Origin of the sequence: Anaerobacillus arseniciselenatis (genome assembly GCF_001865995.1) — a bacterium.
Taxonomy (GTDB): domain Bacteria; phylum Bacillota; class Bacilli; order Bacillales; family Anaerobacillaceae; genus Anaerobacillus; species Anaerobacillus arseniciselenatis.
Genome location: NZ_MLQQ01000002.1, coordinates 57,672 through 115,342, shown reverse-complemented (window position 1 = coordinate 115,342; position 57,671 = coordinate 57,672). Strand labels below are relative to the sequence as shown.

Sequence of the window (57,671 nt, the reverse complement as noted above, 5' to 3'; positions counted from 1 at the left end):
AACCCATCTCGATTTGAGACGGGTTATTGTTTACTTCTGGCTTACTAGCGTTAAGATAACGCTTATCTTAATGCTAAGTTGAATGAATGGATGGCTGTGGGATATGATGAAGGTTTATTATTTCCGTGGTCGTGAGCTACCGTCAAGAAAAGAAGAAGTAAAAATATTTTTATTAAGCGTGGGCCTAGATGGTTTGTTTGATCTCTTTGATTTGTGTGACGTATGTGACCTGGTTGATTTGTACGTCGTGTTCGAACTATGCGACCTTTGAAATTGGTGCGATTTTGTTGCATGATCTTTCGTTTTAGTGACACCAACAAATTGTTGAAGGATTCTTTTCGCAGTATTTAGAGACATCGTACTTTTGGGGTTATGGAGGTTTTGGCTAATTGTAGCTCCTGTATGATTTAAACATTTAAAATCGTCTTTTTCTGGAAGCATATGAAAGTAAAGAGGTTCTCCTTCTGTTTTTGTCCCAACTTTGACTAAAACAACCGTACTTTGCTGTGATCTTCCTGTCTGAGTACTAAACTCAAGATGCACTTTTTGGGCATGTCCAATTTTAATTAGCTTTAACAGTGTCTCATATTTTAGACGATACAATTCGCGCTTGCTAATTGCTGTTTTGGCATGGCGATTCACTGAATATAACGCCTGTTTGATGGATTCGATATCTAGAATTGTGCAACTATTATCTAATTTGCTCATTCGATTTCTCCTTTCTATTAAATTATAAAAATTTTTTTGGATCAGCTAGTGCGTTATTTTACCGTTGAAAATTATAGGAGTAAAATCGCATCTAAAAGGCTGAGCTTGTCCCACAACCATATTCACTAATATTGTAATCGATTGGGGTCTCAATAGCAATGGGATGGTTAGTTGGGGGTTTTATTTTATTTAACAAATTTCAGCGGACATCCGTTCCGTTATCCTATGAAAAATTTCACAGATAACAGAACATACGTCCGCACCGGTATCTCTTTTCTCAAACTCTTACCAAATTTCACACCCTAACTCATTATAAACGACAGTTCGAATATTGGCGTGGCGCTGTAGCATTGGCACTTGCAGGTCGACAAAATCGTAAACAACCGGAGTTTGCTTCGCCTCGACATTTCGCATGATCCGCCCGAGCTGCTGTTTCACTTTTGACTTTGATTTTGCTGGGGTCGCTAAATACAACTTATTTAAGTTCGGAATGTCTAAGCCTTCGTCCGCCAATTGGGTCGCGATAATCAGATTCAATTCATTGCTTCGGGCTTGATTTATCACCTTCTCGCGATCATCTTTACTTACTTTTCCTGTTAACACTGCGATTTTTAAAAGCGGAACTTCTTTTTTTAATATTTTGGCGATCGTCTCACAATGCGCGACGCGATTTGATAGCAATAACGCGACTTCACAACTATTCAAGGTTTCTTTTACAGTTTCGACAATTAATTGGTTGCGTTCACGGCATTTGATTAGTTGTTTCATCAGGCTCTGAAAGTCAGCACTTTTTGAACGAAAATCCGTGAAAATTTTCCGGACCTCAGGAATTAATATTCGATTTTCTTTTAACAAATCTTCCTCAGTAATTTCATATAAAGTTTGACCGACAACGTGATAAAGAATCGGCTCTAGTCCGTCTTTTCGTTTCGGTGTTGCCGTCAGTCCGAGACGAAATTTCGCCTTAGATATCTCAACAATATTTTGAAAGGTTTTACTCGGTACTCGGTGAGCTTCATCAATGACGATCGCCCCAAAGCTTTTACGTAAAAGATCTTTATCATATTTGACTAAGCTTTGCACGAGACCAACGGTGACTTTTTCACCAATCACTTTTTTTCCATCGCCGATCCTTCCGATTTCCTTAGCTGGAATGCGAAGAAACTTCTCGATTTGGTCGATCGTTTGGTACATCAAATCTTTCGTATGTGTGACCCATAACGTTTTTTGACCAGTCATCGCTAAAAAGAAGATACCCATTACGGTTTTCCCAGATCCACAAGGACTAATAATGACGCCCTGCCGGTATTTATGGGCTTTTAAAATTGCCTCATTTTGATATGTCCTAAGACAGCCCACCATTTCAGGATAATCAACAGAAACTGTAACTGTCTCATTTACAAACTCATAGGCTATCTTTTCATCTTTTAATCTTTTAATCAAATGAAATAAATATCCTCTCGGAAGGCGAATAGCTTCTTTCATTTCTTTAAAAAGCTTAATTTCTTTAGGAATCGATTTCGTACTTCGTTGAAAACTTTTTGCTTCGATGTATGCGGGGTTTTTTATCGTAAGGTCACGATAAAGGGCTGTAATGAAGTAATGTGGTATAGTTTTCGGTACATAAATGCCGTCTGAGATCGTAATTACAACAGGTGGCATCAATGACTATTCTATTTTCCTTAAAAAAATGATGTTTTGGTATTCGCCGTTGTACTCTACATTAATTTCGATTTTTTTTCCAATTAAACTATTACATGCATTAATGGCATTATCTGGAGTAATATGTCTCATTCCAAGATTTTGTAAGTCAGTGATTAAAATACCCACTCCACCTGCTTTCTCAATCCAATGAAACTTTTGTAATTTTCGACCAGAACGAACAACTTTCAGCTCCCAACAAAGCGGTCTTTTCCCATCAGCGACCGTGCTAATATTAACGTCTTCAACTAAGACGACGTAACGCCCATCTTCTAGGCGCCAATTATTTTTGAGATGATCTTTCATTTCTTCCATATCTTTACCAGTAATCGGCATGCTACCCCTCCTTTTCTTATTACTAGATTATGTCGAGCGCATATTTCTTATATCTACTTTTGTTAAACAAAAGCAACTTCTTGCAACTCCAACACATCTTGTCCTCAAAAAATAGGCGCTATTTTTTGAAAAGTGTGCATAACCTTTATAATAAAACGAATGGAATGTGCAAGACTTCGAGGTAATATCGAAAAAATTGATAAGGTTTTTGCAAAATTGAGATTTCCCTTTTCTGACATCAGATCCGTTATTTTGTCAATTGCCGTACGTTCGGTCTCTCGTACCAGAAATCAAAAAAGCACCCAAAAGTTTGGGTGCTTTCAATAATCATTCTGCCTCCTATTTGATAAGAAGCGATCATAATAGATCTTATTTAGCCATGTATACATCCATGTCTTGTTCTACATCTGTAATACCACTAATTCCGAATTTTTCTACCAATACGTTAGCTACATTTGGTGATAAGAATGCAGGTAATGTTGGCCCTAATTTAATGTCTTTTACCCCTAGGTATAAAAGAGCTAATAGAACGATAACTGCTTTTTGCTCATACCAAGCGATGTTATATTCGATCGGTAAATCGTTAATGTCGTTTAAGTCAAAGATTTCTTTCAACTTCATAGCAACAACAGCTAATGAGTAAGAATCGTTACATTGTCCAGCATCAAGTACACGTGGAATACCACCGATGTCTCCTAATGGAAGCTTGTTGTAGCGATATTTTGCACAACCTGCTGTTAAAATAACAGTATCTTGCGGAAGTCCTTTCGCGAATTCTGAGTAGTAGTCACGAGACTTCATACGTCCGTCACAACCAGCCATTACGAAGAACTTTTTAATCGCGCCAGATTTTACAGCGTCAACTACTTTATCAGCTAATTGAGTTACTTGGTTGTGAGCGAAGCCACCAACGATCGTTCCTTCTTCGATAGCTGTTGGAGCAGGTAATTTTTTCGCATGCTCAATGATTTCAGAGAAATCTTTCTTACCGCCATCTTGACGATCAGGAATGTGCGTAAATCCTGGATAAGCTGTTGAACCTGTCGTGTAAACGCGGTCTTTATAGCTCGCTCTTGGCGGAACGATACAGTTTGTCGTGAATAAAACTGGTCCGTTAAAGCTTTCGAATTCTTCTTTTTGTTTCCACCAAGCGTTTCCGTAGTTTCCGTAGAAATGCTCATATTTTTTGAACGCTGGGTAGTAGTTTGCAGGAAGCATTTCAGAGTGAGTATAAACGTCAACTCCAGTACCTGCTGTTTGTTCTAAAAGTTCTTCAAAGTCTTTTAAATCATGTCCACTTACGAGAATTGCTGGGTTGTTACGCGTATCAATTTTTACTTCCGTCATTTCTGGATGACCGTACTTAGTTGTGTTAGCTTCATCTAATAATGCCATTACGTCTACACCGTATTTACCTGTTTCCATAACTAGGCTAACTAGCTCATCAGCACCAAGCGAATCGTCTTCTGTTGCAACTAACGCTTTTTCGATGAAAGCAGAAATTTCATCTTTTTGATAGTTTAATTGGAACGCGTGCTTTGCGTATGCGGCCATTCCTTTTAATCCGAATAAAACTAGTGAACGTAAGCTACGAACATCTTCATTTTCAGTAGATAAAATTCCGACTTGACCTTCTTCAGATTTGTTGATGAACTCATCGCGTACTGCTGTCCAAGTTGCATAGTCAGGTAAATCAGAACCTAGCATTACTCCTTTATCTACTAATGCAGCTTTAATTTTTGCACGCTCTTGAAGTGCTTTTTCAATACGCTCAATAACACTTTCATCACTAAAGTTAGCATTTGTAATTGTTGTAAAAAGTCCATCCATAATTAGACGGTCTGTATTTTTTTCATTAATGCCTGCTTTACGTGCTTCTTGATTAACAAAAGCGACACCTTTTAATGTATAGATTAATAGATCTTGTAAATTAGAAACTTCACTCGTTTTTCCACAAACCCCAGCCATCATGTCACAACCAGTGTTTTTAGCAGCCTCTTGGCATTGGTAACAAAACATACTCATGTAAAAACTCCTCCTTAGATAATTCCTTCTTATAATGTATTTTGTGGGAACTCTGTTATTTCTTAGATGTTTTTCGTTTGTTTTCCCCTTCACACACTAAGCTTAACAAGGAAATGTTATTAACGAGGTGACCTATATCACTTTGGTGGAAAAATCTTATTTAATTTGTGAACAAAATATGTCTTTTTTACAAAACCGAGCAGAAATGCTAACTGAATGATCCTCACACAAACTAAGAACGGTACCTTTTTAGGTGCCGTTCTTAGTTTATTACTTTATTTATCCGCTCTTACCATACTATCAAATTTTCCTTTATGTGCCCCATCACAAAACGGCTTGTTTTTTGCTAGACCACACCTACAAAGTGAAAACGTTTGTTTCGTTGTGAATTTATTTCCTTCTCCATCCACTAACTCAACATCTCCAGTTACACGTAAAGAACCATTATCATTTACCTTAATAGTAGCCAACTAAAACCCCTCCCTCCTGAAAAGCGTTGCTAAATTAATACTTGATCCTAATATTCATTATAATTTCTTATCTATAAGTTTATGACACCAAAAAAAATGATTCTTACTATTTAAACTACGGAACTCGCAAGATTTAGCAAAAATTAAAAGCTTGGAAAGGCTGTTTCTGAAATTCATTAAGTTGTTTAGCCTTTCTCAATATGAACTTTCAATCAAACCAAAATCAGATTCCTATAATTATAACTTTAACATTACAAGACAGTTACATTTTGTTTTTAATGACAATGAAGAATAATCCAGAAGGTATTCGTACATTTTAAAAACATATGTCGGCTTTTTAATATAAGTAGGCATGTGAACGATAACACTAAGTCACTAAGTTCACATAGATTTTTAAAAAAGGTAAGAAGGTTTAAAATATTTGAACTTGGAAAGGTGTCTAGCTCCAAGATGCTTCACTGAATATGCTGCAGTGGAGTTTTGCGACGAGTAATCGCAGGAGCAAATGTTTCCGTGCGACGAGTAATCGCAGGAGCAAATGTTTCCGTGCGACGAGTAATCGCAGGAGCAAATGTTTTCGTGCGACGAGTAATCGCAGGAGCAGGCGCCATCGGCTCGACCGATTCAGACTTTCCCTTGCGGTCTAAAACCTGACCGCTACGGGAAGGTCTTCCACCGGTTTTCGCCGATAGGCGGGCGACTTGCGCTTTTCTTAAATAGAAGTTGTTGAAAGGATACAGTGATATGATTTCTGATATGCAGTTGGTGTTCGTGATTTTAATTATAACGACGATTTGTTTTTTAGTGCCTCGGTTTCGAGCAGATTTAGTGGCTGTTAATGCGTTGCATGCTTTATTGTTAACCGGACTTATTACCGTTGGTGAAGCGTTCGCTGGTTTTTCCAATAGTGTCGTGATTATGGTTGCTGCGTTGTTCATCGTCGGAGAAGGAGTTTTTCAAAGTGGACTAGCACAAAAAGCGGGTGATTTACTCGTAAAAAAAACAGGCAACAGCGAATTAAAGTTAACGATTTTTATGCTGGTTTTAGTCGCTGTCTTAAGTGGTTTTATAAGTAATACAGGGACAGTGGCGATCCTTCTTCCGATCGTCGTTAGTTTGTGTAGGCAAATGCAGCTCCATCCAGGAAAGCTTTTGATCCCGATGGCTTTTGCAAGTAGTATGGGTGGAGCTTTAACGTTAATTGGTACAGCACCTAACTTAATTGCCAGTCAAAGTTTACACGACGCGGGTTATGGCGCTCTTTCTTTTTTCGCGTTCACCCCGATTGGTCTAGCGATGCTGGCCACTGGTATTCTTTATTTATGGTTTGTAGGTCGAAAAATGCTCGATAAACCTATCGAAAATAAAACAGGTACAACTGAAAAGTTTGATGCAGAAGAACTCGTTGAACAGTACGGAGTGACGAATCAAATTTTTGCCGTTAAAGCTCCACCAAGTAGCGACCTCGTCGGTTCTACAATTAAAGAACTAAGATTACCTAGTACATATCAAATCACCGTGTTAGAAGTCATAAAAAAAGAAGCAACTGCTCTAACACGAATTATCGGACGTCTTCAAACACAACGGATGACTATTGAACCGAGTTATGTCATCGAAGCAGATGATATTTTTCTTATTTATGGAGAAGAAACTGCCGTGAAACAATTAGTTGCTAACACTGGTCTAACTTTACAAAAAGGAAATCAGCAATTAGAAGAAGCTCATTTAGCTGAGGTGATTTTAACACCACGATCACGGTTAATTAATCAGACGATTCAACAAGTGAATTTTAGAGAAAAATACGGATTAACGGTTTTAGCTTTGAAACACCAATTCAGTGAGCCGAGAAGGTTTAATGAAGACGAAACGTTGCTGTATGGAGATTCGATACTCGTTCATGGGAAGTGGAAAGATATTAACCTCCTTTCTGCTGAAAAGAATGACACGGTCATCTTAAAATCAGCAGCCGGAGCAACTGACCTAGCCAATCAAACACAGAAAAGTATGGTTGCTGGGATTATCTTGTTTGTAATGTTATTAGCGATGGTCTTAGAATGGGTACCAGCCGTCGTAGCGATTGTCGTTGCTGCGGTATTTATGGTTTTGACCGGCTGTGTTCGACAAACCGATCAAGCTTACCAGTCGATCAATTGGCAAACTGTCATTCTTATCGCCTGTATGCTTCCGATGGCGACAGCGTTAGAAAATACCGGTGGAGTCACATTCTTGTCAGAAGGTCTTATTCAAAGTTTAGGTGGGGTTGGTCCGATTGCAGTTCTAGCAGGTTTATACGCGATCACTTCACTGTTTAGTCAATTCATTAGTAATACAGCGACCGCCGTTTTATTGTTTCCTGTGGCAATTTTAACCGCCGAACAGATGGGCGTTAGTCCGTTTCCGATGGTAATGGCTGTTGCTTTTTCATCTAGTATGGCGTTTGCCACACCTGTCGCTACACCGCCGAATGCGATGGTGATGGCTGCAGGGAAGTACTCATTTTTGGACTTCGTTCGTGTCGGTATTCCTTTGCAAATATTGATCGCGATTATTGCAATTTTATTGGTGCCGTTGATGTTTCCTTTCTAGTATTATTGAGCGGGGAAAATTCTGACCGGACTATGTGCAATAATATGTGTACTTGAGGAGCAAGCCATTTGAGTTTCGTTCAAAGTGACGTTTGCTACGGTTTTCAGCTTGTAAACGTCACATTGGGACCATCATCGTGACGTTCAACTAATTTTCATAATGTAAAGGGAACGTCAGCAAATTCAACGTTCCCTTTACAATGGTTGTAAGTCATTTCGACTTATCAAACCATCAATATCTCTCGAATATCCTCATCCGTTAATTTTGGAGTTCGTTCCTCGTGCGGGTCGATAATTTCTTCGATTAAATCTCTTTTCTTTTCTTGCAGTTCGTTGATTTTTTCTTCTATCGTCCCTTTAGTAACGAGCTTAATCACTTGTACATCATTCGTTTGTCCGATGCGATGGGCGCGGTCGGCTGCTTGCTCTTCAACAGCCGGGTTCCACCAAAGGTCATAAAGGATCACCGTATCAGCGCCTGTCAAGTTAAGCCCTGTGCCACCTGCTTTTAACGATATGAGGAAAAAATCACGTTCTCCACGATTAAAGCGATCGCAAATTTCCAATCTTTCTTCTGATGGAGTTTGTCCATCAAGATAAAAAAACGGCTCTCCATCACCTGTTAATTGTCTGCCAATCAGCTCAAGCATTTTGGTAAACTGTGAAAAAATCAGGACCCTTCTTCCGGATAGCTTTGCTTCGTTGATTAACTGCATCAATTGTTCGAATTTCGCCGAACTTCCTTGATAACCGTCAACAAACAAACTTGGATGGCAACAAATTTGTCGTAATCGCGTCAACCCAGCGAGAATTTTGATCTTATTTTTCTTCAGTGTATCTTTGTCGAGATGCTTCAATGTTTCATGTTTTAGCTTGGCTAAATAAGCAGCGTAAAGCTTTTTTTGTTCTGGAAACAAATCGACTTTTTCCATCGACTCGATTTTTTTTGGAAGCTCTTCAAGCACATCCTCCTTTATTCTGCGAAGTAAAAACGCACTTGTTCTCCTCGAGATCGCCTTCTTCGAAAGATAGCTATATTCTTTTAAGCCTTGAAAAAGTTCCGGAAAGACGACGTGAAAAATCGACCACAACTCGACTAATGAGTTTTCTACCGGAGTCCCGGTTAAAGCAAAGCGAGTATCAGCCTCGATTTTCTTCACTGCACGAGCCGTTTGTGTTACCGGATTTTTAAAAGCTTGGGCCTCATCAAAAAACACGCTATGAAAGGATTGTTTTTCATACGAGCTAATATCCTTTCGTAACAAAGGATAAGACGTAATGACAACGTCGACATCCGTAATAGTTTTCAGCTTTTTTATACGATCTTTTTGATCGCCGTCAATGATGATTGCTCGTACATAAGGTGAAAATTTCTTGAATTCACTGAGCCAGTTGTACGTTAAAGATGACGGACATACGATTAAAACAGGTCTTTTCTTTTTCCGGATTTCTTGTAGCTCTGAGACAATGAACGTAATGCTTTGTAACGTTTTTCCGAGACCCATATCATCGGCGAGTATCCCGCCAAAACCGTAGTGAGCCAACGTTTTCATCCATTGAAAACCTTGCTTTTGATAGTCGCGCAATATCGGCTTTAGCTCTTCAGGTACTACAAACTTTAAGCTTCCAGGATTCCTGAGATGATCCAGGAACTGAGAAAAAGATTGCTCTGGCGTAAAAATATCACTACCTTGAACCGTATCAAGTAACTGCAGTCCTCGGACAATCGGGACATTCAAGCCCTTTTCTAAATCTTCATATTGGTTTGGAACGTTTGCTAAAAAGTGTTGAACGTCTTCAAACTCTTTTGTTTCCAATGGGAGCAGCGAACCGTTCAGACGATAAAATTTTCGTTTTTCCTCTAACGCTTGTAAAATTTCACGAATATGTTGTTCAGGGATTCCGTCCATTTCAAACTTGAATTCAAGCCAATTCGTGCGGTCTTTTTTTTTCTTCACTTTAATTTGTGGCGGTTTATTTCCTTTGAAAATCCGCATTTTTACAGAGGTTGTCGCATAAATTTGCACCAGTTTTTGAAGTTTCGGTACGACATACGATAAAAATTCATATTCCAATTCTTCGTTATGCAACAAATATCCGCCATCTGTCTTCGCAAACCCACTATCGTCCATTAACTGAAGGATTTCTTCCTCTTTATCGACATCACGGATCATCGGGCTACCTGCTAATGGTTGTGGTTCCGAAGAAGTGAACGACATTGGCCCTTCCGTAGAAGCACGAGATTCAAGCGGGTTGATCACCCAATTTTCATATTGAAATTCGAGCCCTGCTAGGAGACGATTTTTAACTCGATCTAAATAAAGCTTTGCCTTCAACGGTGTGTTTACTAGCCCTTCTGAAATCACAGCAGATATTTTGACCTCGCCTAGTTTTTTTAAACCAGGTACGACTTTATCTAAGAAAAAATGAATTTGCTCCTTGGGGATCGGGATGTACTCTGCGCCAGAAGTTGTCATCATCTTTATTAAATCTGACAGACGTTGGCAATCTTCGCTATTCATCTCGATGATGACCCCTTCAGAAATAACTGAGTTATAGTCGGCCAAAACGATGAGCTGCTTTAGACCGTGGACCTTCAGATGATAGCCAGTCCCATTCCCTTTCACTAATTCGAAATGTAAAGAAAGTTTGTCATTAGCTACTTCAAATTCATCATAAGTTTCTGCACCATCATTCAACTTCACGAGAGGGGAGTTCTCAAATAATCGCAAAAGCCTTTCCCACGAAGACGGAGCTATCAGCAACATTCGATCATTTTCTAGAGACGACGTTGCTTCGCTATACACTTTTTCATCTTTATTCACCCGAATGAGTTCACGGATGACAGCCTCTGTATTTTTATCAAAACAATGTTTGGTCGGATCGTAATTGTAGGTACTTGAAACTGAACTTCTCTTGCCTTCTTCCACTAGCTGTAAAAATTCGCGAATATTTTTTACAAACGCTTGCTCGAACTTCAACTGTAAACCGAACATATATTGATCATTACTGACTCGTACGGGTTGACACACAAATTCCACTGCAACTACTTGTCTTTTTTCAAAATAAGTTTGTTGCTGACTTTTCCGCCGCGGCGGATCATTAAATAGTGTTAGCAACCCTTCTGTTAAAGCTGGATCATTGGAAGAACTGTCCTGCCCACCACTGATCGGGCTCGTCCCTCGTCCTTGTTGCTCATATATCGCCAACAAAACTGCAGCAATATGCTGACAATCCTTTTGAAAAGAAGCAAGTTTCGGACAGCTGCACTGCGCGTGAATCCCCCCTTCACGTGTGCTATGAACTGTGACATAAAAATCTTCCGTTCCTGTCACGATGGCTTCACAATGATCCTCTTCAAATTTTTCAAATGACACTTTATTCGCACGATGAAAAGAGTCCCCTTTTTTGAAGGAGACCGTCCCGCACATATCTTGAATTAGTTTTGGAGTTACTTTAATATTCAAAACGAGCCTTCTCCTTCCCGAGGACATTTTTTCATTATAAGTCGGTCTCACCGCACCTTCACTCTTAAACGATTGTACCATAAAGGGAATAATCAGACCTAGTGAGAAAATCGGCTGCGAACACGATTTCAAAAACGATGTATAAAACACCGTCTAGCCCTGATCATTCACAAAACTGAAACAATGTCTCCGTCATCGTATCTTTCTACACCCTCCCAATTAACGCCTGCGAAATATTAAAAGAATGGTGATTAATTTTTAATAGTTGACTTAAAAGATCAACGTAAATCGAGCTAAGACGGCTGCTTTGATGATCACCATTATTAAAATGGAGAAACCTTAAATTTCTTTCTGTTTTTAAAATGAGTGGATTTCTTTTAATGACGTTAATGGCTCTCGTTCCATCATTTTCTTCGAACGCTTCAAGAGCTTCATGAAAACTTACTACAACCTCGTTGTACAACTGTGTAATTCCTTCTACCTCCGACTTACTTAAGCTCGTATGTGTATCTTCGAGTTTAATCGTAATCAACGCCATTCGTTGCACAGCATCTGATATCCCCTCTAACTCATTATTAATATAAAGATATTTTAAACTTTCCATCGACTCATCCTCAGAAAGTTCTTGCTCAGTGATATCTTGTAAATAATGGTAAATCTCACGATAAATTTTATCAATTGTGCTTTCATATTCAATCACAGATTGGCGATAACCTGGATTTTTTTCATCTAACATCGCTTCGAATTTACTTAGCATCTCTTGATCTATTAAACTAGCCATACTACCTAATTCTTTTCTTGTCTGGATCAGAGCAACAACTGGAACTTCTAAACTATCAGGATCCAAGTACTTCACATGTTTTGGCAATTTCTCTTTACTAGGAAGCATTGTCACCATCCAATCGGCAAATTTATTACAAAACGGCAAAAGTATAATTAAATTGACCATGTTAAAAATCGTGTGGGCGTTAGCAATTTGTCGTTCAATATCTCCACCTAACATTTGTAATCCAGAAACGAAAAATGATGTGATTGGAAGGAAAAACAAAACGCCAATCATTTTAAAAATTGCATGCGCGACAGCCGTTCGTTGCGCATCTTTTGAAGCCTTTATACTGGAAATCAGCGCCGTAACGACGGTTCCGACATTGGCACCATAAACGATGGCAATCGCCGCTTCAAGTGTTAGTGATCCACTAACCGCTAACGTCATCGCTATCGCAATGGTGGCGGCACTATTTTGAATGATCGCTGTAAAAATTAAAGCGATCATGACTGTAATTAAAAGATTATCCGTTAAATATAGAAACGCCCCTGACAATTCAGGATTATTCTCGATCGGTTTCATCGCATCGGTGATAATTCCCATTCCGAAAAAAAACAAAACCAAACCCTAATAAAATCGTCCCAACCGCTTTCTTTTGGGTCGATGAGACGAGAAAAATTAACACCCCTACCGCAATAAATAAAAGTGCGTAATCAGTAATTTTAAAAGCAATTAGTTGTACAGTGATCGTCGTTCCGATTGCCGTCCCGAGCATAACCCCCATTGCTTGCCTTAAAGTTAACAAGCCAGCATTAACAAAGCCGACGACCATAACCGTCGCCGCACTCGAAGACTGCAAAACCGCCGCTAAAACAATCCCGACAACCGAACCTAAAAGTTGGTTTTTCGTCACTTTACTCAAAAATTCTTTTAAATGGCTAGAAGCTGATTTTCTTAACCCTTCACTAGCTAAATACATTCCATATAAAAATATACCTAGCCCACCTAACACCCCCATAATCATTTGTGTTACCCATTCCATCCTAACACTCTCCTATAGTAGTAGCGGGTAAAGTCAGTTCAAGAATTCATCGAACGTTTTCCACTACCTTATTTAATCTCACGACTTGACGAGTTACATTTCTTTGCACTACGTTCAATAAAATCGATCATCAAATAAAGACTTGCTAATAGGAAGAAACGATTAAAGTGTTTTTAATGAATCATATTTTTTTGAAACTTGGCTCCTCAATCCAGTTGAATTGAACCGTACTTAACTAAATGTATCTTTATGTGGCATATTTGGATGTTGAAACTCGCTTTATTATAAAATTTTTTTGAGATAAAAATGAGGGTGGGACAAAACAAAGTGTCAGACACCGCTAGACACCGAATATAGACATATGATAATTCTTTACGTCTATATTTAGTAGGATCCTTGTTGTGTCAGACACTTTTGTCCCACCCTCAGTTAGGAGATTTTATTTATTTTCCAGCGAACGGCTTGTGGAACAACGTTGTGAAACAAGGAATTTCGGGGCGTGCTTGTGACTTACCTCCATTTTTGCACTTTATTAATCATATACAAATATGAGGTAATTAGAACTTTGGTCGAGTGTGAACTTCTTACTATGGGTTTTAAAACGCTCTCTCACAAAAAATAACCACTAAATAAAGACGTAATTGATTTAGCTTCGTCTCAATTTAGTGGTTATTGATTTGATGATTGTTTTTTCATGTTGGTAACATTTTTTAAAATAACTTAACCTGTGACACGACACAAACATAAAGTTTATGCGTATTTCATACCAGCAACTTTTACGTTATTAACATCATCTGAACTACAAGGAGTTACCGCATACGTCATTTCACATTTTGGACAGTTCATAACGACTGTTTCTAATGTAAAAGTTTCGCCACATTGACATGTAATTTCGAGGGCCTTTTTTGGCTCCCAATTTTCTTTCCCTTTACTTTTAATATGATCAACAATGGCCATTCCATCTTTTAAGTGACTTGAACATCCACAACCCATAAGATTACCTCCTGAATTAACTCTATTTTTTTCTATAGTACAATCATATAGGAAACGACTCCCATTTGTAAGTGATCAAATTCACAAAAAAATTATCTTTTCGTCAAATAATATTTTAAACGCCGTGCGATATTTTCAGTAAGTCACTTATTTAGCAAAGCGAAATGGACACCGTTTTTTCGCCGCAAAACTACAAGCAGCAACCCATCTATTCAATATAAACCTCTCTTTCAAAAGTAGCCCCATTATTATAAACTACTTTAAAAACTAAGCTTGTAAATTCAAATTGATCATCGTTAAAGTTTTTTTGAAATCTTAAAGGTTGTTCGGGACCGGTATTTGTATTTGATTCACTCAACTCTAAATTATCTTCTGCGACTAGTACACCGTTGTTATATTTCATTACAGAAACTTCCTGAAGAGTAATACCTTTATCATCATATAATGGCGGTGCGATCACAGAAATATTGTAGCCATCACCATGAAAATCAACCATACTTTCTAAAACACCGTAGTATCTCGTTCCTAAATAGCCAAGGTCGGTTGTTTTAATATCATCACTCTTCACTAACTCCTCATTGGAAACTGTGACATAATAATAAAGCTGATTTTTATGAATATCATACCTAGCCTTCTCTTCAACCATTAGTTCAACTTCCATTTCATTAGCACTTTTAGCTCTTGATCTAGAAACGTTTGTAAACCATTGGGGCTCAAGCGGAATGTCTACCGAAATACTTGCCTCAAACAAACCATCGCCAACATCGACGGCCGGAACCCTTTCATAATGCTCATCTTCTCCGAACTTATAATGAAAATTGACTTCTGAATCGCGAAGTAGCTCTTTAACTTGCCAGTTAAAATGAATCGTCGGTTGACCGTTATCTAATTTCTCCGTATCGATATCCGTGCCAATCGCACTAATCCAACTTTGTTCTCTTTTAAATTCTTGTAGAGTGTTATTAAAATGACTGGATTGATGATCAACACTTCTTTTTATATCAATTTGAGAATTTGAAATGGAATTGACCCGATTTTCGAGATCGCCCATTTTAGATAATACGCGTACATTGATGATTAAGCTGATCATTAAAGCTACGACGACTATGATTTTAAAATGCTTCATAATTCCCCTCCCTCAAGCTGTACACTTAAAAGCGTTTTTTCCTCTTAATGAATTTCATAATTCATGATTCTCGCCACTAAGATCAATATATAGTTGCGTCAAAACCATTCGCAAACTATATATAAACATGATGTGGCTCATTTTCGGTAATTATGAAATTCACTCATCTACTAATTATAAACGATATTCTAATTAAAAAGTTTCAATATTCCACAATTAACAACTTATGTTAAAATCAATTAAAGCAACTACACATATCGTTACGTAATGGGACAAGATTGAATGATGAAATTCATTAATGTATATATCGTTTATTTATATATAGATTTGGGCATTTACTATCAATAGGAGAATTAAGGTGGTGCTGTTTTTGTCAAACATTCAGGCAGGTCATATTTTTGCAAAAGAATTTATTGAACAACTAAAAAAAGACCCAATCTTAGATTGGGCAGCGACTTTAGCTTTTTACTTTATGTTATCGATCTTTCCTTTAATCATTTTTATGTTATCGTTACTTCCTTATTTACCGCTCAACACGGAACAAATATACCACTTTGTTCACGACTACGCGCCACCAGAATTGGCAGAGTTATTTACGGGTACAGTCTTAGAAGTAATTGCCGAACCTAAAGGTGGGTTATTATCGTTTGGTATCTTAGCGACGATCTGGACATCATCTAATGGAATCAATGCACTCATTCGTGCACTCAATAAAGCGCACAATACTGATGAAACTCGTTCTTTTATCAAATTACGATTCATGTCGATTTTTTTGACGATCGGTTTCGTTCTCGTTCTTTTCATCACTTTACTGCTTCCTGTTTTCGGAAATGTGATTTTAACGAGTATCGATCAAATATTTGGACTTCCAGATACGACTGTTGTCAATTTAAATCGCCTTCGCTGGTTTATTGGGATTGCTATAATGACAGCTGTTTTAATGGTCCTTTACACCATTGCACCAAATAAAAAATTAAATTTCCACCGTGTACTTTATGGGGCTCTGTTTGCGACGATTACTTGGCAATTAATTTCCCTCGGTTTTTCGTTTTACATTTCGAACTTTAACAACTATACCGCAACGTACGGAAGCTTAGGTGGTGTCATTATTTTAATGATTTGGTTTTACTTGAGTGGATTGATCCTCGTATTGGGTGGCGAGATTAATGCGACATTATACAACATTCGTGAAGGGAATTTGTTGAGGAGATAAGTGATAGATTTTTACTGGAAAAGGTCGTCGAACGTTTACGGACATTTGTTCCGTTATTTACTTAAAAAAGGCTGAAACCACAATGTTTTCGGTATATGACGGAACAGATGTTCGTGCACGTAAAGAACAGGCCACAAAATGGCTCATTAACGGATCTCCGCTAGGCACCAAATATAGACATTCGATTAATCTTTCTTGTCTATATTACGATCCGCGTGGGTCAGACACTTTTGTTCCAACCTCAGTTCAATCCTACATGGTTTTCATTTTTTCTGTTTCATACTTCATCAAGATGTTAATGCACGTATTAAAACCTGGCTAACAGCTTAAGCTAGACTCACTGCCGTGTAACCAGGCTCCTGGTAAAAAGAATCACAATTAAAACAAATCATACTACAAACTATTCCGCAATAATTCTAAAGTGTTCCGGCGCTAATTCTTCGATATATGCATTCAGTCCGTTCGATTTGAGTAATTGGACCATCGGCTCTCCTCGAAGTGGTAAATGAATTTCAAAGGTTGTCCCCTCGGGCGCATTTTTCACAAATTGTAAAACTTCATCTTTCGGGTGTTCTCCTCTTAAAACTTTTTCCCGAACATCAATAATTGCTTTATTTCCTTCCATTTTTACATCTAACATTTTGCTGCACCACCTATGATTTTTTTATGGAAATTCCTATGATTATACACTTGTTCAAATGATTTTTCCTTCTATACAAACTAAGCTTATCAGGAAATGGATTTGTTGTAGGTGACGGATGTCACCAAAACTATAAATTTATCACTGCTGGTTGATAGATTTGCACCTTTAACTCCTTTTTTGCAAAATAACAGATCTCATGTCGGCAACCTCTCCCTCCCACTTAATTTGCACTAAACGTTAACAAAAAATAACCCCAATTTCCAACCTCCCCACTTCAAAAATCAAATTTCCTCTAGGCAAAAATTCAATTTTCAACACCTAAAACACGAATTTTCCACCTATGACAATCACCTCCCCGATCAAGATAATAAAGACAACCGCGGAATATTGGAAGGCGCGCCATCCGCCGGAGTTGTGAAATAAATGAATGTCAAAGAAATATCGTTTGAACAGTTAGCTGAAAAATATGAACCATTGCTCAAGTCGCAAATTAAAAAACTATACAACTATGAACTATATGATGAGTTGTACCAAATCGCGTTAATCGCTCTATGGGATGCGCAAAAAAACTTCGATCCAGAAAAGGGCTTTTTCCCAGGCTATGCCAAGCAATATGTACGAGGTCGGTTATTGACTTACCTTAAAAAAGAACGAAAGTATGAGCAGCGTGTTCAAACATGCCTTGAACCAGAACTGCTCGAAAATATCCCAGAACAAACGTACGAAAACCCAAAAAGATTTCCAGTGGAAAAACTCAAGCCGTTACTTACTTCAAAGGAACTCATATGGTTCAATGAATTTTATGAACACAACCAAATGCCGACAGCGATTGCTAAAAAATATAACGTTACCGTCGATCAAGTGAAACATTGGCGAAAACAAACGTTAAAAAAAATTGAAAATAACTTCCGTACAAGTGAGCTACTTTATTTATTTAATTTGGAGTAATCACTGGAGCTCATTAGATAAGAGAACATCGCCTTATTACCAACGTTAATTGTGCGACTAGTTGTAACTTTTACTATAAAAAATCAAAGAATGAACCTTTATCGAAAAAATTTTTCAAAAAAACTCACCCTCTCTACGCATAAATAGCTACTTATATAGTGAAGGAGGTGATAGTGATGGAAAATATTTTACAAACAAGACTTACACTACAATTTTTTGGTGGTTTGGATGTTGAAGGAAAAGAAATCTTATTCTCAAGAAGCTTTTCAAACATCGACATCACAGCAAGTAACGAACAACTAAAAGCTACCGCTGAAGCTCTTGCAAGTTTACAAGAGTATGCATTAGAAGGGGCAACCCGCAGCAACGTTTATGACGTGCTCAACTAATTTTTTTAAAAATAAAAACGGAGGTGAAAAACAATGAGTAAACGAATTGAACTAATTTTTAAAAACGAAGCAGGTCGTAATGTAACTGTGTCAGTAGCCAACCCAACAGAACCAGTGGACCCAGAACTTGTTTCACAAGTAATGGCTGATGTCATTGCTCAAGATGCATTTATTACAACGGGTGGTAAATTAGTGGCCAAGCACAGCGCTCGCATTGTAGAACGCAACGTTGAAAACATTGAAATTCCAGTCAGTGAATAAGTAGACAAGCATTCGCGCAGCTAACGTGTGGGTGGGACAAAACAAAGTGTCAGACACTTTTGTCCCACCCACTATGTATTTTTCGACAAATTCCGGGTGGTGCCTGTCACTTGTCGATTAGGAAAGGAGTGAAAAAAATGGAGATGTGGATCCCGCTCATTAGCGAGTATGGTTTTCCTATAATGATCACCCTCTATTTACTGCATCGCATCGAAAAAAAGCTCGATCTTCTCAACGAATCGATGCAACAGATGGCGATCAACTTAAAACGGCCCTCGTTTTCTGAACAAGGCCCAGCAAAACCATTGAAAAATAATGCGTAAAAAGAAATGAAGCTTTTTATTATGGGGAACTTTCGCGTTGTAAGTTTGAATCAAAAACGGCTGAATCTAAATGATTCAGCCGCTACCACAAACTACTTCACTTGGAACTCTGTTCTAGCCATTTCTATGCTTGGCACTTGTAAATTATCAAGGCCACTTTCATTAATAGATTCTTGACTATAAGAGCGATACATAAGTCGAACGGTAATATTTATGTTATCCTCTTGAACTGGGATTACATAAGTTTCTTCATCTGTTTCGTTTGGAGCAATACGGCGATCATACCCGATGCCTTCCGCTCTCCAGCTTTTATTCGTCAAGTTACCGTCACCATCTTTAAATAAGACTCTGTAAAAAACGGCGTCTTCATCAACATGATTTCCATCAATGATGTGTCCCGAAGTAAATAACTCTTGGCCTGACTCATCCGTTACGGTGACTTCTAACCACATTTTCCGAATATAGGTGACACCTGTCGGGATTTTATGACCAGCACCAACGTTCGTAACTCTAGTAATTAGCTCTAGACCGTCGCCTGTTTTACTAGCTTCTGCTTCTAATGTCGCTGCTGCCTCTAGCATTTGTCTAGACATTTCGGCATGGGTGTCGTCTCCTTGACGTTCATGGAAGAAAGCACTGCCCCCAGGAAAATAGTGAGTCGCGATGTGATCTCTTTCTTCACCCATCACCGCTGACTTGCCTGGGTTTTTAGCCACTCCAGGAGTCGGTGACATATGACAATCTTGACAACGTATACCCTCGGCTGCATATGGCCCTTCTTTCCAATCCGTGTAAGTGTCAATGACAGCTACACCACTCGTAGGATGGTCAACATTGTGACAAGAACCGCAAAATGATGCATCTGTCACAACTTCGGAAAACTCTACTTCATGTACAGGAGAATCGCCATCTCCACGTGGACCTTGTTTTGCATCTCCTGGCTCTGAAATTGTTTGTACATTCACCGGTTCGACTACTTCTGAAACGGTATGGCAATAATCACAAGAAACGCCCATTTTTGAAGTATCATCAATGAGACTACCATCGGCAGGAGGTAGTTGACCTGTTCGCACAGAAACTGGAGTATGACACTCCGCACAAAAAACATCGGTAAAGCCGTCCGTCTCTGCACTTGCCTTTAAATAATCGGCTTGATATAGATCATTTTCCCAAGCGTACCTATGCATACTCCCCGACCAAGCACTATGTATATCGGTATGACACCCCCCACAAGTTTCAGGGTTTTGAAAAGCTCCGGCTTCAAAGCGATTTCCTTCTTCAGCAATGACCTCCAACTCCTCTTGTTCGGCCACATCATTCGCTTTTTCATCGGCAGCACCTTGCTCCTCATCAGGTTTTGTCTGCTCATTTGAACACCCTGAAACTACTAAAATAGTAGTCAGAGCAAAGATTAGTAAAATAAACAACTTCTTCATATTCATCGTAAGAACAACTCCTTTTGGGCGTTTTTAGCGTCAATAATTTTTTTCTTAGCAAGTTCTGAGCGTAAGTTACTTGATAGTAGAATACCTATCACATTCTTTTACACATTATACAACATTCACTCTGCTTTTTGCCATATTTATCTACTTAATGATTGGTTTTATGTTTTAACTCTTATTTATACTAAGAATCTCCTGTTTGGTGATGGATACAATTACAAGTTTGAATTACTTTCTTCTGTAAAAAATACTTATGGGAAGGTGGTGAGCACAAATGCAAACACAAAATCAATTAGGGGTTCACGAGAAATTAGAATTGCACGAGCTCTTAACATTCAAAAACTTATGTTTGACAAAATCAACAGCTATGATGGGCTTAGCGCAAGATCCGCAATTAAAATCACTTATGCAACAAGATAAACAAAATACTACTCAAGCAATTCAGCAACTTCAAGGTTTCTTGCAACAACAATAAAAGGAGGAACATACAATGAATCAAATTGTTCAAAACTTAACTGGTATGGGGCCTCTTACTGACCAAGTGATTGCAACAGACCTTCTAATTGCTGCTAAATCTGGCATAAAAAATTATTCAGTCGCAATTACGGAAGCGTCAACCCCTGAGGTTCGTGCGACATTACAACAACATTTAGATGATGCAATCAATTTACATGAACAAATAACTAATTATATGATTAGTAAAGGTTACTACCATCCGAACAATGTTCAAGAACAAATCTCAGTAGATCAGCTGGCAGCACAAACTGCGTTAAACTTAAGTTAAATGAAGTATTGACCTGACATAAAAACTAAGGATTATCGCTTTACTTTTTAGCTCGGATTATCCATTGCTAAAAGGGCGGTGACCTTAGTTTTTTTCGATATAAAAAGACCCCAATATTGGGACCTTTTCATGAATAGCATCATTGCAATTGTTGTTGAGTCGGAGGCTGTTGCTGAGCGAGGTTCTTCGCTTGCTCGGCAGCTTGTACATCTACATTAATTTGCTCCTGAATATTTTCTGGATGATAATATCCTTTGGCCACCATATAAGAGGCAACTTGAGAGTGGAAATCAATTGCCTGGTTTAGTTGCTCTCGAAGAGTGTTACGTACTTCCGGTGTTGCTGTTTCCGTAATTGCTAAAGCGCAGTTTCTAACACCTGTTTTTGCTGACATTAATAAATCTGTTGCAATGACTTGATCCGTTAATTGAGCCATTTGCCCATTCCCCATTTGATTCATTTGATTCATCTTTGAGTACACCTACTTTCCGATATTTAAGTTAAAAAACCTTGTAGTTGTTGTATTGCTCTTTTTGAATTTTGTACATCTTGTTGCATGATTGTTTGTAGCTCTTTGTCATCGACTAATCCCATCATCGTATTACTTTTTGTTACACATAGCGTCTTAAAGGTTAACAATTCATGTAAATCAACTTTTTCATGTTCACCCATCGCCTTACTCATGTCTTTCACCACCTTCCCCTTCAATAGTATCGCGTCGTTTACTTTAAAAAATAGCAGGGAAGTAATTCCTAAGGCATTCTCGAAGGTGTTCCATGCTATGAATGAGGTCAGTAGCTTTGGTGACGACGCTTCGTCATGCTGGTTTTGTATGAATTTCTAATTATGGGCACTATAAAGTAAGACGATTTTTCCAATCAGTAATCTCAAAAATTTCACAAAGGAGCTAATCGTTATGACGATCTGGGAGGTTTTTCTTCGCACTACGATTGCATTTGTTCTTCTCTATATATTTTGTCGAATTCTTAATAAAAGGCTCTTTTCGTAAAGATTGTTGCTTTTACTATAAATTGGGTCGGGAAAAGACTTGTTTTCATAGGATTATTGTATTTACAGAAAACGAAAAGATGCCAACCCTTGAAATTACTTGGGATAATAGTTAATTTGAAAAGCAACAATTAATACGAAAACAGCGTAATAAAAAGTTAATCGCTCAAATGACGTTTTTTGATTTCGTTGCTGGCATCACGATTGGTTCAATCGTTGCGAGTTCCCTTTTAATGACTGATGTTCCTATCTTCATTGGAATGACAGCTCTAACTTTATTTTGTTTCTATACATATGTTACCAATGTGATTGCGATCAAAAGTTTAAGAGGTCGAAAGGTATTAGAATCTGAACCGACCTATGTAATAAAAAATGGTCAAGTGCTCGAGGACGGTTTAAAAAAAGCGTTAATCACAATGGACAGCCTGCTTACGAGCTTGCGTAAAAAAGGAGTTTTCAACATTGATGAAATTGAAACTGCGATGTTAGAGACTGACGGTACAATTTCTGTATTAAAAAAACCTGCATATTTACCTGCAATGCAAAAAGATGTTTTTAATATTCAACACTCTCGAGGTGTTGGACAAGCTTTTATCGTTGATGGAAAAGTACTCAAAAAGAGTTTACAGTTGTTAGGGAAAAATATTGAATGGGTAGAAACTGTTTTAAAAGAAAACGGCATTACTAAAATCGATGATGTATTTTTTGCGCAAATAGACGACAGTGGGTTTATTTATATCGATCAACGAGAGGATTACGTTTAAATTTGTAGTTGGTTTGTTGGCTGGCTAGGTTAGGACCCTCGCCCAGAATTTTCATATTAGTTGGTGACGATGCTCCGCATGGGGGATTTGTATGAAAAAAAAGAGGCTGGGACAAAACAAAGTGTCAGACACTTTTGTCCCAGCCTCCTTTTTTATAGGTAGTAACAGTTAATCTTCATGAGCGTTTATCATCGAAACATTAATGGTGGTGGTCTTCTTCCGCAGCCACCGCAATGGCTTTCGTCTCATGAACTGTACCAAATGGATGTTCAGGTGGAGCATAAATAGAGTAAAGCTTGATTGGTCGATCACCCGTATTGGTTAAATTGTGCCATTTTCCTGCAGGTACAAAAATCGCATAGTCTGCATAGGCTTCTTGTTGGAAATCTAAATTAAATTCGCTGTCCCCCATTTGAACAAGGCCTTGACCTTCTTCAATGCGGATAAATTGATCGTGGTCTGGATGAACTTCTAATCCGATGTCTTCACCAACCCCGATACTCATTAAGGCCAATTGCAAATATTCACCTGTCCATAACGCCGTACGGAAAGTATCGTTTTCCTTAGTCGCCTTTTCAATATTAACTACATATGGATTGGATCCATAATCTTTGATTCCAGTTTGATTTAACGCCTCAAATCGAGTCAGATTCTCTTTTTCACAATTAGAAGCATGTAATAGCATATTTTGAACGAGTGGATTTTGAGGGAATAACATATTGTTTCGATATTCTTCATAGGCCTCTACTCCTGCTTCGTAGGCCTTTTGCAAACCTTCTTCATAACTGCGAAATGAAACTTGATCGATTTGATACATTGGCTGGCTACCGGTAAGTGAGGAATATAGTTGAGTAAAATGATTTAAATGGGCCGTTTTGTTTTGTAGCGCATGAATAATGTCATTTTTTTGTTTTTGGTCAGGGGCTACTTGGGCTAAACGGTGATAAAGATCAATGGCTGAGGCTTCTTTTTTAATGGCAGTAAGTAATGTGTCAAATCCTTGTTGATAGTTTCCTTGCTCATTTCTAGACATATAGTTCGAGTGATGCGGTGTGTTACCATAAGGGTAAGATGGGTAAGAATATCCATTAGGCTGATAATACACTTAGCTCAATCCTTTCATAGGTTTATAAAAACATCATATGCCTATGATTGAAGAGTGTACTTGGATAGATATTACCTAATTAAAAATGGGCAAGTGACCAAAAAAGAAAATAAGACCTTGATTTAGCGCTGTTCAAGGGCTCGCAACGTCCATTGTGCAAGGTTTCACCTATTTTTTGTAAAATCATCGCACGTTGAAGCAACCAATACGCATGGGTTTCCCTATTTTTTGTAAAAAACCTGCGCATTGAAGCGCCTATCAAGCATACTTTTCCCTGTTTTCGTTGTTTTTGGTGATACTAATTTGCGGGCGCTAGTTTAATTTTGGGTTTAACCGAGGATAATAAATAGATGAGTTGGAATAATTGCCAGCTTTAATTAAACTTTTTTTTATAAAAAACGATAGGAGTTGCTACAATGGAGAAGATAGAAATTGGTGAAGTGTTCACTATCAGTGATGAAAATAACGAGGAACATGAAGTTGAAGTGTTAGCGAATATGACACTCGAAGAGACTGAATATGTTGCGGTTAGCTTTGTTGAAGACTTAAAAGAAGAAAATGACGCAGATATTGATGTTTTCTTTTTAAAGGTAGATGAAGATAGTACTTTTTCAGCGATTGATAGCGATGAAGAGTTTGACAAAGTCTCTGTGGCGTTTGAACAGTTTATGGACGAGGAAGAAGACGAATCAGAATCAAACTAAGAGTATAACTTGCTGCTGTTTTAGTAGCGCCCTCGTTAACGAATTTATTTTTTGCGGACATTGAGTACGTTATTTTCAAAAATAGTTACATTTTAAAGTGATTATCGGACATCAGGTACGTTATTTGCTTTAAATCATAAGGAATCGGCTCCCTTTTTGACCAATAACGGAACGTATGTCCGCAAGCCTCTTAAAAACACTGCTTTTGTCACAAATAACGGAATGAATGTCCACTCCCCTCCACATCAACATACTTTATACTTATTAAACAATGCTGCTATTTAATCCTTGAAGAAACTACTCTTGTTTACAGTGCCCCCCTTTAGTTGAATTCCTTGTACTATTTTTTATTTGTACGGTATATCACGTTTGTTCAGACGCCTCCTTATGATGACCTAAAAAGTTCTAAGTAACTCCTGCAAACATAATATATTATCAAATATATAATTTAGGAGGAAAATTATGTTTGATCGATACTCTCCTTTCGTAAGGCCGTATTTGAGTACACGTAGCTTAGAACCTGAAAATCAAGAAACACCTATTCAATTTATACGAAATGAAATTGTAAATACTCGATTGTTTTTCAGAAGAAACCATTTTTCTTATCCAACACTTACTTTTTCGAATTTTTGGATCCCAGTCAAAGGTTCTGTAGCCACACCGTTAATGCTGTTGATGCAAGATTTGTATAATTTTAAGTCAAAAACTATTAAGGTCGTTCTTGAGTGTTCAGGAAATAAACGTAGCTTATTTGAGCCGAAAGTATTTGGAGAGCAATGGGAAAAAGGCGCGATTAGCCAAGGCATATGGAGAGGAGTTCCCTTAAGTACGCTTCTAAAATTAGCTGGAATATCAGAAAATGCGAAAGAAGTAGTCGTCGAAGGATACGATTACGGAAAAAGAACTGACTTAAAAGGAGTGTATAGTTATACAAGGAGCCTGCCGATCGAAAAGGCTCTTCACCCTGACACGATAATTGCTTACGAATATAATCATAAACCGATTTCATTTAAACATGGTTACCCTTTTAGATTGATCGTTCCACAATGGTACGGAATGGCTTCTGTCAAATGGATCAAACAAATTACAGTTATAGACAATAGTTTTGAAGGACCGTTTCAATCGATTGATTACGTTTACTATCCTAACAAAGATGACAACAAAGGAGCATACCCGGTTACAAAAATAAACGTAGATTCGACGATACAAAAACCTTTACATATGGAAGTTCTAGATACAGGCAAACATTTAATTCAAGGGATCGCCTGGACAGGTGGAGGTTATATAAAAGAGATTGAGATCAGTACTGATAATGGAAAGACTTGGACAAATGTACTTGTAGAAAACGAAGAAAAAACTCCGTACGAATGGACTTCTTGGTCGTACGAGTGGTCCGTACAAAACAAGGGCGAATATACAATTATCGTTAGAGTAACTGACTCACATAACAGAACACAACCAAAAATACCTTTTTGGAATAGAAAAGGCTATGGCTATAATGCTACTGATAAAATTAAGGTTAAGGTGGAGTAGCCTCACCTTCACCTTCCATGTACTACTTAATTTTACCATAAATATGACATCCCTCATGTTAAAATAGCCTTAAATTTTAGGAACGCGGAACAAAAATTAACAGAAAAAAATGTGAAGAAAAAGTGGAGAACTTTTCTAGGTGCGTATGTCACAATAGGAACTAAAAAGTTAATGAATCGTTGATATAAACACGTTTTTCAAGGCTCGAAAAATGTGTTTTGCATTTATTTTTTTCTGGCAAGATTGAAGATATTATGAAAAACGCCTTAGAAAAAGTAAGTAAACAAAGAATGCTGATATAATGAACGTACAAAAGGTGGTGAGAAAAAATGAAACTAAAAATGATCGTAGCGATAGGGTTGCTATCCGTTATACTAATGGCATGTTCCAGTGATGGAAATAATGCAAGTAATGGAGAAGTAGTAGAAAACATTAAGGAGTTGGTTTATGGTTACAGTTCTGGTAATCTATCAAGTCCGACAGTTCAAGCATCGTCTCATCAATTGCTCGTAATTAACAACGATGAAACTACAGATATTTATAATCTTCCTGAAGATGAATTTTACGTAGCTATTGCACCGTACATTAATCAAACCCATCATTGAACTTCTCATTTCTTGACAGGTTGTCAAGCAGAATTAGTAGCACAAGATTTTGACGTTTACATTGAAGACACGGATGGTAATGTAGTACTTGACAAAACAGTTAAATCTCATCCTAATGGTTTTATCGACTTATGGCTACCTAGAGAGCAAAATTTAAATGTCACGATTGAATACGCTGGAAAAGTGGCCCAATCACAGTTATCTACTTTCGAAGGTGATAATACTTGTGTCACAACAATGCAATTAAGTTAACTATAACACTTTATACGCTAAAAAAAGTTGCCGTACTACTTAGCCTGTATCATACATATAAAGTCTTTGATACAGGCTACTTAAATATACTTTGTTTTACTTACGCCTCTTCTACTACTACAGCTCATCCAACATTATTCGTAAGCACTGCTTTGCAAAATTATCCGCCGCTTTTTCATGGGGGATATTCCTGTACTTCTTCTTTTCTTTATAAGTGTATCCGTATTTCATTTCAGCCACGAAGCGTTTATAGAAATATTCGCCTTTATCAAAATAATCGAATAAACGATCACGTTTTTCAGTTCCGCTACCTCCAACTAGACCATGAAAAAGATGTCCGACTTCATGAAGACATACGAAAGCGGCATATTCAAAGCAAGTAACCTCCCATTGATCCATTTCTAAAAGATATTCTTTTTTCTTATAATCTTCTGCAATTGCCATAATGTTCAAGTAGATCACTGGTTGAAACAGATCTTCTTCATAAACCCCTAATTCTCCAGGGAAATTAATCGGTTCATCAGTAATATTAAAAACAATATCTTCTACAACTTTTTTATAAATGGAAGTACTTAACCATTCAATCGCTGCATGAATACCATTATATGCGTCGATCATATGAAGCTTTGAAACACCGAATTTCTTTTTAATACTGCTACTTTCGTCATCTAAATAATCGATCAACTCAATAATTTTCATTTCGAGCACATCCTTGTTTTTTAAGTAAAAACAAATCAAGCAAAGCAAGTTGATATGGCTCTTTAAATTTCTTCTTATTAAGATAATATTCAAAAAAAAAATTGACATTACAAAACGTATGATACGAAACAAATAAAAAAGCTCTACCTCTTTTGGAAGTAAAGCTATTATTGAATCAAGACTTTCCCCCCTTTTTATCGGGAATATTGGGATTGAACCAGGAATTGATAAAAATTCAATATACGTTTATTATTTGAGGATATCGTTCTGCAATCACATACTATAAATCATTCAATTTTTAAAATAACGGGGGATATATATGAAAAAAATCGGTAAATCATTTCTAATATATTTTATTGGGATTGTCGTATTAACATTAGGAATTACTCTCACCATTCAATCTCAATTAGGCACTTCACCCTTTGATGCATTACTCGTTGGTTTATTTCGCACATTTGGATTAACGATAGGTAGTTGGGAAATTGTTGTTGGGTCTGCTATGGTTTTGCTTAATGCAATAGCTTTAAAAGCAAGGCCTGAACTTTTAGTTATATTAACTTCCATTATTACAGGATTTGGGATTGATACATGGCTTTTGTTATTAGGAGAATGGTTAATACCTAATCATTTATTAGAACAAGTTATATTTTTATTACTAGGCATCCTTTTTAGCGCAATCGGAATTGCGATTTATTTAGAATCAAACTTTGCACCAAATCCTATCGACCGGTCGATGGTTATTTTAACAGATAAAACAGGTTGGTCTTTTGGTATATCGCGGGCGATAATTAGTATTGGATTAGTAATGATTGCTTTATTTTTCAATGGTGCTGTTGGTATTGGTACGTTGCTAAATGCATTAATCACCGGGGTTATTATCCAGTGGCTTCGTCCATATGTATTGGTTATTCTTTATAGACGTCCTGTAGCATCAAAACACGCCACCATAAAATGAACGACTAACAAACCGACGACAGCGATGATTGAACCTCCGAAAAAAGCTCCGTTAAATCCGCCGATCATATAAATTAAACCGATCATCAGAGGTCCTGTCGTCTGCCCTATTCTAAGCATTGCTCCGTTAAGAGACATGTAAATACCTCTAAATTTCATTGGCGCTTGTTCGGCTAACAGTGTTTGTAAGCTTGGCATCGTTAAACCATGTGCGGCACCGAAAATGAAAATAGGAATTAAAAAAAGCGATATTTCATTCACAAAAGGAATCATTACCATTGAAATCGCGTATCCGCAAAAGCCTATTTTAAGAAGACTATGTTTACGATAGCGCTTATTTAATCTACCTAACTGACTAGCAACGACAGCCGTCGTGATCGACATCGAAAACATTAGTAAACCTATAATAAAAGAAGAAGCTTGATAAACTTTACCTAGTAAAATACTAAAATACGTTAAATAACTTCCGTAAAGAATGATAAAAACGATAACTCCAGCCAAAAAAATACCGATCACTTTTTGATCTGTAATTCCTGTCCAAGCATTCCTTAAATATTGTTTAAAATGTTGTTTATTTTCCAGCTCAGGAACTTTGAGAAAAATCATCACGGCAAACCCTAAAGGAATAGCGAGCCACGGTAATAAAAATGGGAAATTCCAGCTAACAGCAGCTAAACTACCACCAATTAACGGATAAACTGCAGTTCCGATACTTAAAACGCTGGCGTTGTGCCCCATCACCTTTGTTCTTTCGTTTCCATCATATAAATCACCGATAATTGTCACGTTTAAGGAGCCTAAACCAGCCGCACCAATTCCTTGAAAAAAACGCAACAACAACAGTGTTGAAAAATTTTGGCTGAAACCGACCATACCTCCAGCAAACCCAAATAATATAAGAGAAGGAATAAGTACTTTTTTTCTTCCGAACCTGTCCGCCAGTACGCCCATTAAAGGAGTTAAAATGACACCTGGAACCGTAAAGACGGTAATCAAAAGTCCCACTTGTGTTTCCGTGATATTTAATGCTGACATAATCTCAGGGAAAGCTGGCGAAACACTAGAAACCCCGAGGACAGTCATTAACGTCACACCGAAGATGACAGGCAAATTAAAAGTCCGCGCTCTTTTTTGCTTTGCACCAGCCATAAAAATCACTCCACAACTTTTTTATTGCAAAACTTACAATCTGTATTAATTCTGGCTTTTTTCAATATCACAATCTTTATTGCCCTACTCACTTGTCCTTTCCCTATATAACCTCATAATATATCAATATTCATAAACCGATAGAAAAATTAGTACGTATCTCCTCATCTATTTTACACACCCCAAAAAAAGGTAACTCCCCAACCCTCACTGAAGGCGGAAAGTTACCTTGTCAAAATTTTAAAAAAACATTTTCAAAATCCAATATATATGCTCGTTTATTTTACGACAATATAGCCTATCATCGGGCCGTTTTGCTCAATAGTTTCATGTGCCGTACAAACGATGCGGTAAATCCCTTCCTCTTCAAATCGAAACTTCACTATTGTTTCTTCGCCTTTCCTTACTTCATCTTTTATATTCGTCCCTTCAATATAAAACGGATGTGATTTTCCATTTACACCGAAAATACTTAACTTGACGTCTTGCCCTTTCGGAACAAAGATCGTCCCTGGATCCCAACGATACGCTTCGATCTCTTTTCCATCGTCTGTTTTTGAACTAAATTCTCCAGTGACAATTTGAATAAAAAGTTCATCATTGTCATTTTTCGCTTCAGCCAACTCTGGAGTGATTGGATCAATAACGAAGAAAAAACAAATAACACTGATCAATAACCACTTCGTAATATTTTTCATTTTTATCACCTCGATCAAAGTATGCCAAAAATGGAAATTTTTATTCGAGGGGGGGTGACGCAGGAGCAAGTTCTAGAGACCGTCTATCGGATCATGGAATAAAATTTTATATTGCCATAAAAAAATTCGTATGTCGTTCCTTTCATCTATCCCTGTTTACATTCGATTTTCTTTTTATTCTATAAATAGGATAAATTTATTTTATTTCGAATGCCGAAATGTTAAAATAGATTTATATTTGTACATAATGGAGGAATGAAAATGACGAAACGTCCGATAACAGCAGAAGATTTATGTAAATTTAAGTTTGTAGGAGACCCTGTAGTGTCGCCTAACAAAGACAAAGCTGCCTACGTGTTAACTCATGTAGATAAAGAAAAAGATGGCTATTATTCTTATATTTATGTTACTGATTTAAACGGTGAAGGTAGACAATTCACCTCTCATTATTCAAAAGAAAGCTTAGTGAAAGATGCTGCGCCAAAGTGGTCACCTGATGGAAGCATGATCGCTTTCCGTTCTAACCGCACAGGAAAAAACCAAGTGTGGCTTTTACATACCGATGGGGGTGAAGCGATCCAATTAACTGACGTAAAACAAGGAGTTGGTGATTTTTCTTGGTCACCAGATGGCAAGCAGCTTGCTCTTACGATTAACGGTGACTTAAAGCTTACCTCCGATAAAGAGGAAGAAAAACCTGAAGAAAAAAGTGATGTAAAGGTCATTACTCGCCTTCGATATAAAGGTGACGGCGTTGGTATTTATAACGAAGACCGTAAACATGTTTTCTTGTATGACATTGATACAAAATCTTATACGAAAATTACCGAAGGCGATCATGATTTTTCTCAGCCACGTTTTTCTCCAGACGGAAAAAGCTTAGTTTACATCGGAACGAAGGCTGAAGATAAAGAGTGGGGCTACCTCCCTGCGATTTGGAAATACGATATCGCCGCAAAAGAAGAGTCTCTTTTTTATCAAGGAAATGGATATTTAATGGCACCTTTCTTTTCACCAGACGGTAAATGGCTAGCAGTGATTGGCCATACACGTGGGGAAAGAAGTCAAGGGAATGCTAATGTCCTCTTGTTTTCAGTAGAAACAGGTCAACTGACAAACTTAACGGAAAACTTTGATTACACAGTTGGAAACCTTGTCGGTGTTGATGCAAAGTATGATACAGCAGAGCCTCGCCTCGTTTGGGATGCTACTAACTCTCACCTTTACTTTATGGCAACCGTTGGTGGTGATTGCCAATTATTCAAAGTAACTCTAGAAGGAGAAGTTTCAGCTGCACTATCTCCATCCGTTGCATCCGTCTCTTCTTATGATATCGTCAGCGAAGATCAAGCGGTTCTAGTACTTGCGACGCCTCATTCAACAGGAGATATAGTAACACAAGACTTAAATGATTTAAGTAAGATTGAAAAACTTACGAATTGGAACAAAGAACTATATAATGAAGTACAATTAAGCACTCCAGAAAATATCCATTACAAGAGTACCGATGGTTGGGAGATTGAAGGCTGGATTATGAAGCCTTACGGTTATGAAGAAGGTAAAAAATATCCAATGATCCTGCAAATTCACGGTGGTCCAGCAACAGCATACGGGAATGGTTTACACCATGAAATGCAATTAATGGCTTCAAAAGGTTACGTCGTTCTTTACACGAACCCAAGAGGAAGCCACGGCTACGGTCATGACTTCGTTAATGCCGTGATTGGTGACTACGGTGGAATGGATTATGAAGATATTATCGCGGGTGTCGATTATGCGTTAGAAAACTTTAACTACATCGACCACGACCAATTATTCGTTACCGGTGGAAGCTACGGCGGTTATATGACGAACGTGATCGTTACTCGTACCGATCGTTTCAAAGCAGCCGTTACGCAACGGAGTATTTGTAACTGGCATAGCTTCTACGGAACTAGTGATATCGGCTTCTTCTTCACTGAATGGCAACACGGACATGCCGATTTATGGGATGATGTCGAAAAACTATTAAAGATTTCACCACTTATGTTTGCGCGAGATGTGAAAACACCAACACTTATTTTGCACTCTGAACAAGACTTACGTTGTCCAATGGAGCAAGCTGAGCAATGGTATATTGCCTTAAAACGTCTCGGTGTCGAAACAAAACTCGTTCGCTTTCCAGATGAAAACCATGATCTTTCACGCTCAGGAAAACCGAAACACCGCTTAGAACGTTTGGAGCATTTAATTGGGTGGTTTGACGATCGCCGTAACTAAAATATAATTAGCAATCGGGGTGTCACTGTGACACCTCTTTTTTTGTAGAAAATATTAATGACCAGCATAGGGCCATGACCTACACTGGTCACTGATTGAGTTTTATAACTTGAGAGGTATTTTCAAATGTTGTTTCGGGGTCTAGAAGAGTCTTTTTAAATTACCAATCTCTCTTTCGTTGTTAACCGTTTTTTCCCAAATAAAATCTTTGTCTCTCTCAAAGGCCTGAAAACGCTGGATAACTTCTTCATGCCTTTTTTCGCTTTTTTGCTCGAGCTCGTCCAACTTAATGTTCGTTTTTATTAGCTCTTTTTTCATTCCTTGCTGCTCTTTCTTCATTCCTTGTTGTTCTTGCTTCATTTCATGTAGTTCTTTCTTCATTCCTTGCTGTTCTTGCTTCATTTCATGTAGTTCTTTCTTCATTCCTTGCTGTTCTTGCTTCATTTCATGTAGTTCTTTCTTCATTCCTTGTTGTTCTTGCTTCATTCCTTGCTGTTCATCCTTCACTCCGGCTAATTCTTTTTTCATCTCTTGCTGATCTTCACTCAACTTTGCTACCATGCCAATCAATTGCGACAGCATATCTTCAATTCGATCTAATCTTTTTTCGATCATTTCACTCACCTCCTTTTAAGAGTAATTATACTATTTTTAAAGGTGCTTTTCTAGAGTTTATATCTTTTGCTTCAGATCTGGAATAGACGCTTAATACGACGGTAGAACGAGTTCTTTATGTTATCGTATTTGAAAGTAAGGACGACAATTGTGAAAAAAGATTTAATAGATGTCATTTCCAGCACCTGTACGGACATACGTTCTGTTATTTTGAAAAAAACGCCATCAAACCTTTTTTCGCCAAATAACGGAATAGATGTCCGCTTACAACCGTCTTCCTTAATTTTTATGGGAGCATATTAACTTATCCTGACATTTTACAAACAAAAAAATAGCTCTCCTGCATTTCCAGCAAGAGAAGCTATTTTTTTAACAATACCAGTTTTCGACGAGTGACATTCTCGCTAGTATATTCAGCCAAACAATACGCAGACCTAATCTCACTAAAAATGCAATTCAGTGAATTTCACAAGTACCTAATGTGAGCTATATTAAACTATATGTAGTTGCGAGCGACTTATCGCAACTCATATACTTAATGGTGCACACCATTGTTTAATTCATGTAACCGTGTTTTTAGTTCGTTAATATCTTCACTAAGTATAGCCTCTAATTCTTTAAACTTATTAGAAATGCTACTACTTGGAATATTAAAATCTTTAGCTAGTCCAGCTTGGGTAACACCTATTCCAAATGGCATCATTTGATCCATTAAATAAATGATCGCCGCAACATAAAGAACTGGTTTTTGAATTCTTGGATTTTTCTTGTCGCAAAATTTTTGCCAAAGCATAAATGCTAAATTGATGATCTCACCCTGAGAAAAGTAGTTTGAGATCTTTTCCTCTAATAATTGAGCAACTTCAAATTGAGCTTGGGATTGCCATTCCACATCCGTTGCCGTTAATTCAGCCTCAGTATAAATAAATTCACTAACAAGCTCTATGAAGTTACTAGTAACAAATTCGGTTGAGTCAAGACCAGTTTCTTCAAGTAACCTAAGTATTTTTGTTGTCATTTTTTCGGTCTTATCACTTGTTATATCAAGACCAACCGTAAAGGTCATCCATTTTTCGTGGCCTGCAGGTAAAATAATACTAAGTAACATTCCACCGACACTAATATCGGCATGATCTTCTGGAACGGATAAGGTCATCATTTCTTCCGCAAAAAAGTCTTCCACTTTTAGATCATTGTTATCGTCTTTTTCACAAACAATCGAAATCGACGGTCTGGCTTTTGCCCACGACCTCATAATATCCTTTATTTGTTGCCTTTTTTGTTTATGTACGTAGCGATCTATGTATTCTACTAATATCGTCTTACCATTTTCCATTTCAACGGTTGTTATCACATACAAAGTGCAGTAAAAGTGAAATACCTCCGCCGCTTCCTCTGGAAATTCAATATCATGATGATACTTTTCCACATAGTCTTGTATAAAGTCATCATAGTTCGTCATAGCATATTGGATAATATCTTTATGTATTTCTTCTAATTCTTTTTCAATAATATGTCCGACAGTAATTACGTTATTTTTCCCACAGCATTTTTTATATTTTTTCCCACTACCACAAGGACAACTATCATTTCTACCAATTTTAATCATTAACTCCATCTCCTTCCTATCAAATTAAGTATCTCCTATCGTACCAAATATAATCAAGTATGAATAGATTTTCAATAAAAATATGAAATTATACACGGCGTTGAGTGAACGTATTTGAAAATTTATACATGTCCGTATACACAGCCCTCGCCCACTTTTACTAGAGTTTTAGTTTGACGGACATGTTGGTCCGCATCCGCAGCGTTTCCCTAACTTTTACCCGGATTGACGGACACCTCCGCACGTTTTTACTAACAAAAAGAAAAAGTCACCCTGCCATCAAAGCAAAGTGAACTATTTTTTGCAAAATCACGTACAACAACGTCTTTATTTCCCAGAAATTTACCAGTATATATTAAAATACACGTCTGTTGAATTTTCATAAGCACCCGTTTTCCAATCTCTAACAAATCCATGTTCAACGGTCAACACCCTCATTCAAAACCCTAAAACCTCCCGAACTTGTTGTATATACGTTTGACTAATGACCAAATGTTTATCCTCTAATGCTTTTAATTTCACTTGAAAATTAGATGAGACGTCTCTAGAAATGTGTTCAATATAAGCAATGTTGACAATAAACGAACGATGAATTCGCATAAATGTGCCAGGTAAGCGCTGTTCTAGTACTTTTAAAGGGTGTTTTGCACTATATAAACCGTTTTCTGTACAAATAATCGTTTTTTTCTGAAAGCTTTCGATATAAATAATTTGTTCGATTGCAATTGGGGTCCAAATTTCACCTCGTCTTCCTGCAAGATAAGAGATGGGCTTGGCTCTACGGATCAAAAAGTCGGGAGGTAATATCACGGTCAACGCACCTTTTAACCCCGTTTTACGATCTCCTAAAGGGTATCCTATTCCATAATAAGACTTACCAAATACTGATTTATCCACCAATGATTCTACCTTCTCTTGGTGTAAAAAAACTCGCTCAGAAATACTACCTGAAGGAATTGGCTGCCCTTGTTTAATTTGAATGTCATGATTACCCGGAATATAAGAAATATAGCGATCTCCACCAGCTACAGCTATCGAAGCTTCTTTCGGAACCCAGTCCTCAATAAATTTAGAGATTTGACGTACAATTTGCTCTTCCAAGTTTCACTTCAACCTCCTAAATTATATTTTTAATATTCCAACTAATCTGACTTATTTTCATTTTATCTTCTTATATGAGTTTCTGTCAAATTTTTGTCACAAATTACCTCTTCTCCCTTACAATAAGAATATACTTTTCTTATTTATTTCTATTTATAAGTTAGCAATCTGCTAAGTTCGTACAAAACGATCATTTTGTTGATCTAAAATGTAAAAATCAAGCGCATCTAAAACCAACAATCCCACAAACCATCTATCTAGCTACCCCGAAAATGTAAGCGCTTTAACACACAAAAAATAAGGAGGTCATTTTCATGTTATCAAAACCACTTTCAGTAAAAGGTACCAATTACAACTTACACAATTATGAGGAAGTCTACCAATCTTTTGACTGGAAAGAAGTTGAACAACAATTCTCTTGGCACGAGACACAACTTGTGAATATGGGCTATGAGTTGATCGACCGTCACGCCAATTCAGAAAAAGCAAACAAGATTGCGTTATATTATTCTGATCCACACAAGTCTGAAAAGTATACGTTTAATGAAATGAAAGACCTCTCTAACCAAGCTGGAAATGTATTAAAAAACATTGGAGTGACAAAAGGTGATCGAGTCTTTATTTTTATGCCTCGCTCTCCTGAACTTTATTTTGTCTTACTTGGAACGATCAAAATCGGTGCGATTGTTGGGCCGTTATTTGAGGCATTTATGGAGAATGCCGTTCGTGACCGCTTAGAAGATAGTAACGCAAAAGTACTTGTGACAACCCCAGAACTTTTAGATAGAGTCCCTGTTGAAGAACTACCTGACTTAGAAAAAGTAGTTATTGTTGGTGCAAACGTAAAAGAAGATGAAACTTATGTTGACTTTTTTCAGCATTTTCATAAAGCTAGTAAGGAATTAGATATTGAATGGGTCGACAGAGAAGACGGAATGATCCTTCACTATACGTCAGGGTCGACCGGAAAACCTAAAGGGGTGTTACATGTTCACAATGCGATGATCCAGCATTATCAAACCGCTAAATGGGTCCTCGATTTAAAAGATAATGATATTTATTGGTGTACCGCCGACCCTGGCTGGGTAACTGGGACTTCTTACGGTATTTTTGCCCCATGGCTTGCTGGCGTAACGAATGTTGTTCGTGGCGGGCGCTTTAGTCCAGACGACTGGTACCAAACACTTGAAGACTATGAAGTAACCGTTTGGTATAGTGCTCCGACCGCTTTTCGAATGTTAATGGCTGCTGGTGAAAAAGTCATTGAAAAATATAATCTTCGTTCGTTAAGACATGTGTTAAGTGTCGGTGAGCCCTTAAATCCAGAAGTGATACGTTGGGGAATGCAAGTGATGGATCTTAGAATCCATGATACTTGGTGGATGACAGAAACAGGTGCTCAACTGATTTGTAACTACCCTTCGATGGAAATCAAGCCAGGTTCCATGGGTAAACCAATTCCAGGAGTTGTTGCGGCCATTGTTGATGATAGTGGCAAAGAGCTACTTCCTAATCAAATGGGCAATTTAGCCATCAAAAAAGGTTGGCCTTCGATGATGAGACAGATTTGGAATCGTCCTGAAAAATATCAATCTTATTTTCTTCGTGGAGAATGGTACGTCTCCGGAGATTCTGCCTACATGGATCAAGACGGGTATTTTTGGTTCCAAGGAAGAGTTGATGATGTCATAATGACGGCCGGGGAGCGAATTGGTCCATTTGAAGTCGAAAGTAAACTTGTCGAACACCCTGCAGTTGCCGAAGCTGGCGTCATTGGAAAACCAGACGAAGTTCGTGGAGAAATTGTGAAAGCTTTTATTACTCTCCGAGACGGATATCAATATAGTGCAGAACTAGAAGAAGAAATCCGTAATTTTGTCAAAAAAGGATTAGCCGCCCATGCGGCCCCACGAGAAATGGAAGTTCGCGACAAAATTCCGAAAACACGTAGTGGAAAAATTATGAGAAGAGTCCTAAAAGCGTGGGAGCTCAACCTCCCTACCGGTGATTTATCCACCATGGAAGATTAATGGGACGGAGGGACAGTACCTTGTCCCTCCTAATTTCTCACCATTTATTAGTTCGCTTATATATATTAATACAACAACGGGATAAACATTAATTGCATTGAAATATGAGCAAACATATGTGATATGATCGCATATTCTAAGCCCTTCCTCCAATAAAGGTAACCGAATATTAATCCACCAATTCCATTTAGTAATAATCCTCTAATAAGTAGAATATTAGTTACCTCTCCATACATCATTTCAGTCGCTGGTAAGTGGCCAACGCCAAATGCCAAAGATGTCAATATGATCGCCCCCCAATAAACCTTGCTAGAAAGTTGCTCTTTTGTTCTCCTTAAAATTTTCATAGATAACCATACGACTAGGGACATTAAAAATAATCGCATTAATATTTCCTCGAAAACACCGCCATAAAAAACACCAGCCATTAACCCCATTAGTGAAAACTCAGGTGTGTTTTCTGCGAGTATCGGGATTTGATTTTGAAAATAAAAGCGATCAGAGCCTACTATGATGAAACCTAAGAAAATACCACCAATCATTGCTAAATATGTCGCTTTCTTATCAATGACAACTTTCCCTTTACTGAAAATCGCTTCTAAAATAGCAATTGAAAATCCCGTTTTACGAGCTAATTTAATACCGATAAAGCTTAAAATGAAAGCTACGATAAATAGTTGTAATCCAACAAAAATCGATACTAAACTTATTGACCTAGGTAATGACTCCAAAATTTCATCATATAGAGCTGGTGACGTAGTCTGAAACACCTCTAATTGATATGGCAGTATTAACACTCCAGCTACAAAACAAAAAGCTGCTAAAACTAATGAAATTTTAACATCTATTTTTTTCATCTGATTTCTCTCCCCGAGTGCTCTCCGCACTTTTTAATCTATTTTTAGATAAAAATTCATCTGTCAGTGTTGCAATTTCATTTACTTTATTTCTTTCAGTAATTCATCAAATTCCTCATCACTTCAAAGTAAACTTACATTGTTTAAAAATATCTTATGTTCTATGGCGCTACTTCAGACGTGCGTGCATCGTCAGTAGTAAAAACTAATACTTCCTTTCTGCTTTGGTTATTCACCGTCCAGACAATATCCATTTCAAAGTCATAACCGTCTTCATAAGCATGTATAAATCTATGATTTTGATAAGGCGGATATCCTATTACATTGTTTTCAGGTAACCTATCTCCGCTGGTTAATGCATCAAGGAAATCAAGCCAAGGAGTTTCAAGCCTTGTTTGGACTAGTGACACTTCTTCGTCGCCTAAATATTCTAAAGTAACATACACTTCTTCGTAAATATCACCTGATACCTGCTTAATGACTAGTTCACTACTCCAATTTTCTGAATCGCCATGAAATGTAATTGTTTCCAATCCGTCATTTGAGCATGCAGAAAGCAGTGTTACAAATAAGATCATTAACATTAAGAGTTTTTTCATAAGTATTCCCCCTCGTATTTCATACGAAACTGCAAAGCAAAAGTTTCAACTTTCTTCCATTAACCTCTCGCTAGCAGTAACAGTCTGTTGAACTATTGTTCTCGTTACTTTAAGTACAGCTTTTCACAAAATATATAGAAATTTTTTTCAGCTAAAAAAATTCAGTCCTTAAGTTAGGACTGAATTCTCTTTTCAAGGCTATTAATTTTTGAATCGTGTTTACCTGTTTTCTCACTTAAATAGTCAACTTCATACATAATACCGTCAACCTTTTTAGAAATTAAGTGGAGTGTATCTTTAACGTCTTCTTGTTGACTTTTTTCTATTCGCTCAAGCCTAGATATAATTTCCTTAAACTGAAGGTCTACATTATCAAATCGTTCTAAGATGATTTTGAGCAGCTGTTCATTATCCATTTATTAATCACCTGTAATAAAAACTCACTTTAATTATATCATAAATCTTGTTAATTTTAATTTAATAGTAATAATTACAATTGGCTTTTTTATCGCTTTTTTTAACATATTCTCCTTAAAAACCACATACACTAGCTCCATTCTTCTGCCAACACTCCATAAATAACATGGTCAACGTAATGATCATATAACCATTCTGCTTGTCTAATACATCCTTCGTTGGTAAAATTCAGTCTTTCAGGAATACTCCTACTTTTCTTATTCTCCACCGCAGCTCTAATCTCCACTTTATTTAAGTTTAAGTCGTTAAAAGCATAACCCGTCAATGCCTTTACAACCTTAGTTACTATCCCATTCCCCTGGTATTCTTCACCGAGCCAATAACCAATATAAGCTGTTTTGTTAGACCAGTTAATGCTATTGTAGCCCGCAATTCCAACAATTTCTCCTTTAAACAAAATAACTGTAGTTAAGCTGTTACTTTCAGCAAAACCTTTTAAACAAAACTTGATAAATTCATTCGTGTCTTCGAGTTTTGTTGTAGCATCGAGCCAAGGAAGCCATTCTTTTAAATAATCTCTTGAATGGTTGGTTAACTCATAAACTCTCTGGCCATCTCTTAATTCTATTAGTTTTAACGATATGTCATCATCTATTTTATGTATAAACATCGATTTTCCTCCCGGATTGTCTTTTGGCTTACTTACTTTAAAAACTGATTATTTTTTATAACGATTTCCGGTATTAGCGTAAATTAAAAATACAATTATGACCACCGTAAATAAGATCCAACTAAAAGAAACAATCCAAGCGAAGTTCAGAAATTCTCCTACTGTTGCTAAAATAGCAACACCACCGAGTAAGAACACAAAATTCCCTACTCCATGACATAAGACCTCTTTATCATATTTGGCTTTTTCTTCCTTGGAAGAGGTGTTATAACCTGCAATTAGCCAACTCCACCGTTTATATTTGACAAGATAACCTAAAACAAAAAACATTGCAGCAATAAAAAAATGACTCATAGTAAACCTCCTCATAAATAATTATTATAATATACGAAAACAGGGGCAAATAGTTTCGGAGTTGGTAAAATTCAAAAAAAACGCCACATCTTCGCTAAATACGAAAAATGCGTCGTTTTGCATATTATTAATTGGAGAAGATAGCATTCATCAACACCCAATTGAGATGGGGTTCTCGTTCGGGTAGTTTAGGGATAATATCCTGTCACTTATCGATTTTTATATGCGTAACTTTTAACAGTATTTAAAAAGAGATTACATCGTAGCCAATCAATACAATGACAATTAATGTTGAAACGAGGAAAAACCATTGTCTTGATGTATTCTCATCGTAATCAGTACCATGCTCCTTCGTTCTACCTAAAATTTGCTCCATTAAGTAAATAAAATAGATCGCAAAAACTGCTTTGACAAAAGTAATGATTGGAAACTCATTTAAGACGAGCAGGGCAATACCAGTAGAAAGCATGATCACATAAAATAGCCTTAAGATCATATGAGTTATTTTTGCAGGTTTTGCTGCTTGTTTACGATACAGCATAAAACTAACGACAAAAAGAGTGACTAGAAGTACCCAAGAGTAGGCATGTGGATGATAAAAAGCTTCATAAGGCATCAATAAAGCCTCCTTCATTTTTTCATTACCTACATATGCTACTATATAAATAGTAAAAAAACAAAAAAAATGCTTGATCTGCTCAAAATAAGTAAAGTGCCAGGCACTTTACTTATTAACGTATTAACCTATTAGCGGACATTTATTCCGTTATTTCAGCAATTTTGCATCTTTTTTGATTTTAGTGGACATCCATTCGTTCCGCTATTTGCTTAAAATCAGCCTAAATCATAGCTCATTGCTAACATTAACGGAATAGATGTCCGTTCATCTAAAAAATAGCCTTTTTTTCACTAAATAACGTATCTCATGTCCGCTGCGACTACCAGCAATCATTTAAAAAATTTTATACTTAGTGGGTATTTGAATCGCTTTCCTAATAGGGCAGAAATCGTTGCGATAATAACTGTTAATGCAAAAAATACGAGAAATACGATTAGAAATGAAAATCCTACGAGTCCCATAAGGATCCCAAATATATCAGCTCCTGCACCCGCAAATAAAAATGAATTTATTTTGTCTACGACGTACCATATGAGTACAAGGATTAATGGGTAGAGCGTAAAGCTAATTTGAAAGTTTAGAGATTGTCTTCCATGATGATCCAAAAAATCTGATCTTTTTCTCACAATCAGCCAATAAATTAACGTAACAATGATGTTCCCTACTGGCAAAGGAAGCAACGCAAGTACATGGCTGATTGCCCCGCCTATTCTATCAAGGAGTGGATGTACAGTTTTTTCGAATAAAGGCTTATGATCGACTTCTTCTATCGGGTTGCCTCGTTGCTCTTCTTTTTTTTCGGACAAAGGATTATTATCGTCGCTTTCTATCAAATCGTCTTCTTGTTGATCACCGTTTTCTTTTAAGCGCTCCTTCTTGCTTACTAATCGTTTAATGTTAAAATAACCAAATATTCCTCCTAAAAGAAGAACTAAACTTACAAAAGCTAGTAGTTGCTCTCTTATTAGGAAAAAAAGGAAAATAAAACTAACACCAAAAGCCATGAAAATGATATTCACCTTTAAATTAACTTCAACTGCACTATCTCCTTCTTTATAAAGTGGGAATGCTGCTAGGAGTAAGCCAATACTACTGAAAAACATATATATTCCAAGCGCAGTCATAAAATAAACGACATAAGTTAGGATGAAAACATAAAATGAACCTACGGATAAAGCCGATAATATAGAAAACAATATATATATTAAAAGTACAGTTGCTAATATTTTCAAAGCCTCACTACGCCACTTTGGGTTGTATGCGAATGCTTTTTTATACGTTTTCGCAAAATTTTCAATTTGATTTCCTTTTTTCAGCTTTACATAGTAAACGCTAAACTGATAGACGGCAGTCCCTATGATCATAAACAGTAATGGCCAATGGACATTATGAACCAAATATTGCAGCATTAAAAACCCTCCAAAATAAATAAAATTCAATTTGCATTTACATTTCCCCCTCTTCAAAAAAACGTTCAAAACCATGCTGTCTGCAGTATTCAACAAGGTTTTCTATGAGATCATCAATATCGCTCTTCGTATTCAAGTTTGAAAAGCTTATCCGCAAAGCACTTTCAGCGAGCTCGCGACTCAATACAAGTGATTCGAGTGCTGAAGGTCCGCGAGAATAGTTTGATTTGCAAGCAGCCGCACTAGAAATATAGATTCCTTTCGTATCAAGGAACTCAACTACATGTTTATTTTCAACACCAGGCAGTGAAACATTGACTATATGAGGCGCACCTCGGTTGTTGGAATGAACAACCGCTTGAGGAATACATTCCCCGATTGCCTCAATACAATAATCACGCAGCTCTATCATATGAGGGATCTCCTTATACATGTTGGAAAAAGTGATCTCGACAGCCTTCCCGAACCCCGCAATAAATGCGGTATTTTCTGTTCCTGATCTCAATCCGCGTTCCTGACCACCACCAAGATGAAGAGAAAACATTTTTATAACGTTTTTTACAAAAAGGGCACCTACCCCTTTCGGACCATGTATCTTATGAGCACTAACGCTAATAAGGTCAGCACCAAGACTATCTGCGGTGAATTCGAGCTTTCCATAGCCTTGTACCGCATCACAATGCAGAAGTGCAGGTGATTGTTTTTGTTTAATAATTTCTTTTATTTTATGGAGTGGAAAAATACAACCAGTTTCATTATTCACTAACATTATACTGACAAGCACAGTTCGATCATCGATAGCACTTTCTAACTCTTCGATGTCAAGTACGCCGTTAGGTGCTGAAATATAAGTGACATCCCAACCTTGCTTTTTTAAATCCCGTATTGTTTTCGTGACTGCTGGGTGTTCAGCTACCGATGTCACAATCCGATTCCCCTTTTTAGAGTTAGCCAGACACGCCCCTTTGATCGCAAGGTTGTTAGCCTCGGTACCACCTGAAGTAAAATAAATTTCATTCGAGTTTACATCAAGAGAATCAGCAATAACTTGTCGGGCTTTTTCAATTTCAAACTTACTTTCCTTACCTAGACGGTGTAATGACGAAGGATTCCCATAAGTTTCCGTGAGCATTTTTACAACTGTATTCGTTACTTCCGGATATGGTTTCGTCGTTGCACTATTATCCAAATATATTTCTCGCATTGACCGTTCCTTCTTTCTAAGTTTCGATTGAGTTTTGAATTCTCTTCCATGATGATCCAAAAAATCAAACCTCTAAAAATGCCTAATAACGAAATCTTAACATTATTTATCTTTTATTTGGTAAAAAACTAAAAAAGCTCTACTTCTCTTTGAAGTAAAGCCTATCATTTTTTGCGGATGTTTTTGAATGGTCGCTCCTACCAACTCTGCCCTCTTTAATACCTCATCACTTCTTTATTTGATTTCGCATTATATGCCAAAGTGATTCCAGAAAAAACCATTACGACAATGACCCATACCTTGAAATCATCAATTTGTTTAGATTCATACGTGCTTTTAGGCGTCTCATTTAAATTTTGAATATTTGATAAACTGTAAGAGAAATATAAATTGATCTTGGATATGGCTGTAAGATGACATCGTTCCGACCAAATTACCATCTGCTATTCCAACTCTTTGTTTTCGAGTATCTTTGTCGCGCCGAATAACATCGCAACAACTAATAGAACCGTCACACTTAGGGAGAGCCAAAATCCATCTCCTAGCTGGCCAACCATGATTAAACTAGCAACACTATCGCCTAGTTGTGCTGGACTCCAAATCATATAGTCTCCCATAATATTCGTTAAAATTGATAAGCTTATGACGATCGTAAGTGTTATAAATCCAGCTACCCCAGCAACTTTAAAGATAGCACTAAAGAAAATGGTTAATGTTAATACAAAGGTATACCAGATCGCAAAAATCACGTAGCTTTGTAAAAATAACTCAAAGGAAACTGTCCCAAACAAAACTGAAGTATAATACCAGCCTGTAATGTATCCAACGAAAAGACTTACACATCCAATGAGTGAAACGTTCAACCATTTAGCTGTGACATAATTAATTATAGGAATTGGTTTCACTAATACCATTGCGGCTAAACCGCTTTTTCGCTCCGCGGCAATAACCCCCATTGAGGCGAGCACGATGATTAATACTCCGAGAAGATTTAATTGGCTCACTGTTGCTAACAGTACTTCGGCCGCTTGTGGGGTTGGCATTTCGATTACCGTCCCTTCTGGCATACCACCAACAGCATCGATGATTCTCGGCATGTAGTAAGATGAAAGAGGATCAGTCATTCCTAATATGATGAACACTAACGGTAACCAGACCCATTTGAAATTGCGCAACATTTCTAACTGTTCTTTTTTAAATAATGTAATCCACTGCTTCATCCTCGCACCACCTTTACAAATAAATCTTCTAGCGTTGTTCTACCTACCTCAAATTTTTGAATCGAGATGTTCTTTTCGACGATTTCTCTTAGAATTTTTTGCTTTGCTAATTCTATATCAGAAACGATAATTTGGGCTGAATGGTTTTCAAAAACTATATCTGTGACTACATCCCAATTCACCCATTCTTGTAGCTGTTTTTTTTCTTGCACATTCGTTTCAACGTAAATCATCGCTTGCTGATGTTGCTTTCGTAGTTGCTCAATGCTGTTGGAAACTTTGATTTCACCGTGATTTATAATAATCACATCCTCACTTACTTCTTCAGCATCATTTAACACATGCGTTGAAAATAAAATCGTCGTGTCTTCTTTCAGCTTTTTAATCATTTCCAACACCTCACGACGACCAAAAGGGTCAAGAGCTGATACTGGTTCATCAAGCAACAGTAACTTTGGGTGATGAATAATCGCTTGAGCAATTCCGAGCCTTTGTTTCATTCCACCTGAATACTTGCCAATCCGCCGATTTTTCGCATCAGAAATTCCCACTAGGTCCAATAATTCGATGGTTCTTTGCTTTGCCTTAGAATCAGACAAGTGGGTAAGCTTACCGATATATTGTAAAAATTCAGCCCCCGTCATCCAATCATGAAAAACAGGGTATTGTGGCAAATAGCCGATATACTTTCGCAAGTCCGCATTTTCTTTTTCATGTTGAAATTTGATTTTTCCAGTAGTCGGTTTTAATAAACCTGCTAGCATTTTTAAAATCGTTGTTTTCCCTGCACCATTTGGGCCAAGTAATGCGACACACCGGCCTTGCTCAAATTGAAATGTTGCATCCTTCACAGCAAGGTTCTCATTATACGATTTACTTAACTGCTCAACTGCCAATATCGTCATTAGTAACTTCTCCTTCCGATTGTAAAATACAAAATTGGTCCGAATAAACTTATAAATAAAATGATCAACAACCACATCCACTTAGGTCCATATGTTTCTTCTGTCCTTACCAAGTCAATTAAGGCGACTATGGCTAAAATTATTTGTATGATAGCTATTGGCATTAATAGCATTACTGTTGTTGAATCTAAGGCTATACCGTTCATATGAATACCCCTCTCTTTTTTTAAAATTAAATTAAACTTGTCGGTGCCGAATCCTTATAAATATCATTAATTTTACTAATAAAAAATATCCTTGTTGTTAAATATTTTTAAACTAAAAGCAAAACCAACAACCCCATAAATACCGAGAACAATGAAGGAAACGTATATAGAATAGGTCGTTGCTTCAAAAAAGACGACTGAAGCAAGTTCTCGAAAATAGGAAACAAATAAATACGGTCTTACTGCTTCAAACATACCTCCAATAGCGTTCAAAATGATAAATAATCCAAATGACGCTCCAACCGTTACCCCACTGCTTTTAAATAAAAAGCCTAAATACATCACGATAAGACCAAATACAGTTAAAGGTAAAACGGAAATATAATATCCACCGATGGTACGTAATATCCCCTCTGTTGAACTATATACAATACCTGTTGCATAATTAGGATCTTCGTAGACAAATTGTTCTCCCCATCCCCAAAAGCCAACTCCAAAAATGTAGTTTGTCACAAGCGAAAACGTAATAAATCCGACGATTAATATAAACAAAGCAATTAACTTGGAAGCCAGAATTGAACTTCTTTTAACAGGGTGCAACAGTGTGTCTTTCAGTGTTCCCTGAACATACTCTGTCGTGATCATATCCGTCATTACCAATATCACATAAAATGGAAGGACATATAGAACGACAGTTGCTAGCATATATAACGAATAGTTCTGGGCATTGATGGTATATTCTATATCTACAAAATTAAGTTCAAAAACCCCCAAAAGATTAAAAAACACAATCGCTGCCATAAAAATATAAATCTTTTTCCCACCTAACAGTTGCTTCAACAATTCGTTTTTTATTAAATTACTCATTTTTTCCACCTCCCGTAAGCTCAAAAAAGACATTTTCTAACGACTGATGAACTGGGATCAAATAATCGACTTGAAGATGATTATTTAAAAGTTTATTTAATTCTCCTGAATGCCCTGTCTTTAATGACACTCTCACTCCGGTCTCAATTTCTACCATGTCTTCGATAAAATCCAACGGCTTCATAAGTTTCAATGCGTCTTTTTTATATTCAGTAACAATATCGACCGTTTCTACTTCTTTTGACAATAAGTCTTTAACATAACCATGGGCAACTAAGTGTCCACCTTTAATAACCGCTACTTTATTACAAATTTGTTCAATTTCATGAAGGATATGAGATGTGATAAAAAATGTAATCTTTTCCTCAATCGCTAGTTGGACGATTAACTCCCGTAATTGTACTACACCTTGAGGATCAATCCCATTCGTTGGTTCATCAAGGAATACAATTTTCGGATAGTTAATCAAAGCTCTTGCTAAACCTAAACGTTGCTTCATTCCAAGCGAATACTTGTGGACCTTATCTTTTGCTCTACTCGTTAAACCAACAATCTCTAACACTTCGTCAATTCGACTTTTTGGCAACTCCGGATGTAAATTTTTAATTAATAGTAAGTTTTGATAGCCACTTAAATTTTCGTGAAAGGTAGGTGTTTCAACGACAGCACCTACTTTATTAATCGCATTTAAAAATTGTGATTTTATATCATAATTATTAATTTTAATCGTACCAGAATCGCTTTTTATTAAACCTAATATCATTCGAATAATCGTTGTCTTTCCTGCTCCATTCGGTCCTAAAAAGCCAAATATATCTCCCTCCTCAACCTGAAACGATACATTATGAATCACTTCTTTCTCATCGAAATAACGGCATATATCATGAACTTGAAGTATTGTTGAACTTTTACTCATTGTCATTTCCTCCCCTGTTACTCATTGCAAAATTCGTATTCTTCTCAATTCATTTTGCTTATAAATACTTAAACCGATGTTATAAAAATATTAAAAAAGTATTAAAAAAAGGGCTGTCCTATAAATGTCAAATCACCGCTGATAACCACTAAGTAGCCTTATGTGCTACGTGTCTGTACATAGTGCTTAACGGTGACTGACACTTTATTATTGACAGTCCCATTTATTATTCCTATTTAATTATTGTTTATTATTTTATAAAACAAGGAATGGTAAATGAAATCGTACTTCCCTTACCTCGCTCACTTTTAACAGAAAGTTCACCGTGATGAGCTTTAATAATTTCATTGGAAATTGCTAGCCCTAAGCCGGTACCGCCATGCTCAGAGGATCGCGACTTTTCAGCTCGATAAAAACGATTAAAAATATGAGGTAAATCTTCTTTGCCAATCCCGCTTCCATTATCGCTTATAGAAATTAGTATTTGTTGCGTCTCCTCCAGTTCCTCAACTGCAAGAGTGACCTTCGTACCTCCGTAGCGAATCGCATTGTCTACTAAATTTGTGATAACTTGCTGAACTCGATATTTATCAATATTTATAGGGCGAGATGGATAATCTTCGTTAATGGAAAATTCAACATCTCGTTGCTCAATATCGAGTTTCATATGATTATAAACATCTGAAAAATACTGTTCGCTATCGACTACGACTTTTTCCATCGGTAGCTCATTTAACTCAAGTTTGGAAAAATCAAATAAATCTTCAATGAGATGATCAAGTTGATCGGTTTTCTTTTTAATAACATCTAAGTATCGATTTCTCATCTCGACGTCATGGGCAATGCCATCTTGAAGGCCTTCAACATAGCCTTTAATTGATGCCAGCGGTGTTCGTAAGTCGTGAGAAATACTTGCAATAAGCTCTTTACGGTTTTTTTCAAGCTTCTTTTGACGGTTATTTGCTTCCTTTAAATTCGTTCTCATTAAGTTAAAACCATTGATAAAGCGTCCTATTTCATCTTTTTTATTGTAGCTAATCTCATAGTTTAAATTTCCATGGCTCATTTCCTCTGTTGCAGTAAACACTTGTCGCAATGGGTTTAAGACGGTTTTAGCAATATACCATGTCCAAATAATAATTAATAAAATTAATACAACAATCCCGCTTCCAATGCTGATGAAAATACTCATCAAAATCTGTTGAAGACCTTGAAATGGTGTTTCACTAGATGAATTAGCAGAGATTTCAACATTAACAAAATGCCCCGGATCAACTTCGAGTTTGGTGGCATAGATTTCAATTTCATCCATATTAAATCTGGACTTCCTACTGTCATCACGCTCTTGATAATCTTTCGAGTTAAATATCATCTTTTGATCTACGGTTTTTATTGTTATATTAATATCAAACTTCGTGATTAACGGCTCTATTTTAGAATAAAACAGATCTGGTTCATCAAAGTATCGAGAATGCTCTTTAACCTCTGACTGAACTTCAATAAAAAGTTCCTGAAGTAATGTATCGAGATCTTGATTATTTATTTTAGCGTGTGACGACATATATGTTAATAATCCCAAGGTAGTTAGTATTGGCAGTACAATAATTGTCACAAATGCGATAACAAGCCTCATTTTTAAGCCAATATTCATGATGTTCCTCCGTCAAATTTATAACCAACTCCCCACACTGTTTTAATGTACTTCGGTTTGGAAGGATTCCCTTCAATTTTTTCTCTTATTTTACGAACATATACCGTGACAGCGTTCATATCACCGTATGAATCATAACCCCAAACCTTATCAAATAATTGCTCTTTAGAAAAAACTTGTCCTTTATTCGTGGCTAAAAAATGTAGCAATTGAAATTCTTTTGCTGAGAAATCAACGGGTATACCAGCTATTTTAATCATAAAACCTTTTTCATCAATTTCTAATTCACCAAATGCCAACGTTTTCTTTATTTCCTTTGGACTTGAGTAATGATTGTACCTTCTTAAATGTGCTTTAATTCGCGCAACTAACTCACCTGGACTAAATGGCTTCGTAATATAGTCATCCGCACCAATTCCGAGTCCAATAATCTTATCAGTTTCGCTTTTTTTCGCACTCACTAATAAAATTGGTACATTGGATTTACTACGAATCGTCCGACAAACTTCAATTCCATCAATTTTGGGTAGCATTATATCTAAAACGATAAGGAGCGGGGCTTCCCGTTGAAATACGTTTAACGCCTCTGCACCATCAAAGGCGAGAATTACGTTATAACCTTCAACCTTCAAATAATCTCTTACTAACTCACCAAGTTCCTTTTCATCTTCTACTATTAAAATTGTTTCATCCATTTATAAATAACCCCCTTTTTTCTAGACTCGTTAAAATAAGGACACATTTGTAACAACAATTTGCCTCGTTCTCATTTTTTTAATTTGTGAAGTTTCCAGGATGGATCCCCTCCCATCATTAATTGCTAGCACTCCAACGGTAAGTACTCAGCGTTATAAGGTTCGCCAGCAAAGTTTAATACCCCTGAAAAACTGTAAAGCTCCCACTCATCGTCCGTATTTTTCGTATAAATATATTCTCTCTGCCAATCTAGTAAATTTTCATCCTTACCGACATAGTCTTGGGTGATCCTTAAAGAAGTTTCATTGAAAATTTCATTCTCGTAATAACTTTTATGAATAACGGCTTTTGTTACTTCTACCTCTTTGTGAAACACCGTCGGGTAAAAGGTTTCCTCTGTCAATAATATTTCCGATGGCATCTCATTGTCTACGTCATATGGAATAAAAATCGATAAAATGGTTCTCGCGTGTTGTCCGAACTGTTCTTCAAGAGTATTTTGTAATTGCTGAAACTCGGTTTGCGTTATTTTTTCCTTCAACGATAAGTCAACGATGAGCTTTTCTTTGCTTTTAACTATTTCCGTTGCCACAGTCAAATCAAAATCGGCCGTTTCTTCCTTTAGTGGCTTTATTTGATCTGATGAATTGCAAACAACTAAACTAAAACTAATAATTCCAATGAATACAAAAAGCAATGAATGTTTCATAGGTCCTCCTTATTTGTAGGGTAGTTGGTTTGTTGGTTAGGGCATCTCCCTTTGCATATTAGCGAGCGAAATTATTATTTTACACGGAGCAAGAAGGCATAACTCGCTGTTCCTTGTTCCCAATGGGCAAGAACTTCAAAGATGTTCGTCCCTTCATGTTCAGATAAGTCTAGTTTGTCAAATGTCCCTGTAACGTTATAGTCTTCGTCCCACGTTCTTATCTCATATTTAGTTGGAGGGGTTTCAAAATCAAATGTCATTTCACTACTTGGTGTGACAATAAAAGGTTCTTGATCTTTTACCAAACCAGGCGGTGCATCCGAATCTGCATGAATCGCCGTTGACGTTCCATCACTGTTTTCACGTGACCAGCTATAAGTACCAACCGCTGGATGAATCGTATTTCCATCGACAGAAATTATTAAATTCGGAGGTTTGAGGATTTCAGTACTCGAATTTGTACAACCTGCTACATATAATAATGCCAATAATGGCACCATGAAAAAAATCAGTTTGAATTTCATCGCGTTCCCCTTCCCTTGCCTAAGTTAATGAAAAATGGAGAAATATCATTGGATTAATTTTACCATTAACTTTCATAAAATGGGGAATGGGTCACTTAATAAAAGCTCAAAAGTAGCAGAATAATTTTTTCAATCAAACGCACCGGGACGGTTCTGGTGCTTCTTTTGTTTAGCGAAACGACAGAATATGCCCACTAGAAGACGAGCAAAATTGCCACCTTTTAATTAAAAAGAATAAATGTCTTAAATGAGTGGATATTATTAAATAACAATACATATGGAGGAATACTTAATGTTAGATAAAAAAAATTTAAGGCTAACATCTTCTGAGATTGCAGTGGTTTGGAGTAGCTATCAAAACAACAGCTTTTCAATTTGCATTTTGAAATATTTTTTAGGCAATGTTGATGATCCTGAAATAAAGTCAGTATTACAATTTGCACTCGATATATCCGTTCAAAATTTTAATTTGAGTAAAGATATACTACAAAACGATAACCAACCGTTGCCAATTGGATTTACTGATGAGGATGTACGTCCAGATGCTCCACGTTTGTTTTCAGATTCGTCTTATTTATATTACATTAAGAACATGTCTAAAGTTGGACTTTCTGTTTATGGTGTAGCTTTAGCAACTTCCGCACACACTGATGTTCGAAAATTCCTAAGTCAAGCGATACAGACCTCTACAGAATTATATAATAAAACAGCCGAAGTGTTATTATCTAAAGGATTATTTGTAAGATCACCTTATGTTACAACTTCCGATCATGTTGACACTGTTGATAAAAAGAGTTATTTAGAGGGCGTGCTAAATTTAAACAATAATAGACCATTAAATGTAGTAGAAATCACTCATATCGAGGCAAATGTTGAAACAAACTCTGTCGGTAGAGCATTGATGACAGGTTTTGCCCAGGTAGCTAAATCTAAAAAAGTTCGAAACTATTGTCTAAAAGGGAAGGAAATAGCAAACAAACATGTGCAAGTCTTTACTACTCTGTTAACGGATGATGACATTACTTCACCTATGCCATGGGATTTGGAAGTAACAGATTCGACTGTATCACCATTTTCAGACAAATTAATTATGTTTCATTCATCTTTAATCATTGCTTCAAGTATTTCAAATTATGCAACTGCCACAGCTGCCAGCCTAAGAACGGATATCCAAGCTTCTTATGTTCGTCTAACAACAGAGGTGGCTCAATTTGCAAAAGATGGGCTTGATATCATGATTAAAAACGCATGGTTAGAGCAGCCTCCACAAATTCCAAACCATAAAGGGTTAGCAAAACGTCCATTATAAGAAGCACCGGGACGGTTCTGGCGCTTCCTTTGTTTCTCTAAGTGCTAGCAGAATGGCAAAAAGTTACGCAATGTCGCTTCCGTTTAGTAGGATGGGTCTATATTGATGCTGGAAAATTTAGCGAAGAAGAAGCAGGATTCCGCTTTAACATCTTTCAACAAGAAATGACGTTGGCTTTAAAAGGAATCGTTAATGGAGATTTACCTTTTTTCGCCGAATATCCACAATTGCTTGACGCCTTTACCGGTATCAAAAAGGCATCCATCAACAATCTGACGGATGCCTCGTTCCCTAAAAAATAAAATGAGCGACACCAACCACAATCGGTAATGTGATCAATGTACGTAATAAAAAGATGAAAATTAAATCTTTAATAGTTACTGGCAGCTTCGACCCTAAAAGGAAACCACCAATTTCAGACATATAGATGAGCTGAGTGACCGAAACAGCGGCAATGACAAAGCGCGTCATTTCACTTTCAATTCCACTTCCAATGACAGCAGGAAGAAACATATCCGCAAAACCGACAACCATCGTTTGCGCGGCTGCTTCTGCTTCAGGAACTTGTAGGAGCATTAAAATCGGTTCAAATGGCTTTCCGAGAATCGCGAAGACTGAAGTATGCTCAGCAACGACTAATGCTACCGTTCCAATCGCCATAACGATCGGCAGTACGCCAACCCACATATCAAGAACGTTTTTAAAACCTTGTTTCACAACCGTAGTAGCACTTTTATTGCTCTGTGCTTTTGTCACAGCTTGATCAAGGCCCCACTTCACCATCGATATATCCGTTGGCACCGAATCTTCCGCTTTTAACTTAGCATTCTCGTAACCTGTGTCTGCTTTTTTTGATAAAGGTGGAATACGCGGCATGATAATCGCAGCGACAAACCCCGCCAAAATAATCGTAAGATAGTATTGAACAAAGTATTGCCCTAAATCTAAATATTGAAGAATCACAATTGAAAACGTAATCGACACTACTGAAAACGTTGTTGCGACAACCGCTGCTTCACGTTTCGTATAATAACCTTCCTCATACTGTTTCGTCGTCAGTAAAACTCCAATCGTTCCGTCCCCTACCCACGAAGCTAGGCACCCTAACGAAGAACGCCCCGGTAATGTAAAAATCGGACGCATCACTTTCATTAATAAAGCGCCAATAAACTCTAGTAAACCAAAGTTTAAAAGTAGCGGCAAGAAAATTCCAGCAAATAAAAACGTCGTTAGTAAGATCGGGATTAAATCATACATTAATAATCCACCCGTATAATCAGATGAGATCCAATCTGGTCCCCAAGAAAAAACGGTAATAATCGCAAAAGCCATTCCTAGAATTCGCGTAATAAACCAAAAAACAGAAACATTCAATAATTGATTTAAAAATTCATTTTTTAAAATTGCATCCGGTTTAAAAACGATCGCCATGAACGAACCAACCACCGAAAAAGCGATTAGTATGACCGTGATCACAGGAATCGCACTCTCTATTAAAGCTTTCAATTCTTTGGCGAAAAAGGCGATCGGGATCGTCACACTGCCCCCTGATGAAATCGGCACTAAGAACAATAGTAACCCTACCAAAGATGGGAGAATAAATTTCATATAATCTTGCATAGTAAATGCTTGTCTATTTTGCTCTAGTTGTTTAGCTAACCCTTTCATGAAAGATCAACCCCTTCTATTTTTCGTAACTATTATTTTTAAGAATAATAGAATGAATATCAAAATGCTTATATTGCACCACTTGAATGCACACCTAATTGTCTCAACTAGAAGTTGAGGGAGTGGCTAGTTTATAAGTATTATGGAATTCACTCAATAGAATCATCATTAAAGACTAGTAGGTGCTCCTCATAAGAAAAATCTGTTTTTTTTACAACGTTTTATATAATATCACGCCGCCGCATATTTATACAACAATTATTTTTTGGAAGCGATCGGGAAGTTCCATTTGCTTCTTCATTTACAAAATGAAGCGATCTGGAGAACTGCACCCTTGTCATGTGGGAAAGTTTGGAAATCTCTTCACTTTAACATCTGGTTTCGCTACAATAATTATGATTGAATTTTCAGTAAATTAAATAAAGAAGGATGTGAGGATATGAGGTTGTTTAAATTGATTGTTAACATGTTTATCAGGACGCCAAAACATAAAGCCATTGCACAAGCTCCGATTAAAGACCAAGCTTATGAAATTCATCGTAATAAAGGGGGTTACTGCTTATTTTCATAAGATAAAAGTAACACCTTATAAATACTGCAAAGGATGTAGATTCTAGAACGTACGTTTGGTATAATTGTATTGTAACTACATAAAGCAGGTGGCGGCTAAACTCCCTTTTGAAAGGGGGTGAGGCAATTGACGACATACGAAGCATTAAGCTTAATAGCACAATTCAATCTAGTGCTCATAACTGTCCTAACAATGATTATCACCATTGTCGTCTATATAAACACAAAGAAATAGCCACCCTGCCATCCAAGTAAGGTGAGCTATTTCTTTAGCAATATCCATTTGGGTTGCCGCTAAGTAACTGCGGCATGTAGTTGCATCCGACCGAGTGTTAGCCGCACTCGGTCACTTTTTATTTTAAGTATTTTCTTATTAAATTATACATGATAACTTAAGGTTTGAGCAAGGAATATAGAATTTCCGCTTATTACTTATTGAAAGAAAAAAAACTGGAAGAGGTCATCTCGCTGCTGCATTAAAACAAAGAAGCACCAACTATTAAAATAGGTGCCTCTCAATTCCAACACTTCTTCTGATTCTATTAATTATGTCAGTACATAATATCAACAAACAAAAGGTCACATCTTTTCCCCTCTAAATACACCTCCCGCTCTTTAAACGTTAACCCCTCTTCTATTAAACTTTGGTTCACAATCAGTGCGTTTTGTAAATTGTCCGCTCACTTCTAAAATAACGGATTGAATGTCCGTAGAGCATACAAAAAGAAGTAGCTCCCCTGCCATCCAAGTAAGCTTTCACCTCTAAATAATCAACTAACGAGAATCCAAAGTTTAGAGGTCATCTCTTTTTGCGCGATTTTCTCATGTAAAAAACGAAAGAGACAAAGATTTCTAGTTTTTGCTTCTTCCTTTTTCTTTTGTTTCTGTTAAGATGGGAATATGGTCGCCATGTTTGGTGACCTTTACGTTACCATATCAAAACCAATGATAGTCTGATAGAATATCATAAAATATATTGAATAAAGGGGGCAGCAAATAAATGCAGCCGTTAATCATATTTTTAGCTCAACTTTTGTATGTACCGATCTTTACGATGAGAACGATTATGTTAGTCAAAGGAATGAAAGAAAGAGCCGCCATGTTTGGTGTGCTGGAAGGTTTAGTGTTTGTCGGTGCGGTCGGCATGGTGCTGAGCGACCTTTCCAATTTTGCCAATATGGGCGCCTACGCTTTAGGATTTGGTGTCGGTTTGTATCTCGGAGCGATGATTGAAGAAAAACTCGCCATTGGCTATGTTACCATTGAAGCTAACATACCGACGCAAAATAAAGAACTGATCAATAAATTACGCGAAGTTGGATTTAGTGTTTCTTCATCGACCGTTCAAGGGATCGATACGCCAAGGTTTCTCCTCTATTGCACGGCAAGACGAGATCGAGAAAAAGAGTTTTATGATCTTGTTTCATTATATGAACCATATGCCTTTATCGCATCGTACGAACCGAAATCATTCAAAGGCGGTTACATTACGAAAGCGATGAAAAAGAGACGAGAAAAATTCCTTAAAAAAAAGCAACGGAATGAAAGTATCGATGATAGTACCAACATAAAAAACCAAGACATGTAGTCATAATGTCCGCTTACATCTGTAATTAGCCCAAAATTCATAAAATAACGGAACAGGTGTCCGCATACACCTATAGAAACAAAAAGAAATAGCCCCCTTCCATCCAAGAAAGGTGAGCTATTTCTTCAGTAATCATTTCGAGCAATGTTCTAAAACAACAACAAACCTGCCCCTATAATAAACCCGGCAACGAAAAGAACAATCACACAGAAGCCCATGATATCCTTTGCTTTTAATCCGGCAATCGCTAAGGCTGGTAACGCCCAGAAAGGTTGGATCATATTTGTCCAAGCATCCCCCCATGCAACAGCCATAGCCGTTTTCGCTGCTGATACGCCTAGATTATTTCCGGCTTCTAACATGATCGGTGCCTGAACTGCCCATTGTCCCCCACCTGAAGGAACGA

At 37.1% G+C, this 57,671-nt stretch carries 61 protein-coding genes (1 of these 61 only partly in view); 20 read left to right on the top strand and 41 right to left on the bottom strand.

Annotation, left to right across the window (positions count from 1 at the left end; translation table 11 throughout):
• Positions 1 to 117: 117 nt before the first annotated feature.
• The 6 genes from BKP35_RS05255 to BKP35_RS19390 form a co-directional block, all read right to left on the bottom strand.
• A complete protein-coding gene (locus tag BKP35_RS05255; RefSeq protein ID WP_071312361.1) occupies positions 118 to 708 on the bottom strand; it encodes a YkyB family protein in 591 nt (196 codons plus the stop codon).
• Between the two features lie 285 nt (positions 709 to 993).
• Entirely contained in the window at positions 994 to 2,370 is a 1,377-nt protein-coding gene (locus BKP35_RS05250) for a DEAD/DEAH box helicase (protein WP_139192808.1), read from the bottom strand.
• Between the two features lie 6 nt (positions 2,371 to 2,376).
• Positions 2,377 to 2,745: a hypothetical protein gene (locus tag BKP35_RS05245; RefSeq protein ID WP_071312359.1), complete on the bottom strand. Its 369-nt coding sequence runs from the start codon at positions 2,743 to 2,745 to the stop codon at positions 2,377 to 2,379.
• 369 nt (positions 2,746 to 3,114) lie between these two features.
• Positions 3,115 to 4,770 carry a hydroxylamine reductase gene (hcp, locus tag BKP35_RS05240; RefSeq protein WP_071312358.1) on the bottom strand — a complete coding sequence of 552 codons (1,656 nt, stop codon included), beginning with the start codon at positions 4,768 to 4,770 and terminating at the stop codon, positions 3,115 to 3,117.
• A 275-nt stretch (positions 4,771 to 5,045) separates the two neighbouring features.
• Entirely contained in the window at positions 5,046 to 5,240 is a 195-nt protein-coding gene (locus BKP35_RS05235; RefSeq protein ID WP_071312357.1) for a CDGSH iron-sulfur domain-containing protein, read from the bottom strand.
• 455 nt (positions 5,241 to 5,695) lie between these two features.
• Positions 5,696 to 5,851 (bottom strand): hypothetical protein, encoded by a 156-nt coding sequence (locus BKP35_RS19390; protein WP_169819141.1) that lies wholly within the window; start codon positions 5,849 to 5,851, stop codon positions 5,696 to 5,698.
• A gap of 112 nt (positions 5,852 to 5,963) precedes the next feature.
• Between BKP35_RS19390 and BKP35_RS05230 the strand changes: the two genes are divergently transcribed.
• On the top strand, positions 5,964 to 7,826 hold the full coding sequence (locus BKP35_RS05230; RefSeq protein ID WP_169819140.1) for an SLC13 family permease: 1,863 nt from the start codon (positions 5,964 to 5,966) through the stop codon (positions 7,824 to 7,826).
• Positions 7,827 to 8,049: 223 nt separating this feature from the next.
• Here the strand turns inward: BKP35_RS05230 and BKP35_RS05225 are convergent, their stop codons facing one another.
• The 5 genes from BKP35_RS05225 to BKP35_RS05205 form a co-directional block, all read right to left on the bottom strand.
• Positions 8,050 to 11,292 carry a DEAD/DEAH box helicase gene (locus BKP35_RS05225; RefSeq protein WP_071312355.1) on the bottom strand — a complete coding sequence of 1,081 codons (3,243 nt, stop codon included), beginning with the start codon at positions 11,290 to 11,292 and terminating at the stop codon, positions 8,050 to 8,052.
• 205 nt (positions 11,293 to 11,497) lie between these two features.
• Positions 11,498 to 12,640, bottom strand: coding sequence for a Na/Pi cotransporter family protein (locus BKP35_RS20055; RefSeq protein ID WP_071312354.1), 1,143 nt, complete (start codon positions 12,638 to 12,640; stop codon positions 11,498 to 11,500).
• Entirely contained in the window at positions 12,621 to 13,100 is a 480-nt protein-coding gene (locus BKP35_RS20050; RefSeq protein WP_071312353.1) for a Na/Pi symporter, read from the bottom strand. The genes BKP35_RS20055 and BKP35_RS20050 overlap by 20 nt, the downstream gene beginning before the upstream one ends.
• Before the next feature lie 750 nt (positions 13,101 to 13,850).
• A complete protein-coding gene (locus BKP35_RS05210; protein ID WP_071312352.1) occupies positions 13,851 to 14,093 on the bottom strand; it encodes a hypothetical protein in 243 nt (80 codons plus the stop codon).
• Positions 14,094 to 14,301: 208 nt separating this feature from the next.
• Complete coding sequence (locus tag BKP35_RS05205) at positions 14,302 to 15,219, bottom strand: hypothetical protein (protein WP_071312351.1); 918 nt, start codon at positions 15,217 to 15,219, stop codon at positions 14,302 to 14,304.
• Between the two features lie 370 nt (positions 15,220 to 15,589).
• On the opposite strand from BKP35_RS05205, the gene BKP35_RS05200 reads away from it, so the two are divergent.
• Positions 15,590 to 16,432, top strand: a complete 843-nt coding sequence (locus BKP35_RS05200; RefSeq protein WP_245741863.1) for a YihY/virulence factor BrkB family protein — start codon at positions 15,590 to 15,592, stop codon at positions 16,430 to 16,432.
• Positions 16,433 to 16,832: 400 nt separating this feature from the next.
• On the opposite strand, the gene BKP35_RS05195 is transcribed toward BKP35_RS05200, so the two are convergent.
• Entirely contained in the window at positions 16,833 to 17,072 is a 240-nt protein-coding gene (locus tag BKP35_RS05195) for an amino acid decarboxylase (protein WP_071312350.1), read from the bottom strand.
• A gap of 426 nt (positions 17,073 to 17,498) precedes the next feature.
• Between BKP35_RS05195 and BKP35_RS05190 the strand changes: the two genes are divergently transcribed.
• The 4 genes from BKP35_RS05190 to BKP35_RS05175 all read left to right on the top strand — a co-directional run bounded on the left by BKP35_RS05190 (position 17,499) and on the right by BKP35_RS05175 (position 18,996).
• Positions 17,499 to 18,023, top strand: a complete 525-nt coding sequence (locus tag BKP35_RS05190; RefSeq protein ID WP_071312349.1) for a sigma-70 family RNA polymerase sigma factor — start codon at positions 17,499 to 17,501, stop codon at positions 18,021 to 18,023.
• Between the two features lie 176 nt (positions 18,024 to 18,199).
• Positions 18,200 to 18,412: a DUF1659 domain-containing protein gene (locus tag BKP35_RS05185; RefSeq protein WP_071312348.1), complete on the top strand. Its 213-nt coding sequence runs from the start codon at positions 18,200 to 18,202 to the stop codon at positions 18,410 to 18,412.
• Positions 18,413 to 18,445: 33 nt separating this feature from the next.
• Complete coding sequence (locus BKP35_RS05180; RefSeq protein ID WP_071312347.1) at positions 18,446 to 18,673, top strand: DUF2922 domain-containing protein; 228 nt, start codon at positions 18,446 to 18,448, stop codon at positions 18,671 to 18,673.
• 137 nt (positions 18,674 to 18,810) lie between these two features.
• On the top strand, positions 18,811 to 18,996 hold the full coding sequence (locus tag BKP35_RS05175) for a YvrJ family protein (RefSeq protein ID WP_071312346.1): 186 nt from the start codon (positions 18,811 to 18,813) through the stop codon (positions 18,994 to 18,996).
• A gap of 92 nt (positions 18,997 to 19,088) precedes the next feature.
• Here the strand turns inward: BKP35_RS05175 and BKP35_RS05170 are convergent, their stop codons facing one another.
• The gene (locus BKP35_RS05170) at positions 19,089 to 20,438 is read right to left on the bottom strand and encodes a multiheme c-type cytochrome (protein WP_071312345.1); all 1,350 of its coding nucleotides are present in this window, start codon (positions 20,436 to 20,438) and stop codon (positions 19,089 to 19,091) included.
• 274 nt (positions 20,439 to 20,712) lie between these two features.
• Here BKP35_RS05170 and BKP35_RS05165 point away from each other — a divergent pair, with 274 nt between their 5' ends.
• Together BKP35_RS05165 and BKP35_RS05160 are read left to right on the top strand one after the other, a co-directional pair.
• Positions 20,713 to 20,913, top strand: coding sequence for a hypothetical protein (locus BKP35_RS05165; protein ID WP_071312344.1), 201 nt, complete (start codon positions 20,713 to 20,715; stop codon positions 20,911 to 20,913).
• 15 nt (positions 20,914 to 20,928) lie between these two features.
• Complete coding sequence (locus BKP35_RS05160; RefSeq protein WP_071312343.1) at positions 20,929 to 21,222, top strand: spore coat protein; 294 nt, start codon at positions 20,929 to 20,931, stop codon at positions 21,220 to 21,222.
• 139 nt (positions 21,223 to 21,361) lie between these two features.
• Here BKP35_RS05160 and BKP35_RS05155 read toward each other — a convergent pair whose 3' ends face one another.
• Both BKP35_RS05155 and BKP35_RS05150 read right to left on the bottom strand, forming a co-directional pair.
• Positions 21,362 to 21,691: a spore coat protein gene (locus BKP35_RS05155; RefSeq protein WP_071312342.1), complete on the bottom strand. Its 330-nt coding sequence runs from the start codon at positions 21,689 to 21,691 to the stop codon at positions 21,362 to 21,364.
• A 26-nt stretch (positions 21,692 to 21,717) separates the two neighbouring features.
• The gene (locus tag BKP35_RS05150) at positions 21,718 to 21,906 is read right to left on the bottom strand and encodes a hypothetical protein (protein ID WP_071312341.1); all 189 of its coding nucleotides are present in this window, start codon (positions 21,904 to 21,906) and stop codon (positions 21,718 to 21,720) included.
• Between the two features lie 494 nt (positions 21,907 to 22,400).
• Here BKP35_RS05150 and BKP35_RS05145 point away from each other — a divergent pair, with 494 nt between their 5' ends.
• Positions 22,401 to 22,994 (top strand): DUF421 domain-containing protein, encoded by a 594-nt coding sequence (locus tag BKP35_RS05145; RefSeq protein WP_071312340.1) that lies wholly within the window; start codon positions 22,401 to 22,403, stop codon positions 22,992 to 22,994.
• A 199-nt stretch (positions 22,995 to 23,193) separates the two neighbouring features.
• Here BKP35_RS05145 and BKP35_RS05140 read toward each other — a convergent pair whose 3' ends face one another.
• Positions 23,194 to 24,099 carry a cupin domain-containing protein gene (locus BKP35_RS05140; RefSeq protein WP_071312339.1) on the bottom strand — a complete coding sequence of 302 codons (906 nt, stop codon included), beginning with the start codon at positions 24,097 to 24,099 and terminating at the stop codon, positions 23,194 to 23,196.
• 416 nt (positions 24,100 to 24,515) lie between these two features.
• Between BKP35_RS05140 and BKP35_RS05135 the strand changes: the two genes are divergently transcribed.
• The 3 genes from BKP35_RS05135 (at position 24,516) to BKP35_RS19815 (ending at position 27,193) form a co-directional block, all read left to right on the top strand.
• A complete protein-coding gene (locus BKP35_RS05135; RefSeq protein WP_071312338.1) occupies positions 24,516 to 24,803 on the top strand; it encodes a DUF1292 domain-containing protein in 288 nt (95 codons plus the stop codon).
• Between the two features lie 462 nt (positions 24,804 to 25,265).
• On the top strand, positions 25,266 to 26,336 hold the full coding sequence (locus BKP35_RS05130; protein ID WP_071312337.1) for a sulfite oxidase: 1,071 nt from the start codon (positions 25,266 to 25,268) through the stop codon (positions 26,334 to 26,336).
• 329 nt (positions 26,337 to 26,665) lie between these two features.
• Positions 26,666 to 27,193, top strand: coding sequence for a CueP family metal-binding protein (locus BKP35_RS19815; RefSeq protein WP_211274595.1), 528 nt, complete (start codon positions 26,666 to 26,668; stop codon positions 27,191 to 27,193).
• A gap of 117 nt (positions 27,194 to 27,310) precedes the next feature.
• Here the strand turns inward: BKP35_RS19815 and BKP35_RS05115 are convergent, their stop codons facing one another.
• The gene (locus tag BKP35_RS05115) at positions 27,311 to 27,892 is read right to left on the bottom strand and encodes a hypothetical protein (RefSeq protein ID WP_071312334.1); all 582 of its coding nucleotides are present in this window, start codon (positions 27,890 to 27,892) and stop codon (positions 27,311 to 27,313) included.
• Between the two features lie 319 nt (positions 27,893 to 28,211).
• Here BKP35_RS05115 and BKP35_RS05110 point away from each other — a divergent pair, with 319 nt between their 5' ends.
• On the top strand, positions 28,212 to 28,847 hold the full coding sequence (locus BKP35_RS05110) for a YczE/YyaS/YitT family protein (protein ID WP_071312333.1): 636 nt from the start codon (positions 28,212 to 28,214) through the stop codon (positions 28,845 to 28,847).
• On the opposite strand, the gene BKP35_RS05105 is transcribed toward BKP35_RS05110, so the two are convergent.
• On the bottom strand, positions 28,805 to 29,995 hold the full coding sequence (locus BKP35_RS05105) for an MFS transporter (RefSeq protein ID WP_071312332.1): 1,191 nt from the start codon (positions 29,993 to 29,995) through the stop codon (positions 28,805 to 28,807). The two genes, BKP35_RS05110 and BKP35_RS05105, sit on opposite strands and share 43 nt — an antisense overlap.
• Before the next feature lie 278 nt (positions 29,996 to 30,273).
• Positions 30,274 to 30,693, bottom strand: coding sequence for a cupredoxin domain-containing protein (locus BKP35_RS05100; protein WP_071312331.1), 420 nt, complete (start codon positions 30,691 to 30,693; stop codon positions 30,274 to 30,276).
• A gap of 261 nt (positions 30,694 to 30,954) precedes the next feature.
• On the opposite strand from BKP35_RS05100, the gene BKP35_RS05095 reads away from it, so the two are divergent.
• A complete protein-coding gene (locus BKP35_RS05095; RefSeq protein WP_084031471.1) occupies positions 30,955 to 32,952 on the top strand; it encodes a S9 family peptidase in 1,998 nt (665 codons plus the stop codon).
• A 141-nt stretch (positions 32,953 to 33,093) separates the two neighbouring features.
• Here BKP35_RS05095 and BKP35_RS05090 read toward each other — a convergent pair whose 3' ends face one another.
• From BKP35_RS05090 to BKP35_RS05080, 3 genes are all read right to left on the bottom strand, one after another.
• Positions 33,094 to 33,567 carry a hypothetical protein gene (locus tag BKP35_RS05090; RefSeq protein WP_071312329.1) on the bottom strand — a complete coding sequence of 158 codons (474 nt, stop codon included), beginning with the start codon at positions 33,565 to 33,567 and terminating at the stop codon, positions 33,094 to 33,096.
• Positions 33,568 to 34,102: 535 nt separating this feature from the next.
• A complete protein-coding gene (locus BKP35_RS05085; RefSeq protein WP_071312328.1) occupies positions 34,103 to 35,176 on the bottom strand; it encodes an SEC-C metal-binding domain-containing protein in 1,074 nt (357 codons plus the stop codon).
• 438 nt (positions 35,177 to 35,614) lie between these two features.
• Positions 35,615 to 36,277, bottom strand: a complete 663-nt coding sequence (locus BKP35_RS05080) for a LytTR family DNA-binding domain-containing protein (RefSeq protein ID WP_071312327.1) — start codon at positions 36,275 to 36,277, stop codon at positions 35,615 to 35,617.
• A gap of 314 nt (positions 36,278 to 36,591) precedes the next feature.
• Between BKP35_RS05080 and acsA the strand changes: the two genes are divergently transcribed.
• A complete protein-coding gene (gene acsA, locus BKP35_RS05075) occupies positions 36,592 to 38,307 on the top strand; it encodes an acetate--CoA ligase (RefSeq protein WP_071312326.1) in 1,716 nt (571 codons plus the stop codon).
• 65 nt (positions 38,308 to 38,372) lie between these two features.
• Here acsA and BKP35_RS05070 read toward each other — a convergent pair whose 3' ends face one another.
• From BKP35_RS05070 to BKP35_RS04990, 17 genes are all read right to left on the bottom strand, one after another.
• A complete protein-coding gene (locus BKP35_RS05070) occupies positions 38,373 to 39,164 on the bottom strand; it encodes a CPBP family glutamic-type intramembrane protease (protein ID WP_071312325.1) in 792 nt (263 codons plus the stop codon).
• Positions 39,165 to 39,325: 161 nt separating this feature from the next.
• Positions 39,326 to 39,763, bottom strand: a complete 438-nt coding sequence (locus BKP35_RS05065) for a hypothetical protein (RefSeq protein WP_071312324.1) — start codon at positions 39,761 to 39,763, stop codon at positions 39,326 to 39,328.
• Between the two features lie 173 nt (positions 39,764 to 39,936).
• Positions 39,937 to 40,179, bottom strand: a complete 243-nt coding sequence (locus BKP35_RS05060; protein ID WP_071312323.1) for a hypothetical protein — start codon at positions 40,177 to 40,179, stop codon at positions 39,937 to 39,939.
• Positions 40,180 to 40,310: 131 nt separating this feature from the next.
• Positions 40,311 to 40,850 carry a GNAT family N-acetyltransferase gene (locus BKP35_RS05055; RefSeq protein ID WP_071312322.1) on the bottom strand — a complete coding sequence of 180 codons (540 nt, stop codon included), beginning with the start codon at positions 40,848 to 40,850 and terminating at the stop codon, positions 40,311 to 40,313.
• Between the two features lie 48 nt (positions 40,851 to 40,898).
• Entirely contained in the window at positions 40,899 to 41,204 is a 306-nt protein-coding gene (locus tag BKP35_RS05050; RefSeq protein WP_071312321.1) for a DUF3784 domain-containing protein, read from the bottom strand.
• 244 nt (positions 41,205 to 41,448) lie between these two features.
• Positions 41,449 to 41,820, bottom strand: coding sequence for a DUF1516 family protein (locus BKP35_RS05045; RefSeq protein ID WP_169819139.1), 372 nt, complete (start codon positions 41,818 to 41,820; stop codon positions 41,449 to 41,451).
• A 332-nt stretch (positions 41,821 to 42,152) separates the two neighbouring features.
• Complete coding sequence (locus BKP35_RS05040; protein WP_071312319.1) at positions 42,153 to 43,232, bottom strand: DUF4870 domain-containing protein; 1,080 nt, start codon at positions 43,230 to 43,232, stop codon at positions 42,153 to 42,155.
• A 37-nt stretch (positions 43,233 to 43,269) separates the two neighbouring features.
• Positions 43,270 to 44,436, bottom strand: coding sequence for a cysteine desulfurase family protein (locus BKP35_RS05035; RefSeq protein ID WP_071312318.1), 1,167 nt, complete (start codon positions 44,434 to 44,436; stop codon positions 43,270 to 43,272).
• A gap of 443 nt (positions 44,437 to 44,879) precedes the next feature.
• Positions 44,880 to 45,656 (bottom strand): ABC transporter permease, encoded by a 777-nt coding sequence (locus tag BKP35_RS05030; protein WP_071312317.1) that lies wholly within the window; start codon positions 45,654 to 45,656, stop codon positions 44,880 to 44,882.
• Positions 45,653 to 46,561: an ABC transporter ATP-binding protein gene (locus BKP35_RS05025; RefSeq protein ID WP_071312316.1), complete on the bottom strand. Its 909-nt coding sequence runs from the start codon at positions 46,559 to 46,561 to the stop codon at positions 45,653 to 45,655. The genes BKP35_RS05030 and BKP35_RS05025 overlap by 4 nt, the downstream gene beginning before the upstream one ends.
• The gene (locus tag BKP35_RS05020) at positions 46,561 to 46,767 is read right to left on the bottom strand and encodes a PLD nuclease N-terminal domain-containing protein (protein ID WP_071312315.1); all 207 of its coding nucleotides are present in this window, start codon (positions 46,765 to 46,767) and stop codon (positions 46,561 to 46,563) included. Before BKP35_RS05020 ends, BKP35_RS05025 begins: the two co-directional genes overlap by 1 nt.
• Positions 46,768 to 46,842: 75 nt before the next feature.
• Positions 46,843 to 47,634, bottom strand: a complete 792-nt coding sequence (locus tag BKP35_RS05015) for an ABC transporter permease (protein ID WP_071312314.1) — start codon at positions 47,632 to 47,634, stop codon at positions 46,843 to 46,845.
• Positions 47,627 to 48,550 (bottom strand): ABC transporter ATP-binding protein, encoded by a 924-nt coding sequence (locus BKP35_RS05010; protein ID WP_071312313.1) that lies wholly within the window; start codon positions 48,548 to 48,550, stop codon positions 47,627 to 47,629. The genes BKP35_RS05015 and BKP35_RS05010 overlap by 8 nt, the downstream gene beginning before the upstream one ends.
• A gap of 250 nt (positions 48,551 to 48,800) precedes the next feature.
• Positions 48,801 to 50,201, bottom strand: coding sequence for a sensor histidine kinase (locus BKP35_RS05005; protein ID WP_071312312.1), 1,401 nt, complete (start codon positions 50,199 to 50,201; stop codon positions 48,801 to 48,803).
• A complete protein-coding gene (locus tag BKP35_RS05000; protein ID WP_071312311.1) occupies positions 50,198 to 50,896 on the bottom strand; it encodes a response regulator transcription factor in 699 nt (232 codons plus the stop codon). The genes BKP35_RS05005 and BKP35_RS05000 overlap by 4 nt, the downstream gene beginning before the upstream one ends.
• Before the next feature lie 125 nt (positions 50,897 to 51,021).
• Positions 51,022 to 51,606 (bottom strand): hypothetical protein, encoded by a 585-nt coding sequence (locus BKP35_RS04995; RefSeq protein ID WP_071312310.1) that lies wholly within the window; start codon positions 51,604 to 51,606, stop codon positions 51,022 to 51,024.
• Between the two features lie 74 nt (positions 51,607 to 51,680).
• A complete protein-coding gene (locus tag BKP35_RS04990) occupies positions 51,681 to 52,130 on the bottom strand; it encodes a hypothetical protein (RefSeq protein WP_071312309.1) in 450 nt (149 codons plus the stop codon).
• 292 nt (positions 52,131 to 52,422) lie between these two features.
• On the opposite strand from BKP35_RS04990, the gene BKP35_RS04985 reads away from it, so the two are divergent.
• Both BKP35_RS04985 and BKP35_RS04980 read left to right on the top strand, forming a co-directional pair.
• On the top strand, positions 52,423 to 53,439 hold the full coding sequence (locus BKP35_RS04985; protein ID WP_071312308.1) for a DUF3231 family protein: 1,017 nt from the start codon (positions 52,423 to 52,425) through the stop codon (positions 53,437 to 53,439).
• A gap of 41 nt (positions 53,440 to 53,480) precedes the next feature.
• The gene (locus BKP35_RS04980) at positions 53,481 to 53,741 is read left to right on the top strand and encodes a staygreen family protein (RefSeq protein WP_071312307.1); all 261 of its coding nucleotides are present in this window, start codon (positions 53,481 to 53,483) and stop codon (positions 53,739 to 53,741) included.
• Here BKP35_RS04980 and BKP35_RS04975 read toward each other — a convergent pair.
• The gene (locus BKP35_RS04975; protein WP_071312306.1) at positions 53,731 to 55,107 is read right to left on the bottom strand and encodes a YjiH family protein; all 1,377 of its coding nucleotides are present in this window, start codon (positions 55,105 to 55,107) and stop codon (positions 53,731 to 53,733) included. The genes BKP35_RS04980 and BKP35_RS04975 overlap by 11 nt on opposite strands.
• Before the next feature lie 439 nt (positions 55,108 to 55,546).
• On the opposite strand from BKP35_RS04975, the gene BKP35_RS20045 reads away from it, so the two are divergent.
• The 3 genes from BKP35_RS20045 to BKP35_RS04970 all read left to right on the top strand — a co-directional run bounded on the left by BKP35_RS20045 (position 55,547) and on the right by BKP35_RS04970 (position 57,265).
• Positions 55,547 to 55,678, top strand: a complete 132-nt coding sequence (locus BKP35_RS20045; RefSeq protein ID WP_281244180.1) for a hypothetical protein — start codon at positions 55,547 to 55,549, stop codon at positions 55,676 to 55,678.
• Positions 55,679 to 55,795: 117 nt separating this feature from the next.
• Positions 55,796 to 55,912, top strand: a complete 117-nt coding sequence (locus BKP35_RS20235) for a putative holin-like toxin (protein ID WP_420534800.1) — start codon at positions 55,796 to 55,798, stop codon at positions 55,910 to 55,912.
• A gap of 765 nt (positions 55,913 to 56,677) precedes the next feature.
• Complete coding sequence (locus BKP35_RS04970) at positions 56,678 to 57,265, top strand: DUF2179 domain-containing protein (protein WP_071312305.1); 588 nt, start codon at positions 56,678 to 56,680, stop codon at positions 57,263 to 57,265.
• A gap of 149 nt (positions 57,266 to 57,414) precedes the next feature.
• Here the strand turns inward: BKP35_RS04970 and BKP35_RS04965 are convergent, their stop codons facing one another.
• Positions 57,415 to 57,671, bottom strand: partial view of a short-chain fatty acid transporter gene (locus BKP35_RS04965; protein ID WP_071312304.1) — the end only. Its footprint extends 1,069 nt past the window's final position; only the last 257 of its 1,326 coding nucleotides appear in the window; its start codon lies beyond the right edge, outside the window — the gene reads right to left on this strand; the stop codon is at positions 57,415 to 57,417.

Bases quoted from the DNA above. Each gene is read 5' to 3' on its own strand.
- BKP35_RS05255 (WP_071312361.1), bottom strand. From the start codon at position 708: ATGAGCAAATTAGATAATAGTTGCACAATTCTAGATATCGAATCCATC.
- BKP35_RS05250 (WP_139192808.1), bottom strand. From the start codon at position 2,370: ATGCCACCTGTTGTAATTACGATCTCAGACGGCATTTATGTACCGAAA.
- BKP35_RS05245 (WP_071312359.1), bottom strand. From the start codon at position 2,745: ATGCCGATTACTGGTAAAGATATGGAAGAAATGAAAGATCATCTCAAA.
- hcp (WP_071312358.1), bottom strand. From the start codon at position 4,770: ATGAGTATGTTTTGTTACCAATGCCAAGAGGCTGCTAAAAACACTGGT.
- BKP35_RS19390 (WP_169819141.1), bottom strand. From the start codon at position 5,851: ATGGCGCCTGCTCCTGCGATTACTCGTCGCACGAAAACATTTGCTCCT.
- BKP35_RS20055 (WP_071312354.1), bottom strand. From the start codon at position 12,640: ATGAAACCGATCGAGAATAATCCTGAATTGTCAGGGGCGTTTCTATAT.
- BKP35_RS20050 (WP_071312353.1), bottom strand. From the start codon at position 13,100: ATGGAATGGGTAACACAAATGATTATGGGGGTGTTAGGTGGGCTAGGT.
- BKP35_RS05210 (WP_071312352.1), bottom strand. From the start codon at position 14,093: ATGGGTTGTGGATGTTCAAGTCACTTAAAAGATGGAATGGCCATTGTT.
- BKP35_RS05205 (WP_071312351.1), bottom strand. From the start codon at position 15,219: ATGAAGCATTTTAAAATCATAGTCGTCGTAGCTTTAATGATCAGCTTA.
- BKP35_RS05195 (WP_071312350.1), bottom strand. From the start codon at position 17,072: ATGTTAGATGTAAAAATGGAAGGAAATAAAGCAATTATTGATGTTCGG.
- BKP35_RS05190 (WP_071312349.1), top strand. From the start codon at position 17,499: ATGAATGTCAAAGAAATATCGTTTGAACAGTTAGCTGAAAAATATGAA.
- BKP35_RS05185 (WP_071312348.1), top strand. From the start codon at position 18,200: ATGGAAAATATTTTACAAACAAGACTTACACTACAATTTTTTGGTGGT.
- BKP35_RS05180 (WP_071312347.1), top strand. From the start codon at position 18,446: ATGAGTAAACGAATTGAACTAATTTTTAAAAACGAAGCAGGTCGTAAT.
- BKP35_RS05175 (WP_071312346.1), top strand. From the start codon at position 18,811: ATGGAGATGTGGATCCCGCTCATTAGCGAGTATGGTTTTCCTATAATG.
- BKP35_RS05170 (WP_071312345.1), bottom strand. From the start codon at position 20,438: ATGAATATGAAGAAGTTGTTTATTTTACTAATCTTTGCTCTGACTACT.
- BKP35_RS05165 (WP_071312344.1), top strand. From the start codon at position 20,713: ATGCAAACACAAAATCAATTAGGGGTTCACGAGAAATTAGAATTGCAC.
- BKP35_RS05160 (WP_071312343.1), top strand. From the start codon at position 20,929: ATGAATCAAATTGTTCAAAACTTAACTGGTATGGGGCCTCTTACTGAC.
- BKP35_RS05155 (WP_071312342.1), bottom strand. From the start codon at position 21,691: ATGAATCAAATGAATCAAATGGGGAATGGGCAAATGGCTCAATTAACG.
- BKP35_RS05150 (WP_071312341.1), bottom strand. From the start codon at position 21,906: ATGAGTAAGGCGATGGGTGAACATGAAAAAGTTGATTTACATGAATTG.
- BKP35_RS05145 (WP_071312340.1), top strand. From the start codon at position 22,401: ATGACGTTTTTTGATTTCGTTGCTGGCATCACGATTGGTTCAATCGTT.
- BKP35_RS05135 (WP_071312338.1), top strand. From the start codon at position 24,516: ATGGAGAAGATAGAAATTGGTGAAGTGTTCACTATCAGTGATGAAAAT.
- BKP35_RS05130 (WP_071312337.1), top strand. From the start codon at position 25,266: ATGTTTGATCGATACTCTCCTTTCGTAAGGCCGTATTTGAGTACACGT.
- BKP35_RS05115 (WP_071312334.1), bottom strand. From the start codon at position 27,892: ATGAAAATTATTGAGTTGATCGATTATTTAGATGACGAAAGTAGCAGT.
- BKP35_RS05110 (WP_071312333.1), top strand. From the start codon at position 28,212: ATGAAAAAAATCGGTAAATCATTTCTAATATATTTTATTGGGATTGTC.
- BKP35_RS05105 (WP_071312332.1), bottom strand. From the start codon at position 29,995: ATGGCTGGTGCAAAGCAAAAAAGAGCGCGGACTTTTAATTTGCCTGTC.
- BKP35_RS05100 (WP_071312331.1), bottom strand. From the start codon at position 30,693: ATGAAAAATATTACGAAGTGGTTATTGATCAGTGTTATTTGTTTTTTC.
- BKP35_RS05095 (WP_084031471.1), top strand. From the start codon at position 30,955: ATGACGAAACGTCCGATAACAGCAGAAGATTTATGTAAATTTAAGTTT.
- BKP35_RS05090 (WP_071312329.1), bottom strand. From the start codon at position 33,567: ATGATCGAAAAAAGATTAGATCGAATTGAAGATATGCTGTCGCAATTG.
- BKP35_RS05085 (WP_071312328.1), bottom strand. From the start codon at position 35,176: ATGATTAAAATTGGTAGAAATGATAGTTGTCCTTGTGGTAGTGGGAAA.
- acsA (WP_071312326.1), top strand. From the start codon at position 36,592: ATGTTATCAAAACCACTTTCAGTAAAAGGTACCAATTACAACTTACAC.
- BKP35_RS05070 (WP_071312325.1), bottom strand. From the start codon at position 39,164: ATGAAAAAAATAGATGTTAAAATTTCATTAGTTTTAGCAGCTTTTTGT.
- BKP35_RS05065 (WP_071312324.1), bottom strand. From the start codon at position 39,763: ATGAAAAAACTCTTAATGTTAATGATCTTATTTGTAACACTGCTTTCT.
- BKP35_RS05060 (WP_071312323.1), bottom strand. From the start codon at position 40,179: ATGGATAATGAACAGCTGCTCAAAATCATCTTAGAACGATTTGATAAT.
- BKP35_RS05055 (WP_071312322.1), bottom strand. From the start codon at position 40,850: ATGTTTATACATAAAATAGATGATGACATATCGTTAAAACTAATAGAA.
- BKP35_RS05050 (WP_071312321.1), bottom strand. From the start codon at position 41,204: ATGAGTCATTTTTTTATTGCTGCAATGTTTTTTGTTTTAGGTTATCTT.
- BKP35_RS05045 (WP_169819139.1), bottom strand. From the start codon at position 41,820: ATGCCTTATGAAGCTTTTTATCATCCACATGCCTACTCTTGGGTACTT.
- BKP35_RS05040 (WP_071312319.1), bottom strand. From the start codon at position 43,232: ATGCTGCAATATTTGGTTCATAATGTCCATTGGCCATTACTGTTTATG.
- BKP35_RS05035 (WP_071312318.1), bottom strand. From the start codon at position 44,436: ATGCGAGAAATATATTTGGATAATAGTGCAACGACGAAACCATATCCG.
- BKP35_RS05030 (WP_071312317.1), bottom strand. From the start codon at position 45,656: ATGAAGCAGTGGATTACATTATTTAAAAAAGAACAGTTAGAAATGTTG.
- BKP35_RS05025 (WP_071312316.1), bottom strand. From the start codon at position 46,561: ATGACGATATTGGCAGTTGAGCAGTTAAGTAAATCGTATAATGAGAAC.
- BKP35_RS05020 (WP_071312315.1), bottom strand. From the start codon at position 46,767: ATGAACGGTATAGCCTTAGATTCAACAACAGTAATGCTATTAATGCCA.
- BKP35_RS05015 (WP_071312314.1), bottom strand. From the start codon at position 47,634: ATGAGTAATTTAATAAAAAACGAATTGTTGAAGCAACTGTTAGGTGGG.
- BKP35_RS05010 (WP_071312313.1), bottom strand. From the start codon at position 48,550: ATGAGTAAAAGTTCAACAATACTTCAAGTTCATGATATATGCCGTTAT.
- BKP35_RS05005 (WP_071312312.1), bottom strand. From the start codon at position 50,201: ATGAATATTGGCTTAAAAATGAGGCTTGTTATCGCATTTGTGACAATT.
- BKP35_RS05000 (WP_071312311.1), bottom strand. From the start codon at position 50,896: ATGGATGAAACAATTTTAATAGTAGAAGATGAAAAGGAACTTGGTGAG.
- BKP35_RS04995 (WP_071312310.1), bottom strand. From the start codon at position 51,606: ATGAAACATTCATTGCTTTTTGTATTCATTGGAATTATTAGTTTTAGT.
- BKP35_RS04990 (WP_071312309.1), bottom strand. From the start codon at position 52,130: ATGAAATTCAAACTGATTTTTTTCATGGTGCCATTATTGGCATTATTA.
- BKP35_RS04985 (WP_071312308.1), top strand. From the start codon at position 52,423: ATGTTAGATAAAAAAAATTTAAGGCTAACATCTTCTGAGATTGCAGTG.
- BKP35_RS04975 (WP_071312306.1), bottom strand. From the start codon at position 55,107: ATGAAAGGGTTAGCTAAACAACTAGAGCAAAATAGACAAGCATTTACT.
- BKP35_RS20045 (WP_281244180.1), top strand. From the start codon at position 55,547: ATGAGGTTGTTTAAATTGATTGTTAACATGTTTATCAGGACGCCAAAA.
- BKP35_RS04970 (WP_071312305.1), top strand. From the start codon at position 56,678: ATGCAGCCGTTAATCATATTTTTAGCTCAACTTTTGTATGTACCGATC.